Here is a 57671-nt window from a genome sequence, read left to right on the forward strand (position 1 = left end):
ACCTCGTACTGAAGGCCGCCAAGGACACCGGCGCGGGCGCCGTCCACCCGGGCTACGGCTTCCTCTCGGAGGACGCGGCCTTCGCCCGCCGCTGCGCCGACGCCGGGATCGTGTTCGTCGGCCCGACGCCGGAGCAGCTGGAGCTGTTCGGCGCCAAGCACACGGCCCGCGCGGCGGCCGAGGCGGCCGGGGTGCCCCTGGCGCCGGGCACCGGACTCCTGCCGGACCTCGCCGAGGCCCTCGCGCGGGCCGAGGCCGTCGGCTACCCGGTCATGCTCAAGGCCACCGGCGGCGGCGGAGGCATCGGCATGTCCGCCTGCCGCTCCCCCGAGGACCTCACCGACGCCTGGGAACGCGTCCAGCGCGTCGCCGCCGCCTCCTTCTCCTCGGCCGGCGTCTTCCTGGAACGCCTCGTGGAACACGCCCGCCATGTCGAGGTACAGGTCTTCGGCGACGGCGAGGGCCGGGTCGTCACCTTCGGCGACCGCGACTGCTCGCTCCAGCGCCGCAACCAGAAGGTCCTGGAGGAGGCGCCCGCACCCGCGCTCCCCGACCGGGTACGCCGGCACCTGGCGCGGGCCGCGCGCGACCTGTGCGCCTCCGTCGGCTACCGCTCGGCCGGCACCGTCGAGTTCGTGTACGACGCCGCCCGCGAGGAGGCCTCCTTCCTGGAGGTCAACACCCGTCTCCAGGTGGAACATCCGGTCACCGAGGAGATCTACGGCGTCGACCTCGTCGCCTGGATGCTGCGGCTGGCGCGCGGCGAGCGGGACGTCGTCCGCGACCCGGGCCCGCCGCGCGGTCACGCCGTCGAGGCCCGCCTCTACGCCGAGGACCCCAGCCGCGGCCACCGGCCCAGCGCGGGCCTGCTGACCCGGGTCGAGTTCCCGGGCGGGGTGCGCGTCGACGGCTGGGTGGAGACGGGCACCGAGGTGACCACCTCGTACGACCCGATGCTCGCCAAGGTCGTCGCGTACGGCCCGGACCGGGAGCAGGCGCTGCGCCGCCTCGACGAGGCGCTGGCCCGGACCCGGATCGACGGCATCGAGACGAACCTGGGGCTGGTGCGGGCGGCGCTCGCGGACACCCGGTTCGCGGCGGCCTCCCACTCGACGGCGACCCTCGCCGAGGTGCACGACCCGACCCCGCGCATCGAGGTCGTCGCCGGCGGCACCCTGACCACCGTGCAGGACTGGCCCGGCCGCACCGGCCACTGGCAGGTGGGCGTCCCGCCGTCCGGCCCGATGGACGACCGCTCGTTCCGCCTCGGCAACCGGGCGCTGGGCAACCCCGAGGGCACGCCCGGCCTCGAATGCACGCTCCAGGGGCCTTCGCTGCGGTTCACCCATCCCACCACCGTGTGCGTCACCGGCGCCCCGGCCCCGGTCACCGTCGACGGCACGCCGGCCGCCCAGTGGGAGCCGGTGACCGTGCCGGCCGGGGCACTGCTGGAGATCGGCGCACCCGGCGAGCACGGGCTGCGGACGTACGTCCTGTTCGCGGGCGGCCTGGACGTGCCCGCGTTCCTGGGCAGCGCGAGCACCTTCACCCTGGGCCGGTTCGGCGGCCACGGCGGCCGGGCCCTGCGCACCGGGGACGTCCTGCACGGCGGCACGGTCACCGAGGGCGTGCCGGTCACGGACCGCCCGTCGTTCGGTTCCGTATGGCAGCTCGGCGCGGTCGAGGGCCCGCACGCCGCCCCGGAGTTCTTCACCGAGGACGACATCCTCGACTTCTACGCCGCCGACTGGAAGGTCCACTTCAACTCGGCCCGCACCGGGGTGCGGCTGGTCGGGCCCAAACCGCGCTGGGCGCGCACCGACGGCGGCGAGGCCGGCCTGCACCCGTCCAACATCCACGACACCCCCTACTCCGTCGGCGCCGTCGACTACACCGGCGACATGCCGGTCCTGCTCGGCCCCGACGGCCCCTCGCTCGGCGGGTTCGTCTGCCCGGCGACCGTGCTCAGCTCCGAGCGCTGGAAGCTGGGCCAGCTGCGCCCCGGCGACACGGTCCGCTTCCGGCCGGTCGACCCGAGTGGCTCCCCGCGCCCCGAGATCGTCGACGGCGGCGTACTGGCCCGGGACGGCGACGTCACGTTCCGGCGCAGCGGCGACGACAACCTGCTCGTCGAGTTCGGCCCGATGCAGCTGGACCTGGCGCTGCGGATGCGCGTCCACGCGCTGATGGAGACGGTGGACCGGGCCGGCCTGGACGGGGTCACGGACCTCACCCCGGGCATCCGCTCCCTGCAGATCCGGACCGACCCGCACCGCCTGACCCAGGACGCGCTGCTCGCCGCCGTCCGGCAGTGGGTGACGGACCTGCCGCCCACGGACCAGCTGGTGGTCCCCTCGCGCACCGTGCACCTCCCGCTGTCCTGGGACGACCCGGCGACCCGTGAGGCGATCGCCCGCTACATGGCGGGCGTCCGCGACGACGCGCCCTGGTGCCCGTGGAACATCGAGTTCATCCGCCGCGTCAACGGCCTGGACTCGGTGGCGGACGTCTACGACACCGTCTTCGCGGCGGAGTACCTGGTCCTGGGTCTCGGCGACGTCTACCTGGGCGCCCCGGTCGCCACCCCGCTCGACCCCCGCCACCGGCTGGTCACCACGAAGTACAACCCGGCCCGCACCTGGACGGCCGAGAACTCCGTCGGCATCGGCGGCGCCTACCTCTGCGTCTACGGCATGGAGGGCCCCGGCGGCTACCAGTTCGTGGGCCGGACGACCCAGGTGTGGTCGGCCTGGCAGCAGCGCGGCGCGTTCGAGGCGGGCTCGCCCTGGCTGCTGCGCTTCTTCGACCGGATCCGCTGGTACCCGGTCGACCCGGACGAACTCCTCGACCTGCGGGCCGACATCACGTCCGGGCGTTTCGTGCCGCGCATCGAGGAGGGCACCTTCTCGCTCGCCGACCACCAGGCCTTCCTCACCGAACACGCGGAGTCCATCGCGGAGTTCGCGTCCCGGCAGCGGACCGCGTTCGCCGCGGAACGGGACGCGTGGGAGGCGGCCGGCGAGTTCGCGCGCGCGGACGCGGCGACGGCACCGGCCGCCGCCGCGGCCGAGGTGACGGTCCCGGCGGGCGGCCGGCTGGTCGAGGCCGAGTTCGCCGCCTCCGTGTGGCAGCTGAACGTGGCACCGGGCGACGCGGTCACGGCGGGGCAGCCGCTGCTCGCACTGGAGGCGATGAAGATGGAGTCCCGGGTGCACGCGCCCATGAGCGGCGTGGTGACACGGATCCTGGCCAGGCCGGGCGACCAGGTGGAGGCGGGCACGGCACTGGTCGTCCTGGCCCCGGCCGCGAACTGAAAGAGGAACAGGACATGTCCACCACGCTCTCGCGCGTCCGTGCCGCCCACGCCCGCATCGACGCCGTCGACCGCCCGGAGATCTGGATCGACCTGCGTCCGCGGGACGAGGCCGAGGCGGAGGCCCGCACCATCGACGCACGGGTGGCGCGCGGCGAGCACCTGCCGCTCGCCGGCCGGCTGCTGGCCGTCAAGGGCAACATCGACGTGGCCGGCCTGCCCACGACGGCGGGCTGCCCGGCGTACGCCTACCGGCCCGCCGCCGACGCCCCGGTGGTGGCCCGGCTCCGGGCGGCCGGTGCGCTGGTCCTGGGCACGACGAACCTGGACCAGTTCGCGACGGGCCTGGTGGGCACCCGCTCCCCGCACGGCGCGGTCCGGGGCGCCGTGGACCCCACCCGGGTGAGCGGCGGCTCCAGCTCGGGCTCGGCCGTCGCGGTGGCCCTCGGCATCGCGGACCTGGCCCTCGGCACGGACACCGCGGGCTCGGGCCGGGTCCCCGCCGCCTTCAACGGCGTCGTCGGCCTGAAACCCACCCGCGGCCTGGTCCCCACCGACGGCGTGGTCCCGGCCTGCGCCTCCCTGGACTGCGTGACCGTGTTCGCCCGCACCCTCCCGGAGGCCGAGCTGGCCATGGCCCATATGACGACCGGCACCCCGGCAGCCCTCCCCGGCCGCACCCCCGGCCCCTGGCGCGTCGCGGTCCCGCCGCTCGCCCAGCTCGGCGAGCTGGACCCCGGATGGGCCCAGGCGTACGAGGCGGCGGCGGAGCGGCTCGCGGCGGCCGGGGCCGAGCTCCGCCCCCTCGATCTGACCCCGTTCACCGAGGCCGCGGCGATGCTGTACGAGGGCGCGTTCGTGGCCGAGCGCTACACCGCGGTGGGGAGCTTCGTCGACACGTTGCTGGAGAAGGGCGGCGAGGGCCTCGACCCCACGGTGACCGCGATCATCACCCGCGCCCGTGACATCCCGGCCCACCGGCTCTTCGCCGACCAGGAGCGGCTGGCCGCCCTGCGGACCCGGGCCCTGGCGGAACTGTCCGACGCGGACGCCCTGCTGCTGCCCACCACCCCCGGCCATCCCACGCTCGCCGAGGTCGCCGCCGACCCGCTGGGCGCCAACGCCCGGCTGGGCCGCTTCACCAACTCCACCAACCTCTTCGACCTGGCGGCGGTGGCCGCTCCGGCGGGTGCGGTCGACGGCCTCCCGTTCGGCGTGATGCTGATCGGCCCGGCGTTCACGGACGAGCGGCTGGCGAGGATCGCGGCCCTGCTGCAACCGCAGGCGTACCTGGCCGTGGTGGGCGCCCATCTGACGGGGCAGCCGCTGAACCCCCAGCTGCTGTCCCTGGGCGCGGCCTTGGACCGTACGACCACGACGGCCGCGGTCTACCGTCTGCACGCCCTGGACACGACACCGGCCAAACCGGGCCTGGTGCACGTGGGCGAGGGAGGCGCACCGATCGAGGTGGAGGTCTGGCGGCTGCCGACGGCGGGCCTGGGCGGCCTCCTGGCGTCCCTGCCCCGCCCGATGGCCCTGGGCCGGGTGGAACTGGCGGACGGATCCGACGTCCCCGGCTTCCTCTGCGAACCGGGCGCGCTGACGGACGCCGAGGACATCACGCGGCACGGAGGCTGGCGCTCCTACCTGAACGCACGGTGAGCGTCCGGCCGTGCGGGGAGCCGCGCGAACCCTCGCGCACTCCCCGCACGGCCGGACGTCCCGTCACCCCACCGAGGAGTAGGCGACGACCCCCCGCAGCAACTGCTCGACGGCCTTGCGCGCGGCCTTGGCCACACCCGCCCCCTGACCGGAGGCGGGCGCCGCCGCGGAGATCTGCCCGAGCACGTCGATCACCTGCTTGCACCACCGCACGAAGTCCCCCGCCGGCATCTCCGCCTCGCGCAGCACCTCGTCGAGCCCCTTCCCGGAGGCCCACATGTAGGCGGCCCAGGCGAAACCGAGATCGGGCTCGCGCTGGCCGACCCCCTCCGTCTGGTTGATCCGGAAGTCCTCCTCCAGGGCGTCCAGCCGCCCCCAGATCCGGACCATCTCGCCCAGCGCCGCCTTGGCCCTGCCGGACGGCAGCTTCGGCGCCATCGCGTCGTCGCCGACCCGCGCCTCGTACACCAACGCGGAGACGCACGCGGCCAGTTCGGCGGGGTCCAGCCCCTCCCACACCCCGGCGCGCAGACATTCGCTCGCCAGCAGGTCGAGTTCGCCGTAGAGGCGGGCCAGCCGCTTGCCGTGTTCGGTGACGTCGTCGGCGCGCAGATAGTCCAGCTCGGTCAGCAGGGCCACGATCCGGTCGAAGGTGCGGGCGATGGTGTTCGTGCGCCCCTCGATGCGCCGCTCCAGCTGCGAGGTGTCCCGCAGCAGCCGGTGATAGCGCTCGGCCCAGCGGGCGTGGTCCTCCCGCTCGTCGCAGCCGTGGCAGGGGTGGGCGCGCAGGGCCGTCCGCAGCCGCGCGATCTCGCGGTCGTCGGCGGCCTGCGCCCGCTTCTTGCGGGCCCGCTCCGGCGGAATGTGCCCGGCCTTGGTCCGCAGCGCGGACGCGAGGTCGCGGCGGGACTGCGGGGAGCGCGGGTTGAACGACTTCGGGATCCGCATCCGCTCCAGTGCCTCGACCGGCACCGGGAAGTCCATCGACGCCAGCCGCTTGACCTGGCGTTCGGCGGTCAGCACCAGAGGGCGCGGCCCGTCGTGCTGTTCGAAGCCGCGGTGCCCGTTGGCCCGCCCGGCCGGCAGACCGGGATCCAGCACCAGGGCCAGCCCCGCGTACTTCCCGGTCGGCACATGGATGACGTCGCCCGGCTTCAGCTTCTCCAGCGCCACCGCGGCCTCGGCCCGCCGCTGGGAGGCGCCCTGGCGGGCCAGCTCCGTCTCGCGGTCCTTCAGGTCGCGGCGCAGGCGCGCGTACTCGTCGAAGTCGCCGAGATGGCAGGTCATGGAGGCCCGGTAGCCCTCCAGGCCCTCCTCGTTGCGCTGCACCTGCCGGGAGATCCCGACGACCGACCGGTCCGCCTGGAACTGGGCGAACGAGGTCTCCAGCAGTTCGCGCGAGCGGTGCCGCCCGAACTGCTCGACCAGGTTGACCGCCATGTTGTAGGACGGCTTGAAGCTGGAGCGCAGCGGGTACGTGCGGGTGCCCGCGAGTCCGGCGAGGTGGTCGGGGTTCATGGCGCGCTGCCACAGCACGACGGCGTGGCCCTCGACGTCGATGCCGCGCCGGCCCGCACGGCCGGTCAGCTGGGTGTACTCGCCGGGCGTGATGTCGGCGTGCTGTTCGCCGTTCCACTTGACGAGCTTCTCCAGCACCACGGACCGCGCGGGCATGTTGATGCCCAGCGCCAGCGTCTCGGTGGCGAACACGGCCTTCACCAGGCCCCGCACGAACAGCTCCTCGACGACCTCCTTGAAGGTCGGCAGCATGCCCGCGTGGTGGGCGGCGATCCCGCGCTCCAGGCCCTCCAGCCACTCGTAGTAGCCGAGGACGTGCAGGTCCTCGTGGGGGATCGCGGCCGTCCGCTCCTCGACGAGCGCGCGGACCTGCGCCCGCGCCTCCTCGTCGTTGAGCCGCAGCCCGGCGTAGAGGCACTGCTGGACGGCGGCCTCGCAGGCGGCGCGGCTGAAGATGAAGGTGATGGCGGGCAGCAGCCCCTCGGCGTCGAGCCGCTCGATGACCTCCGGCCGCCCCGGCGTCCACACGCGCGAGCGCTGTCTGCGCTCCCGCTCCCGGTCCGCCTCGCGCAGATTGCGGCCGCGTCTGCGGTCCTGGTACGAGGGTCGGCTGGCCTCCATCCTGGCCAGCCGGGCGAGGTCGGGGTTGACGGCCCTGCGGTGGCCCTCGCCCTCCTCGAACAGGTCGTACATCCGGCGGCCGGCGAGCACGTGCTGGAACAGCGGCACGGGCCGGTGCTCGGAGACGATCACCTCGGTGTCACCGCGCACGGTGTCCAGCCAGTCGCCGAACTCCTCGGCGTTGGACACGGTCGCGGAGAGGGAGACCAGGGTGACCGACTCGGGAAGGTGGATGATCACCTCTTCCCACACGGCGCCCCGGAAGCGGTCGGAGAGGTAGTGCACCTCGTCCATCACCACGTATCCGAGGCCGAGGAGGGTCTGCGAGCCGGCGTACAGCATGTTCCGCAGCACCTCGGTGGTCATCACGACCACCGGGGCGTCGGAGTTGACGCTGTTGTCGCCGGTGAGCAGGCCGACCTTCTCGCTGCCGTAGCGGCGGCACAGGTCGGAGTACTTCTGGTTCGACAGCGCCTTGATGGGTGTCGTGTAGAAGCACTTCTTGCCCTGCTCCAGGGCGAGGTGGACGGCGAACTCGCCCACGATCGTCTTGCCCGAGCCGGTGGGGGCGGCCACCAGGACGCCCTTGCCCGCCTCGAGTGCCTGACATGCCTCGATCTGGAAGGGGTCGAGACCGAAGTCGTACATCTCGCGGAAGGACGCGAGCGCGGTGGCCTGCTCGGCGGCACGCCTGCGCGCAGCCGCGTACCGCTCGGCCGGTGAGAGATCCTCTGTCATCGTGCTTTCGAGCGTACCGGGCCCCACTGACAACAGGACGATCATTATCCGGATCGGGGTCCGTGAAACCTCGGTTCACGCAGTTCAGGGGCGCGCGGCGTGCCCGGCGCACACAACGGAAACGGTCGGCCGCTCTGGGTGAGCGTGCCGACCGCGGCCTGGTGGAGAAGGTTCGGTCAGGTCACGTCGTCGTATCCGTTGACCCGGTCCGTGCTCGTCTGCTCGGGCAGCCGGGCGGCGCCGACCGACTCGACCTCGCCGATGTCCTCGGGGGTGAGGTCCAGATCGGAGGCCTCGTCGTCGTCGGGGCCCCGGGCGTCGCGGCTGCGCCGGCGGCGGTCGTTCAGCAGGGAGAACGCGACCGCGCCGAAGTACAGGATCCAGATCGGTCCGGCGAGCGCCAGCATGGAGACGGGGTCCGTGCTGGGGGTGGCGACGGCCGCGAAGACCGTGATGCCGATGATCATGGCGCGCCACCAGCCGAGCATGCGCCTGCCCGTGATCATCCCCGTGAGGTTGAGGAAGACCAGCAGCAGCGGCAGCTCGAAGGAGAGGCCGAAGACGATGACCATGCGCGTGACGAGCTGGAGCAGATCGTCCAGCGGCAGGAGGTTGCTGACCCCGCCCGGCGTGAACTCGATCAGCACCTTCGCGGTGGTCGGCAGCACGACGTAGGCGAAGTAGCCGCCGCCGAGGAAGAGCGGGACACCGGTGCCGACGAACGCGTAGGCGTACTTGCGCTCCTGCTGGTGCAGCCCCGGGGCCACGAAGGCCCACAGCTGGTAGAGCCAGACCGGCGAGGCGAACACGACTCCCGCCATCAGGGAGACCTGGAGAGCGAGCGTGAACGGGGCGAGCAGACCGTTGATCGTGATGCTGGCGCACTTGTTGGTCGCGTCGCCGTTGTTCAGCGTGCTCGCGATCTCCTCGAAGGTCTTCCCGCAACCGACCGAGTCGAGGATCGGCTTGGTGAGGAAGTTGATGATGTCGTTGTAGAAGAAGGCGGCGACGACCGTCACGACGACGATGGCCAGCAGCGCCTTCGCGAGCCGGTTGCGCAACTCACGAAGATGCTCCCCGAGCGGCATCCGCCCCTCGGGGTCTTTCTCCTGTTTGCGGGCAGACTTGAGCAACCCACGTTCCCATCTCGTGCGGCGGGCCGGAGGTCACCGGCCCTGCGTCAGCGCTTGGTCGTGTCCGTCGGCTCGGTGACCGGACGGGAACTGGTCACATCGCCGGGGGCGGCCTGGATGGTGCGCTGCGCGGGGCCCTGCTCACCGGGGTTCGGCGGGCCGGCCGGGGTGGCGGTGCTGCTGCCCTCTTCCTTCATCGCCTTGGCCTCGCTCTTGAGGATGCGCGCGGACTTGCCGAGCGAGCGGGCCATGTCCGGAAGCTTCTTCGCGCCGAACAGCAGGATGATGACGACGAGGATGAGAATGATCTCGGGGGCGCCGAGCCTTCCGAACATAAGTCTTTACCTTCTCACCGAGGCGGCTGGATGGGGGGTGCTGTCCGACCGGTCGGACAATTGTCCGAACGGTCGTGTTGGCAGCGATCGTAACGCTCAGGGGTAAACGAGAGGCAATCCCCGTGCGTACTCCCGGTCCGCGGTCCGCGCCTCGTTCTCCGGGCCGCGATCAGCAGCGTACCCGCCCCCACCGTCGCGGTGGGAGGGCGAAGTGGCGCAAAACGCATTCCCCGCAGGACTCACAGGACCGCCACAGCGGTCCACGAGGCTCGTCACAGCCGTGGTCACAGGCTTCCCACAGTCCCGGTCACCCGTTGCGGGCCGCCGTCACAGGGTGTCCGCGGCCCGGGCCGCGCTCACGGCCGCCCGCTCCAGGTCCTCGGCCGCGCGGTTGATGCGCCGGGCCGAGTCCGCCACCTGCCGCCCCAGGCGCCGCGCCTCCAGGAAGACCCGGACGGCGAACACCGCGAGGACGGCGAGACCCAGAAAACCCACGGCAACCGCGAACATCGGCCAGAACATGAGCCGAGCCTAGACCGTCTCAGGGCGCGTGCAGGCGCAGGGTCCTGACCCCGCCGCCGGTGAGCAGCTCGACGATCCGCTCGCCGGCCGGCTTGCGCACGGCCGCGCCGCAGTCGGGGCAGGTGAAGGAGTAGAAGGTGGTGCGGCTGGTGGCGCCGATGGCCAGGCGCAGGGCGCTCGCGGCCAGCTCGAAGCGGCCCCGGCAGTCGGGACAGCCGGCCCGGAACATCACCGGGCCCACACTGCGCATCCCCGCGAACGCCGAGGCCACCGAGACGGCCCGCGCACCCGACGTCATCGACTCGCTCACAGCCCCTGCTCCCGCCCGTCGATCCGCGTGTCCGGCCGCCCGCCGCCCGAGGCGCCCTGTTCCGCCTCGATCCCGTCGTACGCCGCCAGCGCCTCGCGGGCGGCCCGGCGGGCGCTGTCGGCGAGGTCCGGCGGCGAGACGATCCGGCCGTCGCGGCCGAGCCGCAGGGCCAGGCGCCTGAGCGAGGCCGGTTCGGGCGTACGCAGAGTGATACGCAGCCCGCCGTCCGCCAGTTCATCGGCGCTGTCGTGCGGGTAGTACTCGGCGACCCAGCGGCCGCCCGGGCCGACCTCGATCACGACCTCCGGGTCCTCGGCGGCCGGCTGCACCAGCGCCTCCGACAGGTCGCGCAGCTCGATCTCGGGCGGGGCGGACGGCTCGTCGAGGATCCTGATCTCGGCGACCCGGTCCAGCCGGAAGGTGCGCCGGGCCTCGGAGCGGCGGCACCAGGCCTCCACGTACGTGTGGCCGACGCTGACCAGCCGGATGGGGTCGATCTCGCGCTCGGTGAGCTCGTCGCGAGCGGGCGAGTAGTAGCGGATCCACAGCCGTCGGCGCTCGGAGATCGCCCGGTCGACGTCGGCGAAGACCCCTCCCTCGGACTCGAAGGTCACCGAGAGGCGGGCGCTGGCGCCGGCCGCCTCACCGGCCGCGGTCTCCACCTTGGCGGTGGCGCGCAGGAGCGCCTGGCGGTCACCCTCGCGCAGACCGGGCAGCGTGGCCACGGCCCGCGCCGCCACCAGCAGCGCGGTCGCCTCGTCGGCGGCCAGCCGCAGCGGCTCGGCGGCCTCCGCGCCGAGCGCGGCCGGGTTGTGCCACCAGATGCGCTCGCCGTCGGTGTCGATGTCCAGCAGATCGCCGCCGCGGAAGCTGGTGCCGCACATGGGCAGCACGTCGAGGTCCGAGACCAGTTCGTCCTCGGTGATGCCGAAGGCGCGCGCGACGTCCTCGATCCGCGCGCCGGGGCGCTCCCTGAGATAGGTCACCAGGGAGAGCATCCGCCGGGTCTGGTCGATCGCGTTCGCCGGCCTGACCGGTTTGCCTGCCACTGTGTTGTCCGCTCCCCCTCAGCCCTTGGCCACGGCCCGTAGCCGGTCCATGACGTCCGCCCGCAGCTCGGCGGGCTCCAGGACGACCACGTCCGGTCCGAACTCCACCAGCCAGGCATCCAGCCCGTGTCCGTACGGAATCTCCAACTCGTCCCAGCCGTCGCCGAGTTCCCGCACGGCGGCGGCTTTCGCCCGCAAGGGGTAGCCGGCACCGGCGCGCAGCCGGATCAGCGCGCTGCGGTCGGCGGTCTCCCCCGCCCAGCTGGCGACGGTCTCGCGGACGGTGACGACATCGGGCACCGCCGCGGTGAAGCTCGTACCGCGCGAGCGCACCTTGCCGGTGATCCGCGACAGCCGGAAGACGCGCTCGGCGCCCCGGTCGCGGTCGAAGCCCGCCAGGTACCAGTGGCCGCGCCAGCACTCCAGCGCCCAGGGCTCCACATGCCGGGGCTCGGGGTGGGCGGCGTTGGCCTTGCGGTAGTCGAAGACGACCGGGCGGCGGTCGCGGCAGGCCAGCATCAGCGGCTCGAAGGCCGCCTCGTGCACGGGGATCCGGGGCTCCAGCGCGCCGTGCGCCTCGTACGGGTCGACGTCCTCGGGGAGACCGGCCGCGCGCAGCTTCTGGAGCGCGCCGCTGGCCGCGCCCGCGAGCCGGGCCTGCTGCCACACCTTGGCGGCCAGTCCGAGCGCGGCGGCCTCCTCGGCGTCCAGCGTGATGGGCGGGAGGCTGTTGCTGTCGCGGCGGGCGAGATAGCCGATCTCGCCGTCGAGGCTCTCGACCGTCTCGATGACCAGGCCCAGCTCGCGCAGATCGTCCTTGTCGCGCTCGAACATCCGGTTGAAGGAGTCGTCCGATCCCGCCTCGAGGTAGGCCTCGATGGACTCGCGCAGCTCCCGCTTGCTCAGCGGTCTGCGTGTCCCGAGCAGGCACAGCGCGAGGTTCATCAACCGCTCGGCCTTGGCAATGGCCATCGACGCCCTTCGCCTTCCCTATGGTGCTTACGATCGACGACCGTACCGCTCCGCGGTGCCCGGACAAAAGCCGAGGGCCCATGCCCGGACAGGCATGGGCCCCAAGTGGCCGGGACCGGTCGCACGACGATCATGAGTGATCGGATCGTACGACGATCACCACACCGGTGGTACGACGATCAGACCTTCAGCAGGTCGACGACGAAGATCAGGGTCTCGCCGGGCTTGATCGCGGGGGTCGGGCTCTGGTCGCCGTAGGCCAGGTGGGCCGGGATGGTCAGCTGGCGACGGCCGCCGACCTTCATGCCCTGCACGCCCTGGTCCCAGCCCTTGATGACCCGGCCGCCGCCCAGCGGGAAGGTGAACGGCGTGCCGCGGTTCCAGCTGGCGTCGAACTCCTCGCCCGTGCTGAAGGCGACACCCACGTAGTGGACGCTGACGTTCTGGCCGGCCTGCGCGACCTCGCCGTCGCCCTCCCAGATGTCCTTGATCTCGAGGTCCTTCGGGGGCTCGCCGCCCGGGAAGTCGATCTCGGGCTTTTCGATGCTCACTTCATCACTCCTTGTTGCGTGACGTACACCGGAAACACTCTCACAGACCGGCCCGTCAGACCGTGCCGAGGATGTCCACCACGAAGACCAGCGTGTTCTTCGCCAGCTCGCTGCTCGGGCTCGCGCCGTAGCCGAGCGAGGGCGGGATCACCAGGAGCACCCGGTCGCCCACGTTCTTGCCGACCAGGCCCTTGTCCCAGCCTTCCACCACGGAGCCGGTGCCGATCTGGAAGGCGGTGGCACCGCCGTGGTCCCAGGACGAGTCGAACTTCTTCCCGTCCTCCCACTTGACCCCGGTGTACTGGGCGATGAGCCCCTCGCCGGCCTCGACCTTCTTGCCGGTGCCCTTGACCAGCACCTGCTCCTCGAGTTCCTTGGGGGGCTTGGCGCCCTTGGGGATGGTGATGACCGCCGCCTTCTGCGACGGAACCTCGACCTCGGGCAGACCCGGCTCGGTGGCCGCCTGCTCGCCCTTGACCTCGGCCTTGGCGTCGACGGTGGCGGCACCGACGGGGTCGACGACCCAGATCAGCACGTCCTTCGCGGCGATCCCGGCGGAGGTGTTCAGGTTCTCGCCGATCAGGTCGCCCGCGGTGCCCTGCACCAGGATCCGGCTGCCGGGCTTCTTCCCCTTGACGGCGTCGAGGACCTTCTCGGGCAGCTGCTGGCTCTGCTTGCCGATCTGCTCGACGGACTGGCGCCGGGGCGTCCCGCCGGCGGTCGACGTCTCCGCCCAGGTGCCGCCGAGTTCCTGGTCGCCGCCCCACTTCTCGACGGTCCAGTCGAGCCGGACGAAGTCCGAGGCCTTGATCGGGGTTCCGCTGCCCTCCGAGACCGTCTTGACCACGGTCTTCTCGGACGGCTCGCCGTCCTTGGGCACGGAGATCTCGGGCTTCTCCCCGACCTTCCCCTTGACCTCGGCGACGCCTCCCGCCGCGGTGTCGCCGTTGTTCCCGTCGTCCGATCCGCACGCGGCGGTGAACAACAGGGCGGGAACGGCCAGCAGCGCGGCCACGCGTCGTTTCGTGTTGTAGTTCATCAGTCCAACTGGGATCGGGGGTGGGGGGCAATGGCCGCCACTCTACGACCTACGCGCTCCCCGGACGGATCACCGCACGACACGCCGTGGCCCTGGACCGGGTTTCCGGCCCAGGGCCACGTTCGCCGCGGGTACGGCTCACGGACGGACGGTCAGGAGGCCGTACCGCCGTCCAGCGAGCGGAGCTCGCCGAGGAACTTCTCCCGGTCCATCCGGTCGGCCGGGCCGCCGTCGTGGGCGCCGCCCGCGTACGTGGCGTCGACGACGGTGTCGCCGGCCTCCCGGTAGAGGAAGTTGGGCGTGATGGCCGGGTCGGTCTCCGAGTCGACGGCCTCGTACTCGCTGCCGAAGACGACGAGCGAGGCGCCCTTGTCGAAGGTCTCCTTCGCCGGGGCCTCCTCTATCTCGTACCGGACGCCGTCGGCGGTGCCGCCCATCGATCGCAGGACGACCTCGGCGCCCTTCTTCAGGCCGCCCTTGTGCACCTCGTCGACGCGGACGACGACGGGCGTGTAGACGACCTCGAACGTCGATCCGTCGTCGAGCACGTCCTTGGCGTACACGTCGGGACGGGTGTCCACGACCGTGCCCTCGAAGACGTTGTCGTTCATCGGGAACGCCAGGGCGGCCGCGGGGCTGCTGTCGACCGCGTACGGGTGCCCCGATATGACGCGGACCGCGCTCCTGGTGTCCTTGCCGGCGGCCCGGTCACGCCCGTCGTCGCCGGCACCCGAGCACGCCGAGGCGCCGAGTGCGAGCAGGACGAGAGCGGCCGCCGCGCGCGCCGCAGTGCGTGGTCCCACCATGCGTACTGCGCTCATCTCTTCGTTCCCCCGATTAGTAGAGTGCCTTGATGCCCGCGATGTCGTCGCTGTTCAGCGCGCGCCGCGTGCCCGTGTTGATCGCCGTCATGACGGACTTCTTCTCCGCGTCGGTGTACGCGGAGCCGTCCGAGCAGTGCGGGGCCCAGGGGTGGGCGAGTCCGTTGAAGTGGCCGACCTCGTGCACGACGACCGTCTGCACGTCCGCCTTGCCCTCGCCGATGTTCTGGCTGGCGTTCACCCAGGTGAACCTGTTGGACAGGTACAGCGTTCCGCCGTTGTGGGTGCCGCCGGAGCGCTGGGCCGAGGCGTACCCGGGCGCACTGCCCATGAGGCTGGTGTAGCTGTAGGAGGCGCGGAAGGCGTAGATCTGCCAGCCGCCGGTGTAGACGGGCGAGTTGTAGGTCAGCGCGGAACCGCTGCGGTTCCACTGCTTCAGCCCGCCGTTGAGGCCGTTCCTCATACCGCTGGGGAACGTGGTGTTGGCGCCTATGGTCTTCGCGCCGGTGGCGTTCCACTTCGTCATGCCGGTGCGGCAGTACGCCTGGGCGGGCGAAGCGGTCGCCCCCACCAGCACCGTGGCGATCACGGATCCCGCCGTGGCGAGCACGGCCGCCGTACGAGCCCTTGTCGTGACAGAGCGCAAAATGAGCCCCCGTTGTGTGTGAATGCCTCTGATGTCCCCGGCCGGGGACATCACAGCGATACCGTCGTTATGGCTTGGTCATGGCCATGACGGCTGGCCAGAAGCTAGCACCACGCCACCGGGGAAGGCGCGTGAATTTGCGCGCACGACAGCGGAGCGGGGGCCTCCCCGCCGCCACGGGCTCCGGCGTGTCTTCCGCGGCGGTCCGACCCCGCGTGATAGGGGCCCGTCGACGCACCCGCGGGGTCTCCCGGTGGACGATCGGGGCGAACGGCACCGAAAGCTGCCAGGAATGATCAATTCCGGTCAGGCCGCCCAGCGCGTCGCATCGTGGGATCCCTCACAACAGGCACACAGAAACGCCCGATGCCCGGAGGCACGAACACCTCCGGGCATCGGGATCCCGCACGGGCGTACGCCGGTCCGGCCGGCCTCCCGTCACATCCCTGCGATCAGCTTCTCCACCCGGTCGTCGACCGACCGGAACGGGTCCTTGCACAACACGGTGCGCTGTGCCTGGTCGTTGAGCTTCAGGTGGACCCAGTCCACCGTGAAGTCCCGGCGCTGCTCCTGGGCCCGGCGGATGAAGTCGCCGCGCAGCCGCGCCCGAGTGGTCTGCGGCGGAACCGACTTGCCCTCGAAGATCTTCATGTCGTTGCAGATCCGGGTGGCTTGGCCCTTGCGCTCCAGCAGGTAGTACAGACCACGACGACGGTGGATGTCGTGATAGGCGAGGTCTATCTGCGCCACCCGCGGATGCGACATGGTCATGTTGTGCTTCGCCCGGTACCGCTCGATGAGCTTGTACTTCATCACCCAGTCGATCTCGGTGCCGATCCGGTCGAGGTCCTCGGCCTCGATCGCGTCCAGCGTGCGGCCCCACAGCTCCAGGACCTGCTCGACGGTGCCGGTACGGATGCCCCGGCGCTCGCAGAAGTCCACGGCCTTCTCGTAGTACTCGCGCTGCACCTCCAGGGCGGAGGCCTCGCGGCCGCTGGCTAGGCGCACCTTGCGCCGGCCGGTGATGTCATGACTGACCTCGCGGATCGCCCGGATCGGGTTCTCCAGGGTCAGGTCGCGCATCACGGTGCCCGCCTCGATCATGCGCAGCACCAGATCGGTGGCACCGACCTTGAGCAGCATGGTCGTCTCGGACATGTTCGAGTCGCCCACGATGACATGGAGCCGGCGATAGCGCTCGGCGTCCGCGTGCGGCTCGTCGCGGGTGTTGATGATGGGCCGGGAGCGGGTCGTCGCCGAGGAGACGCCCTCCCAGATGTGCTCCGCCCGCTGACTGACGCAGTAGACGGCCCCGCGGGGCGTCTGGAGCACCTTGCCGGCGCCGCACAGCAGCTGCCGGGTCACCAGGAACGGGATGAGGATGTCCGCGAGCCGGGAGAATTCCCCGTGCCGGGCCACCAGGTAGTTCTCGTGGCAACCGTAGGAGTTGCCCGCCGAGTCGGTGTTGTTCTTGAAGAGGTAGACGTCGCCCGCGATTCCCTCCTCGTGCAGGCGTCGTTCCGCGTCCACCAGGAGTCCTTCGAGAATGCGCTCGCCGGCCTTGTCGTGGGTGACCAGTTCGGTCACGTTGTCACATTCCGGTGTCGCATATTCCGGATGTGATCCCACGTCGAGATAGAGGCGGGCGCCGTTTCGCAGAAAGACATTGCTGCTTCGGCCCCATGACACGACACGGCGGAAGAGGTACCGCGCCACCTCGTCAGGCGACAGGCGGCGCTGTCCCCTGAACGTGCACGTGACGCCGTACTCGTTCTCCAGCCCGAAAATGCGGCGGTCCATGACTGAACATTACGCCCGATCCCCTGAACTGAAACGGGGTTCGGCGGCACGGTTTGGATCATTTTCCGATGAAGCCGCAACGACCGCACTCCCGACGGGAGCCGCCAGTACCCTGCCCGTGACCAGCAAAACCAGCAACGACACGGCACCCGCGGCACCCGGCACCACGAACCCCCACGACGCACCGCCCTCCTCGACGACCGGGCCCGTCAGGCCCGTTCCGAGCGACGCGCCGACGGTGAACATCGTCACGAGCCAGGAGAACGCCTCCGTCACCGTGCCCCGCGGCGCGTGCCGGTCCACGATGACGAACGCGCAGGCCAGCACCGGCGCCAGGAACACCCCCGCGAGCACCGCCAGCGCCACCATCGCCACCGCGCCCGGCATCAGCGCCAGCGGCAGATAACACACCGCCAGAAACGCCACGAGCACCCGCAGTCGCCGCTCCGGCTCACCGGACCACCGCCGCGCCCCGTACCCCACACCGCCGAGCAGCGCGCCCAGGCCCAGCGCCGCCATCAGCCAGCCGTACACCACGTCACCGCCGTGCTCGTCCGCGTACGGCACCGCGGCCACCGTGATGGACCCCATCGCGACACCGACGCACAGCAGGGCGCCCAGCAGCACCAGCAGCCCCGGCGAGCGCAGTGCCCCGAGCCAGTGCGCCTCGCGCGGGGCCGAGCGCCACGCGCGCGAAGGGGGCGACACGACCACCGAGAGCGCCCCCAGCACCCCCACGACGTTCAGCACCACCAGCGCCGCCTGCTCCGACCACAGCGCCACGCACAGCGTCACCAGCAGCGGCCCGACGGTGAACATGATCTCCTGGGCGACGGCGTCCATGGCGTACGCCGTGTGCACCTGGTCCTCCCGGCGCAGCACCGACGGCCACAGTGCCCGCAGACCGCCCTCCAGGGGCGGTGCGAAGAACCCGGCGGCCACCACGGCGGCGTACGCGAGCGGCAGCGGATCGGTGCCGGTGAGGGCGAAGAGCACCATGGCGAGGGCGGAGGCGAGCGCGGCGGGCAACTGGACGCGCGGCTGCCCGTACAGGTCGACCAGCCGGCCCAGCAGCGGCTGGCCGACGGCGTTGGCGACGCCGTACACGGCCACCAGCGCGCCACCGAGGCTGTAGGTGCCGCCCTCGGCCCGCACGAAGAGCATGATCGCGATGGCGGAGGTGGCGTTCGGCAGCCGGCCGACGAGCGTGCCCGACAGCAGCCGGGCCGCGTACCGCGCCCTCAGGATCTCCCCGTACCCAGCGAATCCCCCGGCCACCGGCCCGCCTCCGTCACCTCGCCCGGGGCGGTGAGCCGACCCGGGGTTTTACGTATAACGTCTCTTGTCATACGTACCATGAGCGCTGTTCACCAGTCCAGACGAAGGAGCAGGTCCGCGGTGGCACGAGGCAGCACCCGCCCCACCAGCCGAGACGTCGCCCAGGCCGCGGGAGTCTCACAGGCCGCCGTCTCCCTGGTACTCGGCGACAAATGGCGCGGCCGCGTCTCCGAAACCACCGCGGAGCGCGTACGCCAAGCCGCCCGCGACCTCGGCTACCGGCCCAACCTCGCCGCCCGCAACCTCCGCCTCGGCCACACCCGCACCGTCCTGCTCGTCGTCCCCGCCCTCACGACCGAATTCTTCGCCGGCGTCTACACCGGCGCCGCCCGCGTCGCCGCCGACCACGGCTTCGGCGTGGTCCTGTACCCCTCCCCCGAAGGCGTCGGCCCCGCCCGCGACCCCTTCGCCTCCGCCCAGGCCGCCCTGGACGGCGTCATCGCCTCCTCCATGGCCGCCGACGCACTCACGGCCATCCGCGGCGACCAGCTGCCCCTCGTCATGCTGGACAGCGACCCCTCGGGCAGCCTCGGCGCCGCCACCGTCAACCTCGACATCACCGACGCCGTCCGCCAGGTCACCGACCATCTGCTCGGACTCGGCCACCGCCACTTCCTGCACCTCGCGGCCGACGTACCCTCCTGGACCTTCGAGGTCCGCGCCCGCGAACTCGCCGCCCGGCTCCACGCCGTCCCGGGCACGACCCTGCGCACCGCACCCGCCCCCATCTCGATCGACGGCGCACGACAAGCCGCCGAAGCCGCCCTCGGCGCCCCCGGCCCCCGCCCCACCGCCGTCGTCTGCGACGACGACAAACTGGCGGCAGGCGTCTACAAAGCCCTCCGCCGTCTCGGCCTGCGCGTCCCCGACGACCTCTCCGTCACCGGCCTGGACGACCTCGCCCTCGCCACCGCCCTCGACCCGGAACTCACCACCGTCCGCCTGGACGCCGAACTCTTCGGCGAACGCGGCATGCACGCCCTCCTGGCCGTCCTGGACGACCGCACACCGGACGGCGGGGACATCCCCGTCGAACTGGTCGTCCGCGGCTCCACAGCGCCCCCGGGCGCCCCCTGAGACGCCCTGTGCCCCGACCGGGACCCGGCCGGGGCACAACGGGATGACACGGGACGGGATCACTCCTCCTCGGAGCCGTCCTCCTCCGCGTCCGCGACCTCACCGTCGGCCACCAGCAGCCGGGACAGCTGCGGACCGACGATCCGCCGGAACTTCCGCGACTGCGGACGCGTACGGTCCAGCACCGCCACCTCCAGACGCTCCGCGGGAATCTCCCGCTGCGTACCGTTGGTGTCCCGGGACAACGCCTGCACCGCCAGCTTCAGCGCCTCGGCCAGCGTCATGCCGTCCTGATGACGCTGATCCAGATAACTGCTGATCTGCTCGGCATTACCACCGACCGCGACCGAGCCGTGCTCGTCCACGATCGAACCGTCGTGCGGCAACCGATAGATCTGATCACCGTCCGGCGTGTCCCCCACCTCGGCCACGACCAGCTCCACCTCGTACGGCTTCTCACCGGCCGAGGAGAAGATCGTGCCCAGCGTCTGGGCATACACATTGGCCAGACCACGGGCGGTCACATCGTCACGGTCATAGGTGTAACCCCGCAGATCGGCGTACCGCACACCACCGATCCGCAGATTCTCGTACTCGTTGTACTTACCGGCGGCCGCGAAACCGATCCGGTCATAGATCTCGCTGAACTTGTGCAGCGCACGGGACGGGTTCTCGCCGACGAACACGATGCCGTCGACGTACTGGAGCACGACCAGACTGCGACCACGGGCAATGCCCTTGCGCGCGTACTCCGCACGGTCGGCCATCGCCTGCTGGGGTGAGACATAGAACGGCGTCGACACCGGTTATCCGTCCCTTTCTGTCGAAAACACTGGATCACCTGGGAAGAGCGGAAAACCGCCGACTACAGCAGCGCGGCGCGCGGACCGTCCGGCTGCTCCAGCCGTCGCTCCAGGATCGAGCGGGCGATCTCGGAGGACTCCTCCTCGGTGAGCCTGCGGAAACCGTCCTCGGTGATCACGATGACGATCGGGTAGATCCGGCGGGCGACATCGGGACCACCGGTCGCCGAGTCGTCGTCGGCCGCGTCGTACAGAGCCTGGACCACCAGCGTGGTGGCCTGCTCCTCGCTCAGGTCACCACGGAACAGCTTCTTCATGGCCCCCCGCGCGAAGACCGAGCCCGAACCGGTGGCGGCGTAGCCGTGCTCCTCGGAGCGACCGCCCGTGACGTCGTACGAGAAGATACGGCCCCTGCCGCGGTCCACGTCGAACCCGGCGAACAGCGGCACCACCGCCAGCCCCTGCATGGCCATGCCGAGGTTGGACCGGATCATCGTCGACAACCGGTTCGCCTTGCCCTCCAGCGAGAGCTGCGCCCCCTCGACCTTCTCGAAGTGCTCCAGCTCCAGCTGGAACAGCTTCACCATCTCGACGGCGAGACCGGCGGTACCGGCGATACCGACGGCCGAGTACTCGTCGGCAGGGAACACCTTCTCGATGTCCCGCTGCGCGATGACGTTGCCCATCGTGGCCCGCCGGTCACCGGCGAGCACCACACCACCGGGGAACGTGACGGCCACGATCGTCGTCCCGTGCGGCGCCTCGATCACACCCTGGGTCGGCGGCAACTGCCGCTTGCCCGGCAGCATCTCGGGCTGGTGCTCGGAGAGGAAGTCCATGAAGGACGAGGACCCAGGCGTCAGGAAGGCAGCCGGCAGACGCCCGGTGCCACGAGTGTTGGCTTCCATGGAGTTCCTTCCAAGTAAGCGGCAGCCCGACGAACAGCGTCGGGATCGTCTCCCAACTTGCCGATGGCCGAATTGCAGTTGAAGCACAGTACGCCACGGACCCTACCCGTCTCGTGGCAATGATCCACATGTACGGCCGGAGCTTTCAGGCAGATCACGCAGAGCCCTCGTTGCGCGGCCACCATCGCGTCTCGCTCGGCTTCGGTGAGGCCGTACCTACGCTTCAGGTAGCTGGCCCTGTTCCGGGCGGCACGACACTCACGGCAGTAACTCGCCCAGCCGTCCGACGAGGTCTTGTTCCGCTCCCATTCGGAGTGAGGCCTCACCTCACTGCACTGCGGGCACCTCTTATGGCCGGGCGGAACCGAGACCCTTTCTCGGACCTTCTTCCCCTTAGCCTCCTGGCGCTGCCGGTAGTACTCGGCTGAGCACTCCCGGCAGTACGCCTGGAGACCGTCGGGCATGGACTTGTTGCTCGCGAAGGCAGTCCGCGGTAGGTGCCGCTCACACCGAGAACAGCGCCTCGACTCCGAAGGCTCGATCATCAAGCAATCCCCCGCCTCACCTTCAGATCGAAGGTGAAATCACTCCCCACCCTTCTGAACGAAGGACCTCACGAAGTCCTCGGCGTTCTCCTCGAGTACATCGTCGATCTCGTCAAGAACCGAGTCCACGTCATCGCTCAGCTTCTCGTGCCGCTCCTTGAGGTCCTCGGAGCCCTGCGCCTCCGCCGTCTGCTCCTCGACCTCCTCGGTGGAGCGCGTCGCCTTCTGCTGGCCGCCGCCGGTGTCCTTGGTCGCCATAACCTTCACCCCGCTCAGTTCGCCCGACATGGTCGACAGGTCGGCATTCCTGCCGATCGGTGGTGATCAGACCCTACAAGGCGGGTCCGACATCGGCCCCGTAGTTGTTCCAACCTACGAGAGCCATCTCGATGATTCCCTCGCGGCGGGGTTCCCACCCGTCCGCGAGGTCGTGTCCACAGGGCCGCTCAGCCGCCCGACAGGACCCTGACCAGGTCTTCTGCGGTCCGACAGCGGTCCAGCAGCGCCTTGACGTGATTTCGCGTTCCGCGTAGCGGTTCCAGGGTTGGAACGCGCTGGAGACTGTCGCGGCCGGGGAGGTCGAAGATGACCGAGTCCCAGGAGGCGGCGGCGACGTCGTCGGCGTACTGCTCCAGGCAGCGGCCGCGGAAGTAGGCGCGGGTGTCCTCCGGGGGCTTCGACTTCGCCCGTTCGACCTCCGCCTCGTCCAGGAGGCGTTTCATCTTCCCGCGGGCCGCGAGGCGGTTGTAGAGGCCCTTCTCGGCCCGTACGTCGGCGTACTGGAGGTCGACGAGGTGCAGGCGCGCGGCGTCCCAGTCGAGGCCGTCCCGGCGCCGGTAGCCCTCCATGAGCTCGCGCTTGGCGACCCAGTCCAGTTCGCCGGCCAGGCTCATGGGGTCGTTCTCGAGGCGGGTGAGGGTGTCCTCCCAGCGGGCGAGGACGTCCTTGGTCTGGTCGTCGGCGTCGGCGCCGAAGCGCTCCTCCACGTATTTGCGCGACAGCTCGTAGTACTCCATCTGGAGCTGGACCGCGGTCAGTGTCCGGCCGCTGCGGAGGGTGACCAGCCGTTTGAGGGTCGGGTCGTGGGAGACCTGGTGGAGGGTGCGTACGGGCTGGTCGACGGCGAGGTCCACGGCGATGAAGCCGTCCTCGATCATGGAGAGGACCAGGGCGGTCGTGCCCAGTTTGAGGTAGGTGGAGATCTCGGAGAGGTTGGCGTCGCCGATGATCACATGGAGGCGGCGGTACTTCTCGGCGTCGGCGTGCGGTTCGTCGCGGGTGTTGATGATCGGGCGCTTCAGTGTCGTCTCCAGCCCGACCTCGACCTCGAAGTAGTCGGCGCGCTGGCTGAGCTGGAAGCCGTGTTCGTGGCCGTCCTGGCCGATGCCGACGCGGCCGGCGCCGGCGAAGACCTGGCGGGAGACGAAGAAGGGGGTGAGGTGGCGCACGATGTCCGAGAAGGCGGTCTCCCGCTTCATCAGGTAGTTCTCGTGCGTGCCGTAGGAGGCGCCCTTGTTGTCGGTGTTGTTCTTGTAGAGGTGGATGGGCTGGGCGCCGGGGAGCTGTGCGGCGCGTTCGGCCGCCTCGGCCATGATCCGCTCGCCGGCCTTGTCCCAGAGGACGGCGTCGCGGGGGTTGGTGACCTCGGGGGCGCTGTATTCGGGGTGCGCGTGGTCGACGTAGAGGCGGGCACCGTTGGTGAGGATGACGTTGGCGAGGCCGATGTCCTCGTCGGTGAGCTGGCTGGAGTCGGCGGCCTCGCGGGCGAGGTCGAAGCCTCGCGCGTCCCGCAGCGGGTTCTCCTCCTCGAAGTCCCAGCGGGCCCGGCGGGCCCGGTGCATCGCCGCCGCGTAGGCGTTGACGATCTGGGACGAGGTGAGCATGGCATTGGCATTGGGGTGGCCGGGGACGGAGATCCCGTACTCCGTCTCGATGCCCATTACTCGCCGTACGGTCATGCGGCCCTCCTTGCCCGGCGGCACCCTCGGTCGTGGGCGCCGCTCAGATACCGGTGGTGCTCCGGTGCGTGTGCGGTGCCCGTCCCCGCAACTAGCGACCCGGCGGTACGGAAGAGCCTAGAACGCCTCTGCGCTGGTGGGGAGATCATTTGCGTCATTGCCTTGCTCCGGCCGTGGCCTGAAAAACAGACGGCTGCGGGTACCCGGAAAGGGCACCCGCAGCCGCCCATGCTTTTACAGGTACTGTCCGGTGTTGGCCACCGTGTCGATGGAGCGTCCGGTGTCCGCGCCCTGCTTTCCGGTGATCAGGGTACGGATGTACACGATCCGTTCGCCCTTCTTTCCGGAGATGCGGGCCCAGTCGTCGGGGTTGGTGGTGTTGGGCAGGTCCTCGTTCTCCTTGAACTCGTCCACGCATGCCTGGAGGAGGTGGGAGACGCGCAGGCCCTTCTGGCTCTTCTCGAGGAAGTCCTTGATCGCCATTTTCTTGGCGCGGCCGACGATGTTCTCGATCATGGCGCCGGAGTTGAAGTCCTTGAAGTAGAGGACTTCCTTGTCGCCGTTGGCGTAGGTGACTTCCAGGAAGCGGTTTTCCTCGGATTCGGTGTACATGTGTTCCACGGCCGTCTGGATCATGCTCTGGACGGTGGTGGTCCGGTCGTCGCCGTGCTCTCCGAGGTCGTCGGAGTGCAGGGGGAGACGTTCGGTGAGGTACTTGCCGAAGATGTCCTTGGCGGCCTCGGCGTCCGGGCGCTCGATCTTGATCTTCACATCGAGGCGGCCGGGGCGGAGGATGGCCGGGTCGATCATGTCCTCGCGGTTGGAGGCACCGATGACGACCACGTTCTGGAGGCCTTCCACGCCGTCGATCTCGGCGAGCAGCTGCGGGACGATGGTGTTCTCCACGTCCGAGCTGACGCCGGAGCCTCGGGTACGGAAGAGCGACTCCATCTCGTCGAAGAAGACGATGACGGGGGTGCCCTCGCTGGCCTTCTCGCGGGCTCGCTGGAAGACGAGGCGGATCTGCCGCTCGGTCTCGCCGACGTACTTGTTGAGGAGCTCGGGGCCCTTGATGTTGAGGAAGAAGCTCTTGCCGGCGGCCACTCCGGTCACTTCGGCGACCTTTTTGGCCAGCGAGTTGGCGACGGCCTTGGCGATGAGCGTCTTTCCGCATCCGGGGGGCCCGTAGAGCAGGACGCCCTTGGGCGGCCGCAGTTCGTGCTCCTTGAACAGGTCGGGGTAGAGGTAGGGGAGCTCGACCGCGTCGCGGATGGCCTCGATCTGGCCGCCGAGGCCGCCGATCTGCTCGTAGCCGATGTCCGGGACCTCTTCGAGGACGAGTTCCTCGACCTCGCTCTTGGGCACGATCTCGTAGACGTAGCCGGAGCGGGGTTCGAGCAGGAGGGCGTCGCCGGGGCGGATGGTGATGTCCAGCAGCGGCTCGGCGAGCCTGACCACCCGTTCCTCGTCGGTGTGCCCGATGACCAGGGCGCGCTCGCCGTCCTCGAGGATCTCCTTGAGGGTGACGATGTCCCCGACCCGCTCGTACTCCATGGCCTCGACCACGTTGAGCGCTTCGTTGAGCATCACTTCCTGGCCGCGCCGGAGCTCGTCGAGCTCGACGCTGGGGCTGACGTTCACCCGGAGCTTGCGGCCCCCGGTGAAGATGTCGGCCGTTCCGTCCTCGTTCGCCACGAGGAACACTCCGAAGCCGGCCGGCGGCTGCGCGAGCCGGTCGACTTCTTCCTTGAGGGCCACGATCTGGTCGCGGGCCTCACGGAGCGTGTTCGCGAGTCGCTCGTTCTGGGCGGACACGCCGGCCAGGTTGGTCTGCAGCTCGACGATCCGCTCTTCGAGAATCCTCGTGTGCCGCGGAGAGTCGGCGAGCTTGCGTCGCAGGACGGCGATCTCCTGCTCAAGGTAAGCGATCTGCCCGGCCGGGTCGTCGGACCCTCGTCCCGGGCGGATGCCGCGGTTCATGTCGTCGTCGTGGGCTGCCACGGTCCTCACCTCCTCCAAGGGGAGCTGGACGCTTCCAGACCCTACCTGGGTGGGTGTCGATTGAAACCCCTAGATCACAAAGACTGTCGAGGTGTGTCCGATCTTCACCCTTGCGCTCTCCCTCACGCCAGGGGAATACCCACCGAACATGATTGGAAAGCGGCCGAGGGTAGGGTCGAAGTGTTCAACACCCGTCAGAGCCTGCATCGTTCCCGTGCGGCTCGGCACTAAACGGCAGGAGACATGAGCGTGCAGCAGGAGGCCGAAGTCGGCGGCGAGGCGCTGGAGGTCTGGATCGACCAGGATCTCTGTACCGGCGACGGCATCTGTGCCCAGTACGCGCCGGAGGTGTTCGAGCTGGACATCGACGGGCTGGCGTACGTGAAGAGCCCCGAGGACGAGCTGCTTCAGGACAAGGGGGCAACGGTGCCGGTGCCGTTGCCGCTGTTGATGGATGTGGTGGACTCGGCCCGGGAGTGTCCGGGCGACTGCATCCATGTACGTCGCGTTTCGGACAGGGTCGAGGTGTACGGCCCGGACGCGGAGTGAGCGGACCGGTACGCCCTGTCATGGTTGTCTGATTTCTCACAACCGACCATGGCCTGATTCAGACGCTGTGGGCACCGGCGGGTGTCGAGCGGACGAACATGTTGTCCTTCCACTGCCACTTGGCGCTGTCCTTGACGTCGGGGCAGCAACTGGGCACGTCCGACGACGAGTAGCCGAGGTAGGTCGCGAGCACGGCTCCGTCGGTGACGGAGAGACTCGTGACCGTGGTGCGGTCCTTCGGGTCCAGGAGGGTGGCGACCACGCGCGCGTGGCTGCTGTCGGCACTCTGTGTGAGCACGTACACACCGTCGGGCGGGGTGCCCATGGGGGCGTCGCAGTGGACCACGGCGACCGTCTCGGGCCTGCCGTCGCCGTCCAGGTCGCCGCTCGCGCGGCGCATCACGAGCTCGTCGACCGGTCCGCATTCGAGGGGGAAGTCGACGCCGGTGGTGGCGGGGGCGGTGGTGGTCGCCGGCGGGGCCCCCGGGGTGGCGGGCTGGGCGGCGGTGGCCGGTCGGGGCTGGAGGAGCGAGGAGAGGACCACGACACCCGCCACGGCGGTGGCGGTGGCGACCCAGTGGATCGGCCGGGTGTGGGTGTGGGCCAGTTCCGGTACGGCGGATTGCTGCACTAGGAGCGTCTCCCGGGGTGGCTGTGCCGGTGGGGGCGGGGGGTGGCCAGCATCGTGCCATACGTCACAGGGGGACGGAACGGCGGGGTACGGGATATCGGACGCCGCACGGCCCGGACGTGCAACGACAGGGCGCCGTGGCCGAGTTCCGGAGATGATCACGGGAACTCGGGCACGGCGCCCTGTCGTTGGAGTGGGGACGGGCCGCGGTCAGCGGCCGCTGCCGCCGTCGGCGTTGGGGCCGGTGTAGTCCTCGCCGTAGGCGCCCTTGGCGGGGCGGCGGCGGCGCATGGGCGGCTCGACGCCGTCGGCGAGGCGACGGGCGGTGAGCAGGAAGCCGGTGTGGCCGATCATCCGGTGGTCCGGGCGGACGGCCAGGCCCTCCACGTGCCAGTTGCGGATCATCGATTCCCAGGAGGTCGGCTCGTTGAAGGAGCCGATCTCGCGGATGGACTCGACGGTGCGGGCGAGCTGGGTGGTGGTGGCCACGTAGCAGCACAGGATGCCGCCGGGCACGAGCGCCTTGGAGACGGCCTCCAGGCATTCCCAGGGGGCGAGCATGTCGAGGATGACGCGGTCGACGTCGGTGTCGCTCAGGTTGTCCTGGAGGTCGCCGACGGTGAGCTGCCAGGCGGGGTGCGGGCCGCCGAAGTAGCGCTCCACGTTCTGCTGGGCGATCTCGGCGAAGTCCTCGCGGCGCTCGTAGGAGTGCAGCATGCCCTGGTCGCCGATGGCGCGCAGCAGGAAGCTGCTGAGGGAGCCGGAGCCGACGCCGGCTTCGACGACGCGTGCGCCGGGGAAGATGTCGGCGAAGGCGAGGATCTGCCCCGCGTCCTTCGGGTAGACGACGGCTGCCCCGCGGGGCATGGAAAGGACGTAGTCGGGGAGCAGGGGGCGCAGCGCGAGGTAGGCGACGTTCCCGGTGGTGCGGACAACGCTGCCCTCGGGAGCGCCGATCAGCTCGTCGTGGGGGAAGGAACCCTTGTGGGTGTGGAAGTTCTTCCCGGCCTCGAGCGTGAACGTGTAGTGGCGGCCCTTGGGGTCGGTCAGCTGAACCTGGTCCCCGACCTTGAAGGGCCCGCGCCTGCGGGCGGCACCGGTCGGTTCGGACATGTGAACAGCCTACCGGCGTTTGGCGGGGCCGCCGACCACCGCTGTCAGTTGGGGCGGGCCATGGCCTTGACGAAGGCGCGTTCGACGTCGGCCGCGGAGAGGACGCCGTAGATCTCGCCGGTCTCCTCGACCACCAGGTACTCGGTGGCGGGGGTGGCGCGCAGGACGTCGAGGAGGTCCTCGCCGGCGAGTTCGGCGGAGACGCGCATGCCGTCGGTGAGGTCCTGGGCCAGGCCGCTGACGGCGACCCAGGGGCGGCGGTGCTCGGGTACGCCGACGATGGCGGCCTCGCGGACCAGGGAGAGGGGCTCGCCGTGGGCGTCGACGACGACGAGGGCGCGGGCTCCGGCGTCGTTGGCGCGGCGCAGGGCCTCGGAGAGGGGGGTGTCTGTCTCGACGGGCACGGCGCGGCGGGTCAGGGTGCGGGCGCGCAGGTCGGGGAGGTGTTCGCGCAGGCGGGCCATGCGCAGGCTGTTGCCGGCGCCGGTCCAGATGATCGCGGCGAGGATGGCGGCGAGCAGGGCGTCGGTGACGGTGTCCATGCCGACGCTGTCCTCGGCGCTGGAGCCGAGCGCGCCGGACTGGGTGAGGAGGGGCAGGCCGATGAGGACGGAGACGGCGAGGGCGCGGCCGACCCAGGCGGCGGCGATGGTGCCGCTCATGGGCCTGCCGGTGATCTTCCAGACGACGGCGCGGAGCATGCGGCCGCCGTCGAGGGGGAGGCCGGGCAGGAGGTTGAAGACGGCCACGATGAGGTTGGAGATCATCAGGCCGGCCAGCAGGACGCCGGGGACGGTGCCGGGCTCCACGGGCTGCATCGCGACGTAGAAGACGCCGGCGAGGACGAGGGAGAGCAGCGGGCCGACGAAGGCCAGCCAGAACTCGCGGCCCGGGGTCTCGGCCTCCTTCTCGATCTCGGAGACGCCGCCGAAGAACTGGAGCTGGATGCGGCGGACCGGGAGTTTGAAGCGGAGGGCCGCGATGGTGTGGGCCAGTTCGTGGATGAGGACGGAGGCGTAGAAGGCGACCGCGAAGAACAGGGCGACGAGATAGCGGGCGAATCCCAGGTCGGGCAGTACCCGGTCCAGCTGTCCGCCGAAGACCCAGGTGATGAGCGCGGCGACGAGGAACCAGCTGGGCGCCACGTAGACAGGCACTCCGAAGGGGCGTCCCATGAGCAGACCGCCGCGCGGCGACTCCGGGGGGCGGCGGGGCGGACGGCCCTTGGCGAGGGAGGGGGCGTTCTCGTCGAAGCCGGTGCCGGTGCCGGGGCCTGAGCCGGGGCCGCGGTCGCCGTGGGTGTCGGCGTGGGCTCGGGTGTGGTCGCCGCCGGCGGGGGTGGTGGGGTGCGGGGGCGTGGACGGTGTCCCGGCCGAGGGGGTGGGGGCGTGCGGGGCCGGGGCCTGCGCCGGGGGCGTGGGCTCGTCGAGGTCGGGGTGCCGGTCCGGGGATGCCCCGGCGTCGTCCGGCGCCCCGGCCGGGGCGTGCTCGTCGGCGGGCTGGGGGTCGGGGGTGGCCCGGGGTGCCGGTGTCGCGGGGTGCTCGGCCGACTCTTCGCTGTCGGGCCGCGGCCGCCCGCTCCCGCCGCTTTCCACCACGATGTCCCCTCGTTCGAAGCGTCTCCCGCTCCTGCCGGGCGGAAGGGTCTGTGACCGATGGTATGCGTCCGTCGAGGCACGTTCCGCCCCGGCACCCCCTGTGTTTCCCCGGCCGTCGTGCCCACTCCCGGCCGGAGGTGGGTCACTGTCAGTGGCGGGCCGTATGGTCGGGGGCATGGAGAGCAGCAGCGAGGGCGTCGCCCGGCCGGGCGACGAGGGTGGTGTCGTGGCGGAAGAGGTACCGGGGCAGGTGCCCGGGCAGGCCGACGCGCCCGCGGTCGCGCGGGAGGCCGTCGCGCGGGAGGCCGTCACAGAGGGGGTCGCCGCGCAGGAGGCCGTCACGCAGGAGGCGGCCGTGCCGGGGGCGGCGAAGCCCGTCGTCGCCATAGCGCCCACGTCCCTCTCGCCCTCGCGGGCCGGTGACTTCATGCAGTGCCCGCTGCTGTACCGGTTCCGGGTCATCGACCGGCTGCCGGAGAAGCCGAGCCCCGCGGCGACCAAGGGCACGCTCGTGCACGCGGTCCTGGAGCGCCTCTTCGACGCCCCGGCCGCCGAGCGCACCGCGCCCCGGGCCAAGTCGCTGATCCCCGGCCAGTGGGACCGGCTGCGGGAGTCGCGGCCGGAGGTGCTGGAGCTGTTCGCCGACGACCCGGAGGGCGAGCGGCTGGCGGGCTGGCTGTCGGAGGCGGAGCAGCTGGTCGAGCGCTGGTTCACGCTGGAGGACCCGACGCGGCTGGAGCCCGCCGAGCGGGAGCTGTTCGTGGAGACCGAGCTGGAGTCGGGGCTGCGGCTGCGCGGGATCATCGACCGGGTCGACGTGGCGCCCACCGGTGAGGTGCGGATCGTCGACTACAAGACGGGCAAGGCCCCCAGGGCGGAGTACGCCGACGGCGCGCTGTTCCAGATGAAGTTCTACGCCCTGGTGGTGTGGCGGCTGAAGCAGGTGATCCCGCGCCGCCTCCAGCTCGTCTACCTCGGCAGCGGTGACGTCCTGACGTACGACCCCGTCCCGGCCGATCTCGAGCGGGTCGAGCGCAAGCTGCTCGCGCTGTGGGACGCGATCCGGACGGCGACGGAGACCGGTGAGTGGCGGCCGCGGCCCACCAAGCTGTGCGGCTGGTGTGATCATCAGGCGCACTGTCCGGAGTTCGGCGGTACTCCCCCGCCGTATCCGCTGACGGTGAGGGCGGCCGAGTCGGAAGCCGGTGCGCAGGGCAGAATGGGGCCGGACTAGCGAAGGAGACTTACGTGGCCATCCGCGTCCTACTCGTCGACGACCAGCCGCTGTTGCGCACAGGCTTCCGCATGATCCTGGAGGCCGAGCAGGACATCGCGGTCGTCGGCGAGGCCGGAGACGGCCTTCAGGCCCTCGACCAGGTGCGGGCGCTACAGCCCGATGTCGTGCTCATGGACATCCGGATGCCCCGGATGGACGGGGTCGAGGCGACCCGGCAGATCTCCGGACCGGGTCGGGACGGGCCGGCGAAGGTGCTGGTGCTGACCACCTTCGATCTCGACGAGTACGTGGTGGAGGCGCTGCGGGCCGGGGCGAGCGGTTTCCTGCTGAAGGACGCGCCGGCGAACGAACTGGTGCAGGCGATCCGGGTGGTGGCGTCCGGCGAGGCCATGCTGGCGCCGAGCATCACGCGCCGGCTGCTGGACAAGTACGCCACGCATCTGCCGTCGGGCGACGAGCCGGTGCCGGACACCCTGCACACGCTCACCGACCGTGAGGTGGAGGTGCTGAAGCTGGTGGCGCGCGGGTTGTCGAACGCCGAGATCGCCGCCGATCTGTTCGTCAGCGAGACCACCGTCAAGACGCACGTCGGGCATGTGCTGAACAAGCTGGGGCTGCGCGACCGGGTGCAGGCCGCGGTGTACGCGTACGAGAGCGGTCTGGTGCGCCCCGGCGCGCAGTGACGCGAGCCGCTCCGGCGCGTGGTGGCCGGCCATGACGAAAGGGCGCCCCCTTCTCGGGAAGGGGGCGCCCTTCGGCGTCCGGGGCCCGGCCTCACCGGGAGGCCGGGCGGCGGTGTCAGCCCTTGCTGAGTTCCCAGAAGCGGAACACCGTCGACGCGTCCAGGCAGTTCTCCAGGCCGTAGACGTTCTCGCCGACGACCGCGTACTGCTTGGCCTGCCAGATGGGCAGCAGGGGCAGGTCCCGGGCGACGACGTCCTGGAGCGCGGCGTAGTCCGCGTCGGTGGCGGAGCGGTCGCTGCGGGCCGCGGTGCGCGGGATGAGCGTGCCGGTGATCTTGCTGTTGGCGTAGTTGTTGTCCAGTACGTTGCCCTTGCCGAAGAAGGGCGCGGTGAAGTTGTCGGCGTCGGGGAAGTCCGGCACCCAGCCCTTCACGTACACGCCGTACTTGCCGTCGGCGATGTCCTTCTCGTACTGGCCGAAGGCGACGGACTCGACCTTGGCGTCGAACAGGCCGCTGTCGTTGAGCTGCTCCGCGATGGCCTTCAGCTCCTGGTCGGTGGCGGGGCCGTAGCGGGACGGGGTGGACCAGAGGGTGAGGTCGACCTTGCCGGTGATGCCCTCGTCCTCGAGCGCGGCGGCGGCCTTGGCCTGGGAGGGACGGGCGCCGTAGCGGTCGAAGTAGGCGGTGTTGTGGCCCGCGACGCCGGCCGGGATGATCGAGTAGAGCGGGTCGGCGGTGCCCTGGTAGACGTCCTTGATGAGGGCCTCGCGGTCGATCAGGTAGGCGATGGCCTGGCGGACGCCGAGCTTTCCGGCGACGGGGTCGTCCATGTTGAAGACCAGGTGCTGGACCTCGGCGCTGCTGCCCTCGACGACCTCGACGCCCGAGTCGTCGGTGCTCGTCCCGATGTCGGAGATGTCGGCGGCGGTGAGGCCGCGGTAGGCGATGTCGACCTCGTTGTCGAGGAGGGCCTGCTTGAGGGCCTTCTGGTCGCCGCCGAAGAACTTCAGCGTGACGCCCTTGTTCTGGACCTCGCCGGCGGAGCCCTTGTAGTGCTCGTTGGGGGTGAACACGGCCTCGTCGTCGCCGAAGGACTCCAGCTCGTAGGGGCCGGAGCCGACGGCGCCGCCGTCCTCGCGCAGGCCGTCGGCGTCGTACTCGTCGTGGTCGACGATGGATCCGGCGCCGGAGGCTATCTTGCTGGGGAAGGTGGCGTCCGGGACCTTGAGCCGGAAGACGACGGTGCTGTCGTCCGGCGTCTCGACCTTGTCCAGCATGGGGAACATGATCGCGGGGCCGGAGTCGTCGTCGATCTTCAGCATGCGGTCGAAGGAGAACTTGACGTCCTTCGAGGTGAGCGGGTCACCGTTGCTGAACTTCAGTCCGTCCTTGAGCGTGCACCGGTAGACCTTGGTCTCGGTGTCCGTGAAGGCGCACTTCTCGGCCGCGTCGGGCTCGGGTTCGGTGCCGCCCTTGGGGAAGCTCAGCAGCGACTGGAAGACGTTGTTGAACAACATCCAGGATCCGGGGTCGTAGCCGGAGGCCGGGTCCGTGGCGAGGACGTCGTCCGACATCCCCAGCACCACGGCGGATCCGTCGCCGCCCGAGCCCCCGGTCTGGGTGCCGCAGCCGGTCAACAGACCGGAGGCCAGTCCCGCCATGATGGGCAGGACTGGCCACTGGTTACGCATGTTCACGAAATACCTTGTCGTCGGGTCCCGTCACACCGGGGCCGCCGTCCCGGGCCCCGGCCGTGAAAAACGTATCACCCGACGACAGAGCCGAATCAGTTGCTCACACCTCGGCCGAGCTCCCACAGCTGGAGGGTCGCGGAGGAGTTCAGCACGTACGCCGTACCCGTGATGTCGGTGTTGGCGGCGACGTACTGCTTGCCCTGCCACAGCGGCAGCAGCGGCACGTCCTCGGCGACGATGTCCTGGATCTCCGTCAGGCTCTTGCCGGCGCTGAGGCGGTCGGCCTCACGACGGGACTGCGGGATCAGGTCGTTGATGATGTCGCTGTTGGTGTACGGGGACTTGAGGAAGTTGTCCTTGTCGAGGAACGGCGCCACGTAGTTGTCGGCGTCCGGGAAGTCGGGGAACCAGCCCATGCCCCAGACCTCGTACTCGCCCTTGCGCTCGGCCGGGACGAAGGTGTCCCACGCGGCGCCCTTGACGGTGACGTCGAACAGGCCGCTGTCGTTCAGCTGCTCCTTCAGCAGCTCGAACTCCTGCTTGGTGGCCGGACCGTAGTGGTCGGTCGTGTAGTTCAGCGTCAGCTTGACCGGGGTGCTGATGTTCGCCTTGGCCAGCAGGTCCTTGGCCTTGGTGACGCTCGGCTCGCCGTACTTGTTGAAGAACGAGTTGGAGTGGCCCGTGATGGAGGCGGGGACCAGCGAGTACAGCGACTCGGCCTGGGAGCCGTAGACCTCGGAGACCAGGTGGTCGCGGTCGACGACCTGGGCCATCGCCTGGCGCACGGCCTTCGTCTTGACCTCGGGGGCGTCGGTGTTGAAGGCGAGGTAGCGGATCTCGAGGCCGCCGATCTCCACCAGGTCGATGTCGCTGTCGGCGGCGGACTCGGAGAGCTTCTGGATCTGCTCCGGCGACATGGAACGGGTCATCAGGTCGATGTCGCCCTTGTCGAGGGCGGTGCCCATGTCGTCGGCGTCCTCGTAGGACACCATGTCGACCTTGTCGTTGTTCACCGTGAGCGTCCCCTTGTAGTGGGGGTTCTTGGTGAACACGGCCTTGGTCATCTCGTCGCCGTCGGTCTCGGCCTTGAGCGTGTAGGGGCCCGAGCCGTCGACCGAGAAGCCCTCGCGCAGCTTGCCCTTCTCGTAGTCGTCGGGGTTGACGATGCCGGCGACCGGGGTCGACAGCTTGAAGGGGAAGGTGGCGTCGGCGGTCTTCAGATGGAAGATGACTTCGTTGTCACCCTTCGTCTCGACGGTGTCGACCGTGGAGAGAAGGGCGAAGACGCCGGAGTCGGCCTTGATGGCGCGGGCGCGGTCGATGGAGAACTTGACGTCCTCGGCGGTGATCGCGTCGCCGTTGGAGAACTTCAGGTCGCTGCGGAGCTTGCAGGCGTAGCGCTCGCTGCCGCTGTCCGTGAAGCCGCAGGACTCGGCCGCCTCGGGGACGGGCTCGCCCTCGCCCTTGGGCTGGATCATCAGGGTCTGCACGGTCTGGCGCAGGATGTTCCAGGTGCCGACGTCGTAGGCGTAGGCGGGGTCGAGCGGGGCCGGGGCGTCCTTGGTGGCGGTGAACCGGTCGGTGGTGCCCACGACGATGGCGTCGCCGCCGCCGCTCCCGCTGTCGGCCCCGCCGCAGGCGGCGAGTACGGGCGCGAGCAGACCCACCACGGCCGGCAGCACCAAAGTCTTGCGGTTCATGCTCGAGTTTCTCCAGAGCTGTCGAGTCCGTGTAGCCGCCAAGCAGGGGTGTCGCGACGGATCACGGGGTAAGGGGCGATGTTCTCGCGACGAGATTAGTCCGGACCGGCACAGGGGCTCGCAGCCACCGGAGTTGAATGCCCATCACGCAGCGGAACCGGGCGCGAACGCACGGAAAAAACGTCCGCGGAAGGATTCGTGCAGCTGTCCATCAATCGGGACACAAAGGCACGACGGCACACCCGGAATGCAGGGGTCCTGCACATCGGGAGCCGCCTGTCGACCCCCTTCGACGTGGGGAACGTCACACATGCAAGAGGGACGGTCGGTACGGAATTCGACTCCCCGCGAAGATCGGAATTCCCCCGCGCGTACACCCGCCGAATTCCCTTGCTATCGGTGGTGCACGCTGGGTGAACGCCCTATCTCTTTTCCGTCATCGTCCCGCTCACCGACGATCGCGGGCGCTCTCATCAGAGCGGCATGAGGCCGCGCAGAAAAGCCAGGTCGACCGCTTCGAGCGAGGGCACCACCGTGCGCCGGACGCCCGGCGGGATCGGGGCGACGGACGGCACGGCGACGACCCGGCAGCCCGCTGCCTCCGCGGCGGCGACGCCGGTTGCCGTGTCCTCGACGACGGCGCAGCGGGTCGGGTCCACGCCCAGTCCGGCGGCCGCGAACAGGTACGGGTCGGGGAACGGCTTGGTGCGCAGGACCTCGTCCCCGGCCACGGTCAGGGCGAAGTGCTGGGGGCCGAGCGAGGCGAGGACGCGGTCGATGATGCGCCGGTGCGAGGCGGAGACGAGGGCCGTGGGCACCTCGTACTCGGCCAGTTCGGCGAGCAGCCGGGCGGCTCCCGGCATCAGGGGGAGGGCGCGGGTGATGCGGTCCTCGAAGCCCTCGTTGAGCAGGACGGACAGTTCGGCGAGGGTGATGTCGGCCCCGGTGGCCTCGATCAGGAACCCGGCGCTGCGGGTCATCGGGCCGCCGACCACGACATGGCGCCAGGAGTCGTCGAGGGTGTGGCCGAGACCGGCGAAGATCTCCACCTCGACGTCCCACCAGAAGCCCTCGGTGTCGACGAGGGTGCCGTCCATGTCGAGGAGCACGGCCTGGAGGGCCGAGCCCTCGGCCGTGCGGGTTGCTGACGCGGGAACCGTACTGGTCATCCACGTACCTCCTGTGAGGGACGAGCAGGCCGGTTCCCGCTGGGGAACCGGCCTGCAGTGGACCGACCAGTGTACGACTTATCCGATCAGTGTGCGGGGCGGGACGCGCCGCACCTCGCGGTCACCGTGCGTTGAAGTACTTCGCCTCGGGGTGATGGATGACGATCGCGTCCGTGGACTGCTCGGGGTGCAGCTGGAACTCCTCGGACAGGTGGACGCCGATCCGCTCGGGCCGGAGCAGCTCGGCGATCTTGGCGCGGTCCTCCAGGTCGGGGCAGGCGCCGTAGCCGAGGGAGAAGCGGGCGCCGCGGTACTTCAGGGCGAACATGTCCTCGATCCCGGCGGGGTCCTCGCCGGCGAAGCCGAGTTCCGAGCGCACGCGCGCGTGCCAGTACTCGGCGAGCGCCTCGGCCAGCTGTACGGACAGCCCGTGCAGTTCGAGGTAGTCGCGGTAGGAGTCGGAGGCGAAGAGCTTCGCGGTCTCCTCGCCGATGCGGGAGCCGACGGTGACGACCTGGAGGCCGACGACGTCGGTCTCCCCCGACTCCTGCGGGCGGAAGAAGTCCGCGAGGCAGAGCCGGCGGCCGCGGCGCTGGCGCGGGAAGGTGAAGCGGGTGCGTTCGTTGCCGTGCTCGTCCAGGAGGATCAGGTCGTCGTCCTTGGACACGCAGGGGAAGTAGCCGTAGACCACGGCGGCTTCCAGGAGGTTCTCGGTCTGGAGCTTGTCCAGCAGCCCGCGCAGCCGCGGCCGGCCCTCGGTCTCGGCGAGTTCCTCGTACGTCGGTCCGTCGCCGGTGCGGGCCTGCTTCAGGCCCCACTGGCCCTTGAACAGGGCGCCCTCGTCCAGCCAGGTGGCGTACTCCTTGAGCTGGATGCCCTTGATGACGCGGGTGCCCCAGAACGGGGGCTCGGGGACGGGGTTGTCGACGGCGACGTCGGAGCGGACGTGGCCCTCCTCCGGGTGCTCCTCGACCGGCGCGGCGGCGGTGTTCGGCCGGACCCGGCGCTGCTTCAGCTCGGGCAGGCTGACACCGGGCACGCCCCGCTTGACACCGATGAGGGCGTCCATGAGGCGCAGGCCCTCGAAGGCGTCACGGGCGTAGCGGACCTCGCCCTCGTAGATCTCGTACAGGTCCTGCTCGACGTACGCCCTGGTCAGGGCGGCGCCGCCGAGGATGACCGGGAAGTCGGCGGCCAGGCCGCGCTGATTGAGCTCCTCCAGGTTCTCCTTCATGATCACCGTGGACTTCACCAGGAGCCCGGACATGCCGATGACGTCGGCGCGGTGCTCCTCGGCGGCTTCGAGGATCGCGGAGACCGGCTGCTTGATGCCGAGGTTGACGACGTTGTAGCCGTTGTTGGACAGGATGATGTCCACAAGGTTCTTGCCGATGTCGTGGACGTCGCCGCGCACGGTGGCCAAGACGATGGTGCCCTTGCCCTCGGCGTCGGACTTCTCCATGTGCGGTTCGAGGTGGGCGACGGCCGTCTTCATGACCTCGGCGGACTGGAGGACGAACGGCAGCTGCATCTGGCCGGAGCCGAACAGTTCGCCGACGACCTTCATGCCGTCCAGGAGGGTCTCGTTGACGATGTCCAGGGCCGGGCGGGTCTTCAGGGCCTCGTCGAGGTCGGCCTCCAGGCCGTTGCGCTCGCCGTCGATGATGCGGCGCTTGAGGCGCTCCTCCAGGGGCAGGGCGGCCAGTTCCTCGGCCTTGCCGGCCTTGAGGGACTTGGCGGTGGCGCCCTCGAAGAGCTGCATGAGCTTCTGGAGGGGGTCGTAGGCCGGTTTGTCCCCCTGCTGGGCGGAGCGCCGGTCGTGGATGAGGTCGAGGGCGGTCCGGACCTCCTCCTCGCTGAAGCGGGCGATCGGAAGGATCTTCGACGCGTGGACGATCGCGGAGTCCAGGCCGGCCTTGACGCACTCGTCGAGGAAGACGGAGTTCAGCAGGATGCGGGCGGCCGGGTTGAGGCCGAAGGAGATGTTGGACAGGCCCAGGGTGGTCTGGACGTCGGGGTGGCGGCGCTTGAGCTCGCGGATCGCCTCGATGGTGGCGACGCCGTCGCCCCGGGACTCCTCCTGACCGGTGCAGATGGTGAAGGTCAGGGTGTCGATGAGGATGTCCTCCTCGCGGATGCCCCAGTTCCCGGTGAGGTCGTCGATCAGCCGTTCGGCGATCTCGACCTTCTTCTCGGGGGTGCGGGCCTGGCCCTCCTCGTCGATGGTGAGGGCGATCAGGGCGGCGCCGTGCTCCTGGGCCAGCCGGGTGACCTGGGCGAAGCGGGACTCGGGGCCGTCGCCGTCCTCGTAGTTCACGGAGTTGATCACCGCGCGGCCGCCGAGCTTCTCCAGGCCCGCCCGGATGACGTTCACCTCGGTGGAGTCGAGGACGATCGGCAGGGTGGAGGCGGTGGCGAAGCGGCCGGCGAGTTCCTCCATGTCGGCGACGCCGTCGCGGCCCACGTAGTCCACGCAGAGGTCGAGCAGGTGCGCGCCCTCGCGGATCTGGTCGCGGGCCATCTCCACGCAGTCGTCCCAGCGGCCGGCCAGCATGGCCTCGCGGAACTTCTTGGAGCCGTTGGCGTTGGTGCGCTCGCCGATCGCGAGGTACGAGGTGTCCTGGCGGAAGGGGACCGTCTGGTAGAGGGAGGCGGCGCCCGCTTCGGGGCGCGGGCTGCGCTCGCCCGGGGTGAGGTCGCGGACCCGCTCGACGACCTGGCGCAGGTGCTCGGGCGTGGTGCCGCAGCAGCCGCCGATCAGGGAGAGGCCGTAGTCGCGGACGAAGTGCTCCTGGGCGTCGGCCAGCTCCGGCGCGGTCAGCGGGTAGGAGGCGCCGTCCTTGCCGAGCACCGGCAGGCCCGCGTTCGGCATACAGGCCAGCGGGATGCGGGCGTTGCGGGCCAGGTAGCGCAGGTGCTCGCTCATCTCGGCCGGGCCGGTGGCGCAGTTCATGCCGATCATGTCGATGCCGAGCGGCTCCAGGGCCGTCAGGGCGGCGCCGATCTCGGAGCCGAGCAGCATGGTGCCGGTGGTCTCGACGGTCACGGAGACGATCAGCGGGAGGTCCAGACCGGCGGCTCGGCGGGCGCGGTGGGCGCCGATCACGGCGGACTTGGTCTGGAGCAGGTCCTGGGTGGTCTCGACGATCAGCGCGTCGGCGCCGCCGGCGATGAGGCCCTCGGCGTTCTGCTGGTAGGCGTCGCGCAGGGTGCCGTAGGCCACATGGCCCAGGGTGGGCAGCTTGGTGCCGGGGCCGATGGAGCCCAGGACCCAGCGGGCGCGCCCGTCGCGGGCGGTGAAGGCGTCGGCGGTCTCACGGGCGATCCGGGCTCCGGCCTCGGACAGTTCGTGGACCCGCTCGGGGATGTCGTACTCGGCCATCGCGGCGAAGTTGGCGCCGAAGGTGTTGGTCTCGACGCAGTCCACGCCCGCGGCGAAGTACTCCTCGTGCACGGAGCGGACGATGTCGGGCCGGGTGACGTTCAGAATCTCGTTGCAGCCCTCGAGGTTCTCGAAGTCCTCAAGGGTGGGGTCCTGGGCCTGGAGCATGGTGCCCATGGCTCCGTCGGCCACCACCACTCGGGTGGCCAGGGCCTCTCGGAGCGCGGACACACGGGTCCGGCTGTCGGCGGAAGGGGTCGGCGGCACAGAGGCCATGGAAGGGCTCCCTCGGATGCGACGGCTGTCGGCTTTGCGTCGCCTCGGGAACACGGGTGGAACAGCTTCCCGAGGAGTGCGCACGCCGTCAGGGTAGCGGGGTCGAGGGCCGTATGGTCAGGGCGTCCACGGGACGGACGAGCATGTCGCCCGATCACCGGTGGGTCACCAGCGGATCACTCCCGGATTCCTCCCGGGGGACGAGAGACGTAATCGGTGTCGGCCGACCATTGGCGAGAGGTTGGCATGGACCGGTAGTGTTCGACATTGCCGAACGACGGTGGACAGCCTGTCGGTGACGGCCGAAGGGGACGGAGGCAGGACGGCGATGGCACGGAACATCCAGTCGGTCGAACGGGCGGCCGCGATGCTGCGGCTGCTCGCGGGCGGCGAGCGGCGGCTGGGCCTGTCGGACATCGCGTCCTCGCTGGGCCTGGCCAAGGGCACCGCCCACGGCATTCTGCGCACCCTCCAGCTGGAGGGGTTCGTCGAGCAGGACGAGCCGTCCGGGCGCTACCAGCTGGGCGCGGAGCTGCTGCGCCTGGGCACCACCTATCTCGACGTGCACGAGCTACGCGCGCGTGCGCTCGTCTGGACGGACGACCTGGCCCGCTCCAGCGGGGAGAGCGTCCATCTGGGGGTGCTGCACCAGCAGGGCGTCCTGATCGTGCACCACGTCTTCCGGCCCGACGACAGCCGGCAGGTCCTGGAGATCGGGGCCATGCAGCCGCTGCACTCCACGGCCCTGGGCAAGGTCCTGTCCGCCTACGACCCGGTCGCGCACAGCGAGGTCACGGAGGCCGACCGCAAGGCCTTCACGGACCGTACGGTGTGCGAGCTGGAGGACTTCGAGCACCTCCTCGACGTGACCCGCGCGCGCGGATACGCGGCGGACGTGGAGGAGACCTGGGAGGGCGTCGCGTCCATCGCCGCGCCCATCCACGACCGGCGGCGGATGCCGGTCGGCGCGGTCGGCGTCACGGGCGCCGTGGAGCGGCTGGCCAGGGACGGGGAGCTGCGCCCCGAGCTGATCGCGGCGGTGCGCGACTGCGCCCGCGCGGTGTCGCGGGACCTGGGCGCCGGGCGGTTCTGAGGGCCCCCGGGCCCCCGTGAGCGCGGGCCCCCGGGCCCCGTGAGCGCGACAAGCACGTGAGCACGGGCGCCTGAGAAACACGCAAGAGCACGCCGGAACGTCGTACGACGTTCCGGCTTTCGCCATACCCTGAAATAGGCCTCAAATGGGGCATTCAGGATGAGAGTGACGTCAGGCGTCAGAAGATCGATAACTTCCCGCGATCAATAACGATCGCGTTTTCGATAACCGAACCCTTGACGCACCCGTGAGGCCAGAGCAAAACTCTCGTCCATCGGTCGGCATTGTCGAACACCTACCGGCAATACGCGCTAGAGTGTGGCAACGCCAAGGGCCGGCAAATCGCTCTCACCCCCGAGGGCAGCTCGAACCTCCGGAGGGACCCGGGGTTCGGTCCCCTGGACGAAGGACAAAGGAGTCGCGGGTGTCCAGCTCCGACATCTTCATCGGCGAGACCATCGGTACCGCCATACTCATCCTGCTCGGCGGTGGCGTCTGCGCCGCCGTCACGCTGAAGGCCTCCAAGGCCCGCAACGCCGGCTGGCTGGCCATCACCTTCGGGTGGGGTTTCGCCGTACTGACGGCCGTCTACACCTCGGCCCCGCTCTCGGGTGCCCACCTCAACCCGGCCGTGACCGTCGCACTCGCGATCAAGGACAGTGACTGGAGCAACGTTCCGGTCTACTTCGCGGGCCAGTTCCTCGGTGCCGCGATCGGAGCCGCGCTGGTCTGGGTCGCCTACTACGGCCAGTTCCAGGCGCACCTCACCGACAAGGAGATCGTCGGCGGCCCCGGTGCGCAGGCCACCACGGCCAAGGCCGTCGAGGCCCAGGAACAGGGCGCCGGCCCGGTGCTGGGCGTCTTCTCCACCGGCCCGGAGATCCGGGTCGTCTGGCAGAACCTCGCCACCGAGATCATCGGCACCGTCGTGCTGGTGCTCGCGGTCCTCACCCAGGGCCTGAACGACAAGGGCAACGGCCTCGGCAACCTGGGCGCCCTGATCACCGCGCTCGTCGTCGTCTCGATCGGTCTGTCCCTCGGCGGCCCGACCGGCTACGCGATCAACCCGGCCCGTGACCTCGGTCCGCGCATCGTGCACGCGCTCCTGCCCCTGCCCAACAAGGGCGGCTCCGACTGGGGCTACGCCTGGATCCCCGTGGTCGGCCCGCTGATCGGCGGCGCCATCGCGGCAGGCATCTACAACGTCGCCTTCGCTTAAGAGCACGAAGAGCATGCTGAGCGACAACGCACTCGGCCTTCACCGCACTCACTAAGCACCGCGCCGTACAGACAGCCCACTCCACGGAACCTCAGGAGCACACCGTGACCGACGCCCACACCGCCGGCCCCTTCATCGCCGCGATCGACCAGGGCACCACCTCCTCCCGCTGCATCGTCTTCGACAAGGACGGCCGGATCGTCTCGGTCGACCAGAAGGAGCACGAGCAGATCTTCCCGAAGCCGGGCTGGGTCGAGCACAACGCCAACGAGATCTGGACCAACGTCCAGGAGGTCGTCGCCGGAGCCGTCGCCAAGGCCGGCATCACCCGCGACGACATCAAGGCCATCGGCATCACCAACCAGCGCGAGACCACTCTCCTCTGGGACAAGAACACCGGTGAGCCCGTCCACAACGCCATCGTCTGGCAGGACACCCGCACCGACGCCCTGTGCCGCGAACTCGGCCGCAACGTCGGCCAGGACCGCTTCCGCCGCGAGACCGGCCTGCCGCTGGCCTCCTACTTCGCCGGCCCCAAGGCCCGCTGGCTGCTCGACAACGTCGAGGGCCTGCGCGAGCGCGCCGAGGCGGGCGACATCCTCTTCGGCACCATGGACACCTGGGTCATCTGGAACCTGACGGGCGGTGTCAACGGCGGCAAGCACTACACCGACGTCACCAACGCCTCCCGCACCATGCTGATGAACCTGCACACGCTGGAGTGGGACGACAAGATCGCCGAGTCCATCGGCGTCCCGCTGTCGATGCTCCCGGAGATCCGCTCCTCCGCCGAGGTCTACGGCGAGGTCAGCGGCGGCAAGCTCGGCGACCTGCTCGGCGGCATCCCGGTCGCCTCCGCGCTCGGCGACCAGCAGGCGGCGCTGTTCGGCCAGACCTGTTTCGCCGAGGGCGAGGCCAAGTCGACGTACGGCACCGGCACCTTCCTGCTGATGAACACCGGCGACAAGCCGGTCAACTCGTACAACGGCCTGCTGACCACGGTCGGCTACCGCATCGGCGACCAGAAGGCGGTCTACGCCCTCGAGGGCTCGATCGCCGTCACCGGTTCGCTGGTGCAGTGGATGCGCGACCAGATGGGTCTCGTCTCCACCGCCGCCGAGATCGAGACGCTCGCGCTCACGGTCGAGGACAACGGCGGCGCGTACTTCGTGCCGGCCTTCTCCGGTCTGTTCGCCCCGTACTGGCGCTCCGACGCCCGCGGTGTGATCGCCGGCCTCACCCGGTACGTCACCAAGGCGCACCTCGCGCGCGCCGTCCTGGAGGCCACGGCCTGGCAGACCCGTGAGATCACCGACGCCATGACGAAGGACTCCGGCGTCGAGCTCGCGGCGATCAAGGTCGACGGCGGCATGACCTCCAACAACCTGCTGATGCAGACCCTCTCGGACTTCGTGGACGCCCCCGTGGTGCGCCCGATGGTCGCCGAGACGACCTGCCTCGGCGCCGCCTACGCCGCCGGTCTCGCCGTCGGCTTCTGGACCAGCACCGACGACCTGCGCGCCAACTGGCGGCGGGCCGCCGAGTGGACCCCCAACATGGCCGCGGAGAAGCGCGACCGTGAGTACAAGAGCTGGCTCAAGGCCGTCGAGCGGACCATGGGCTGGCTCGACGAGGACGAGAGCTGACAAGAGCCGGCTCCCCGTATCGAAGCCGGCTCCCACGAGAGCTCTGATGAGGAGTAAGAACCCGACATGACCAGTCAGTCCACCCTGCAGTCCGTGCCTGCCCTCGGTACGCGCCCGGCCTCCGGTTCCAACCCGAGCCGCGCCGAGACCCGGGAGCAGCTCTCCAAGGCGTCGTACGACCTTCTCGTGATCGGCGGCGGCATCCTGGGCATCTCCACCGCCTGGCACGCCGCGCAGTCCGGCCTCAGGGTGGCCCTGGTCGACGCCGGCGACTTCGCCGGCGCCACCTCCTCCGCCTCCTCCAAGCTTCTCCACGGCGGTCTGCGCTACCTGCAGACCGGCGCGGTGAAGCTGGTGGCGGAGAACCACTTCGAGCGCCGTGCGGTCTCCCGCCAGGTGGCCCCCCACCTGGCGAACCCGCTCACGTTCTACCTCCCCGTGTACAAGGGCGGGCCGCACGGCGCGGCGAAGCTCGGGGCGGGCGTCTTCGCCTACTCCGCCCTGTCGGCCTTCGGTGACGGCGTGGGGCATCTGCTCTCGCCGGCCAAGGCCGCCCAGGACGTGCCCGAGCTGCGCACCGACAACCTCAAGGCCGTGGCCGTGTACGGCGACGACCAGATGAACGACGCCCGCATGGCGCTGATGACGGTCCGCGCGGCCGTCGAGGCGGGCGCGGTGGTCCTCAACCACGCCGAGGTCACCGGGCTGCGCTTCACCCGGAACCGGGTGACGGGCGCCGACCTGCGCGACCGCGTCTCCGGCGACGAGTTCGGCGTGAACGCCCGGCTCGTGCTGAACGCGACCGGCCCCTGGGTCGACCACCTGCGCAAGATGGAGGACCCCAATGCCGCCCCGTCGATCCGGCTGTCGAAGGGCGCGCATCTGGTCCTGAAGCGGACGGCGCCGTGGAAGGCCGCGCTCGCGACCCCCATCGACAAGTACCGCATCACCTTCGCCCTCCCGTGGGAGGACATGCTGCTGCTGGGCACCACCGACGAGGAGTTCGAGGGCGACCCCGCGGACGTCAGGGTCACCGAGAAGGACACCGCCCAGATACTCGACGAGGCCGCGTTCTCCATCCGCGACCAGCAGCTCGACCGCGACCTCATCACCTACGCCTTCGCCGGTCTGCGGGTGCTGCCGGGCGGCCCCGGCGACACCGCCAAGGCCAAGCGCGAGACGGTGGTGACCGAGGGCAGGGGCGGCATGCTGTCCGTCGCGGGCGGCAAGTGGACCACCTTCCGCCACATCGGCCGTACGGTGATGCAGAAGCTGGAGGCGCTGCCGGGCCACCCGCTCGGCGACGACTTCGAGCCGATCGCCTCGCTGCCGAAGAAGCTTCCGCTGCCCGGCGTCGCCAACCCGCGCGCGGTCGCCCACCGGTTGCTGGTGGACCACCCGGCGCCCGGTCCGCGCATGGCGGCGGACACCGCCAAGCACCTGGCCACCCACTACGGCTCGCTGGCCTTCGACATCGCCCGTCTGGCCAACGACAACCCCGAACTGCGCGAGCGCGTCCACCCCGATGCCCCGGAGATCTGGGCGCAGGTCGTCTACGCCCGCGACAACGAGTGGGCCGAGACGGCGGACGACGTGCTGCGCCGCCGTACGACGCTGACGATCCGCGGTCTGGCCACGGACGACGTCCGCGCCAAGGTCCAGGACCTGCTCGACAAGAAGTGACCCGCCCGGTCACCGACGGACCCTGCGCCGGCCCACTCCCCTGACCGGGGCCGGCACCGGGGGACGGCCCCGCCGTACCGGGGCCGGAACCACGAGAGGGGCGGCTCCTCGCCGATGGAGCCGCCCCTCTCGCATGCCCGTATGTGCCCCGCACGCTTGCCGGTGTCCCATGCGCGGAACGGGCGTACTCGCTTCCGCACGCCCCTCGAAGGCCTCCGCACGCTCCCTCACACGTATGTCGAACAGCGCGTTCGTTGCCGCGCCGGGCCGCTACAACGGTCATTCGGGCACGGCGACACGGCGGCTGGACGGCTGCCACCGGGGGCGGTCATATGCACGGCGGACGGCACAGCGCGCGGGCGCGGCGGCGCGTGGGGTTCGCCGTCTGCGCGACCGCGCTCCTGGCACTGGCGGGTGTCCTGCGGTGGTGGTGGGAGAACGCCGCCACCGCGGGGGTGCTGATCTCGGCGATCGGCGCGTTCGTGTCGGTGGTCGCGCTCGTGGCCGACATCCTGCGCGGCGACGCCGACCCGCCCGCGCACTCGGCCGACCGGACCCGCCGGCGCGCCGCCGACGCCCTCGCCGAGGCGGTCCGTGAGCAGTGGGCGGCCGAGGCCCGGTTACGGCGGCTGCGGGACCCGGTGCCGCTCGATGTGCGCTGGGCGCCCGCGGACCGGCGGCTCGCCGATCACCCGGAGAACGTGCGGCGGCCCCGGCTGCCCGCGCCGCGCGAGTACCGGATCGAGGACATCGCCGGATCGTTCGCCGCGCTGTCCGGCCGCCGCCTGGTGGTGCTCGGCGGCCCGGGGTCCGGCAAGAGCGTGCTGGCGGTGCGGTTCGTCCTCGACCGGCTGGCCGCGCGCCGGCCGGGCGGCCCGGTGCCGGTGATCTTCCCGCTGGCGGGCTGGGACCCGCACGCCGACGCACTGCGCGACTGGCTGGCGCACCGGCTCGCCGCCGAGTACCGGCCGCTGGCCGGGCCGGCCGACGACCGGCGCACCCTGGCCCGGGCCCTGCTCGACGCGGGACTCGTCCAGCCGGTGCTCGACGGCTTCGACGAACTGTCCCGGCAGGCCTACGGGCAGGCCGTACGGCGGATCAACGCCGAACTGGACGACGATCTGCCGCTGTTCCTCACCAGCCGCAGCGACGCCTGGACGACCGCCGTGGCCGAGGGCGACGTGCTCACCGCCGCCGAGGTGGTCCAGCTCCTCCCCCTCGACCTCGGGCAGGCGGCCGGCCATCTGGAGCGGACGGCGCGGCCGCTGCACCCGGCGGAGGACGAACCCGGCACGGTCTGGACACCGGTGCTGCGGGAACTCGCGCACCGCCCCGGGCACCCGCTGGCCCGGGCGCTCGCCACCCCGCTGACGGTGGCGCTGGCCCGCGCGGTCTACGGCGACACCTCCCGGGACCCGTCGGAGCTGCTCGACCCGGAACGGTTCCCGACGGCCGAGGCGGTCGAGGAACATCTGCTCGGCGCGTTCGTGCCGGCCGCGTTCGCGGACGCGGGGCCCCGGGCCACCTCGGACGCGGTGCGCCGGCTCACCCTGCTCGCCGCCGAGCTGCACCGGCGCGGCACGACCCGGCTGGCCTGGTGGGAACTGGAGTCGCTGCTGCCGCGCGCGCTGCGGGTGTACGCGCCGGGGCTGCTGTCGCTGGCCCTGCTGTCCGCGCTGACGCTGCCCGTCGCCCTGGCCCGGGCCACCCGTGATCTGGCGGGTGCCGAGGACACCGGGTCGCTGGTCGCCACGCTGGTGGGGCAGACGCTGGGGTTCGCGTTCGGGGTGATGTACCTGCTGCCCTCCGGCGAGGGCCGGCGCGGCCGGCGGTTCCTGGCCCGCCAGACCCTGGTGACGGCGTCGGCGAGCGCCCTGCTCTGGGCGGGCTTCGCCGCGGCGGACGATCTGCGCTTCGGGTTCCGGTTCGGCACCGTGACCGACGGTTGGCTGCCCGATCTGCTCGGCGGCTGTCTGTTCTCCCTCCTCTTCACCCTGTTCTTCGGCATCGCGGGACTGCCGCGGCGGCCGCTGCCGCTCGGGCTGCCCTGGAGCGGTGCCGCGGGGCGCGCGACGGCCCGGTTCTGCGGGGCGGTCCTGCTGCTGGGCGGGACCGTGACGGCGGGCGCCGTGCCGCTGGGCTGGTCGGGCAACCCCTGGACCCTGCTGGTCGGCATCACCTGCGCGGGAGCGGGCGTGGCGCTGCGGGTGAGCGGTGGCCGTGGGGCCGGGCAGGACGACAGGCGGCCGCCCCGGGCGGGGCGGGTCGCCGGGCGCTTCGCGGCGGGCGCGCTGCGGGGCACCGCCGCCGCCCTGCTGATCGGGGTCACCACCTGTACGGCCTCGGGACTCGCCGCGGCCGGCACGACCCTGCTCACCTCGGACCACGTGCCGGCGGTCCCGGGCGCCGGCCCGCAGGGCTGGAGCTTCGCGGAGCGGCACGGCGTCAGATCGGCGGCCGGCGGCCGGCCGGTGCGGGGCATGCTGCTGTACCCGGGCGGCGGGGCGCGGCCGGTGGCCTATCCCGAGGGCGCGCAGCCGCCGGACTGCGACGTGCCCCTGTTGCGGGACCGCCGGTGCGTGCGGTTCGTGTCCCGGTACACGGTGTTCGAGTCCCGGGACGGCGCGGTCGTGGTGCGCCTGACCACGGGCGGTGCGGCTCCGACGACGGGTCACACGGCGACGGGCGGTACGGCGACCGCCGGTTCGACGACCAGCGGTACGGCGACCGGCAGTACGGCGACCGGCGGCACGACGACGGTTGCCCACGCGGCGAACCTGCGGTCCGTGCTGCCGGAACGGGCCCGTGCCTGGCTCACCGAGGGGACGGCCTCGGGGTTCCTCGCGCGGTTCCTGCCGCCGTTCGTGGGGGCCGGGGTGCTGATCGGTGTGGTCGGCGGATGCGTGTGCGGGGTGTACCGCGCCCTGAGCGTGCCCTCGGACGTCATACGGGCCACGAGTCCCGGCACCTCGCTGCGCACCGACCGGACGGCGGCCGTCACCCGCGGCGCCATGGTCGCGCTGCTGGTGGCGTTCGTGTGCGTGCCGGTGTTGGCGCTGCCGGGCGACCGGGGCGGGCTCGCGCACATCGGCACCCAGCTGTGGCTGCCGCTGGGCACGGCGGCGCTCGCGCTGAGCGCCTGGGGGCGCTTCACGGTCGCCCGGTTCTGGCTCGCGGCGACCGGCCGGATGCCGTGGCGGCTGATGTCGTTCCTGGCGGACGCCCACCGCCGGGGTGTGCTGCGGCAGACCGGGGCCTCGTTCGAGTTCCGGCACGTACGCCTCCAGGCGCACCTCGCGGGCGAGGCGAGCGGTGATCCGGCGGATGCCGCGTTGTCGCTGCCGGACGCCTCCCTGGACGTGTGAGCGCCGACCGGGCGGATCCCGGCGAGCGGCGTGGCGGGACGCGTTCGCGGCCCGGCGGCGGGGCCCTGAAAGGCAATGGACATCACATCTCGCCATGTGGGACAACACTCTTCCCGAAGTCGGTGTACACCACATCCGGAGTTACCATCACGGAACCGGCACCCGCCCCCGGCGCCGCGCGGCCGAGTGACGTCCATCCACCGGCGACGCGCATCCACCGCCGGCCCCACCTCACCTCTCCTTCCAGACTGCTGGAGTTGTTTCCATGACGCTGCTGACGACCTGGTCCGAGTCCGGCCCGGAGACCCTGGTCCGCCGCACCTGTGACCCCGCCGAGATCGCCGAGGCCCTGAAGCCGCTGGGCGTGCGCTTCGAGCAGTGGCCGGTCCGTGAGGACGTCCCCTTCGACGCCGACAGCGCGACCGTGTTCGCCGCGTACGGCCCGGAGATCGACAAGCTGAACGCCGAGGAGGGCTTCAGCACCGTCGACGTCCTCGGTCTGCACCCCAGCGACGACCCGGAGTTCCCCGCGAAGGCGAAGGCGGCCCGCGAGAAGTTCCTCCAGGAGCACACCCACGACGATGACGACGAGGTCCGCTTCTTCGTCTCCGGCTCCGGCATCTTCTATCTGCACGTGAACGGCGAGGTGCACGCGGTCCTCTGCGAGAAGGGCGACCTGCTGGGCGTCCCGCGCGGCACCACCCACTGGTTCGACATGGGCACGAAGCCCTCCTTCACCGCGATCCGCTTCTTCCACGAGGAGGACGGCTGGATCGGCACCTTCACCGGCTCCCCCATCGCCTCGCGCTTCCCGGACTACGACACGATCGCGGCCGGCTTCGAGGCCGACAGGACCGCCGCGTGAGCCAGCGCACCCTGACGTTCGCCGTGGACGCCGTGGTGCTCGACATCGAGGGCACCACGAGCGCCACGGGCTTCGTCGTGGACGTGCTGTACCCGTACTCGCGCGCCCGTTTCGCCGAACTGCTCACCGAGCGCGCCGCCGAACCCGCGGTGTCGCGCGCGATCGCCCAGGTGCGGGAGCTGTCCGGGGAGCCGGACGCCGACGCGGCCGCGGTCGAGAAGACGCTGAACGCCTGGCTGGACGACGACCGCAAGGCGACGCCGCTGAAGACCCTTCAGGGCATCGTCTGGGCGGAGGGCTTCGCGCGCGGCGACCTCGTCTCGCACTTCTACGACGACGTCGTACCGGCCCTGCGCGCCTGGCACGCGGCCGGCGTACGGCTGTACGTCTATTCGTCCGGATCGGTGGCGGCGCAGCGGGCCTGGTTCACCAGCAGCCCGCAGGGCGACCTCACCCCGCTCGTGTCGGGTCTGTACGACACCGAGAACGCGGGTCCCAAGCAGGAGCCGGCGTCGTACCGCCGGATCGCGGAGTCGACCGGCGTCGAGGGTGGGCGCCTGCTCTTCCTCTCCGACCGGCCGGGCGAACTCGACGCGGCCCGCGAGGCCGGCTGGCACGCCGTGGGGATCCGGCGGCCCGGGGAGCCGTACTCCGCGCAGGCCGTCGAGGGTCACCCGCAGGCGGCGACGTTCGACGAGATCACCCTCAGCACCACCGGCACTACCAGTACCACCGGGAGCACCGCATGACCGCCGAGATCAACGCACTCGACCTGGAGGAGGCGGGCGCGGTCCTGGCCGCCGAGTCCGCCCGCTTCGCCTCCTTCGGCTGGATGCGCGGCACGTCCGGCAATCTGTCGGTCGTCCTGTCCCGCGAGCCGCTGCGCCTCGCGGTCACCGCGAGCGGCCACGACAAGGGCGAACTGACGCCCGCGGACGTGGTACTGGTGGACGGTCAGGGCGCGGCGCTGCGCGGCGGGAAGCCGTCCGCCGAGGCCGAACTGCACGCGCGCGTGGCCGCGTTGACCGGTGCGGGCGCGGTGGTGCACGTCCACACGGTGGCGTCCGTGGCCCTGGGCCACCGCCACCCGGGCGGGATCGTCTTCCGGGATCTGGAGATGCTCAAGGGCGTCGGCCAGCCCGCGCACGACGTCGAGGTGACCCTGCCGGTCATCGCCAACAGCCAGGACATGAAGGTGCTCGGCGATCGCCTGGAGGCGGCCCGCGAGCCCCGGATGCCGGCGGTGGTCGTGGCGGGCCACGGGCTGTACGTCTGGGGCGACAGCCCGCGCCGGGCCCGCCATCACACCGAGGTGGTCGAGTGGCTGCTGGAGCTGGAACTGACCCGGCGCTGAGCCGGGCGGGTACGAGGAGGGGGCGCCGGTCGCGGACCGGCGCCCCCTCCTCGTGCGCTCCGCGCGAGAGGCCCTACTTCAGGCGCTCCCCGGGGAGTTCGCCCGCGGAGACCTCCAGCACTCCGCGCTCGGTGACCAGCCCGGTCACCAGGCGCCCCGGCGTGACGTCGAACGCCGGGTTGTGGCCGCGCGAGGCGGCGGGCGCCGTGCGGACGCCGGCCCACTCCAGCACCTCGTCCTCGCCGCGGAGTTCGATGTGGATGGCGTCCCCGTCGGGCGTGGCCAGGTCGACCGTGGTGGTCGGCGCGGCGACCAGGAACGGGATGCCCGCGTCGGCGCAGGCGAGGGCGACGCCCACGGTGCCGACCTTGTTGGCGGTGTCGCCGTTGGCCGCTATCCGGTCGGCGCCGACGACCGCCGCGTCGACCTGGCCGCGCAGGATGGTGCCGGCGGCGGCCCCGTCGACCTGGACGTAGTGCGGGATGCCCTCCTGGACCAGCTCCCAGGCGGTCAGCCGCGAGCCCTGGAGCAGCGGGCGGGTCTCGTCGGCGTAGACGACCTCCACCCGTCCGCGCGCGTGGAGTTCGCGGACGACGCCGAGGGCGGTGCCCCAGCCCGCGGTCGCGAGGGCGCCGGTGTTGCAGTGGGTGAGGATCCGCAGCGGCCGGTCCTCGCCGACCCTCTTGAGCAGCCAGTCCGCGCCGAACGCGGCCATCGCCCGGTTGGCCTCGACGTCCTCGCGCTGGACGGCGGCCGCCTCCTCCAGCACCGCGTCCAGCCCCTTGCCGAAGCGGGTCATGACCCGGTCCACGCAGACCATGAGGTTGACGGCGGTGGGCCGTGCCTCGCGGATCCGGGCGACGGCGGCGCGCACCTCGGCCTCGGTCCAGCCCTCCCGTTCGCCCTGGAGCAGCGCGATCGCCACGCCGTAGGCGCCGGCCGCGCCGATCGCGGGGGCGCCGCGCACCACGAGCCGCCGGATCGCGTCCACCAAGCCATCCACATCGTGGACATCGACGGTCTCGGTGCGGTGCGGGAGGGCGGTCTGGTCGATCAGCGCGAGGCCGGTTCCGGTCCACTCGACGGCGCGCAGTTCCTGGGACATAACGGGACACTCCTGATGTTCCGATGGTGTCCGACACCGTACATGACCTCGAAGAACCCTGAGCGAACCATAGTTCGAGACGGGCGGGCGGCTGTCCGGAAATGAGTGTTACAGTCACGCACCTGCATCCCGCAGGGCGAAACCTGTATCCCGCAGGGCGAGACGAAGGGGGAGATCATGCCGCTGCTCACCATGCGCCGCTTCCTCGACTTCGGCCGATGCGCCGCCGACGGCTGTCGTAGCTGAGCCCGTCCCCCTCGGCCCGGCCGACGGCCGTCCCGCACCGCCCTCCCGCACGCAGTCCACCCCACCCTCTCCTCGTGCTCACCGTCGAGCGCGCCCCCCGGCATACCCGGAAGGTCCCCGATGCACCGCAGAAACCGCCGCTCCCTCCAGGTCGCCGCCCTCGCGGCCGGCACCGCGCTCCTCGCCACCGCCTGCAACGCCGCCGCGAAGCAGGACGACACCACGGCGGCCACCGGCGGCAGCGGGAAGTCCTTCACCCTCGTCACCCCGGACGCCGTCGGGCAGAACGAGTTCCTGAAGCTCGCCGTCAGCGGCATCGAGAGCGCGGCGAAGCGGCACGACGGGACGCGGAAGGTCTACGAGTCCACGGACACCGCCTCCCAGCAGCAGAACGTGCAGGCCGCGGTGGACGCGGCGCCGGACGTGATCGTGCTGGTCGGCTTCGAGTTCGCCGACATCGTCGCCCAGCAGGCGCAGAAGCACCCGAAGCAGCAGTTCCTGATCGTCGACGCCTGCACCACGAAGACGTACGACAACGTCAGTTGCGCGGTCTTCCGCGAGCACGAGGGCGTCTACCTCGCGGGTGCCGAGGCGGGCCTGCTGAGCAAGTCCGGCAAGGTCGGCGCGGTGGACGTGCTCGACACGCCCCAGTTCCGCCGCTACAGCGACCCGTTCGCGGCCGGCGCCCGGAAGGTCGCCGCCAAGACGGAGACGTCGACCCGCTTCGTCGGCGGCCAGTCCCCGTTCGACGACTCGGCCCGCGCCAAGGAGCAGGCGAACACCCTGCTCTCCAAGGGCTACGACCAGATCATGGCGGCCGCCGCGGCCGGCAACTACGGCGTCTTCGAGGCCGCCGAGGCCAAGGGCGCGTACGCGTACGGCGTGGACGTCAACCAGTGCACCTCGGCGCCCGGCACGGTCGTCGACAACGTGGTCAAGCGCACGGACGTCGCCGTCGAGAAGGGCATCGAGTCGGTCCTCGCCGGCACGACGGGCACCACCGTCTCGTACGGCCTGAAGGAGGGCGGCATCAGCCTGACCGGTCTGGAGGACGGCGTCGACTCGTCGAAGTGCGTGATCGCCGACCACAAGGACGTCCTGGCGAAGGTCGAGGCGCTGCGCGACCAGATCGTGTCCGGAGAGCTGACGGTCGATGACCCCGCCGCGAGCTGAACCGGAACTCGCCGTCGAGCTGCGGGGAATCACCAAGCGGTTCCCCGGCACGCTCGCCAACGACGCCGTCGACCTGACCGTCCGCCGGGGCGAGATCCACGCCCTGATGGGCGAGAACGGCGCGGGCAAGTCCACGCTGATGTCGGTCCTGTACGGCATGGAACGGCCCGACGCCGGAACGGTCCGGATCGACGGCCGCGAGACGCGCTTCACCAGCCCGGGCGACGCCATGGCGGCCGGGCTCGGCATGGTCCACCAGAGCTTCAAGCTGTTCGACTCGCTGACGGTCGCCGAGAACGTCGTCTACGCCGCCGAGCCGCGCCGCTTCGGTCTGGTGGACCGGGCCGCCGCCCGCGACCGGGTGCGCGCGCTCGCCGAGGAGCACGGCCTCGCCGTCGACCCGGACGCCCGGGTCGGCGACCTGCCGGTCGGGCTGCGCCAGCGCGTGGAGATCCTCAAACTGCTGCACCGGGGCGCCCGCACGCTCGTCCTCGACGAGCCGACGGCCGTGCTCACCCCGGCCGAGGCGGACGCCCTGTTCAGCGTCCTCAAGTCGCTGACCGCGCAGGGCCGTACGGTGATCCTGGTCACCCACAAGCTGCGCGAGGTGCTGGAGGGCTCCGACCGTGTGACCGTCCTGCGGGACGGCCGGGTGGTCGCCCGGCTGGTCACGGCCGACACCACGGCCGACGAGATCGCCGCCGCGATGACCGGCCGCGCGGTGCGGCTGGACCGGATCCACGCACCGGGCACGCCCGGTGACGCGGTGCTGGACGTCACCGGATTCGGCACGGACTCCGTCCACGACGTGGACCTCACCGTCCACGCGGGCGAGATCGTCGGCATCGCGGGCGTCGCGGGCAACGGGCAGAGCGAACTGATCGAGGCGCTGGCCGGGCTGAGGCCGGTCACCGCGGGGCGGGTCACGCTGGCCGGCGACGACATCACCCACGCCTCGGCCACCGAACGCCGCGCCAGGGGCCTGGCGTACGTCCCCGAGGACCGCCACGCGGTCGGCACGGCACCCGCCGCGACGGTCGCGGACAACCTGGCGATGGGCCACCACCGCACCTCCCTCTCCTCCCGCGGTCTGCTGCCGCCGGCCGCCGTGCGCGCCCATGCCCGGCGGCTCGTCGAACGGTTCGGGATCAAGGCGGCGACGACCGAGGTGCCCGCCTCCGCGCTCTCCGGCGGCAACCTCCAGAAGCTGCTGATCGGCCGCGAACTCGCCCATGACGCCCCGCTGCTGCTCGTCGAGCAGCCCACGCGCGGGGTCGACATCGGCGCTATCCAGAACATCCACGACCAGCTGATCGCCTACCGCGACGCCGGTCACGCCGTCCTGCTCGTCTCGGCCGAACTGAGCGAGATCCGGGGGCTCGCGGACCGGGTCCTGGTGATGTACGAGGGCCGGATCGCGGCCTCGTACCCCAAGGGAGAGGCGGACGAGCGGACCCTCGGCCTGGCGATGGCGGGCGCCCCCGTCCCGGCGGCGAAGGCGACGGAGGCCGTCGACTGACATGACACGCACACGCATAGCGGGAGCCCTGCGCTCCCCCCTCACCTTCTCCGTGCTGGCGGGCCTGCTCATCGGCGCCCTGTTCCTGCTCGGCACCGGCGCGGACCCGCTCACGGCCTATCAGGCCGTGCTGACCGGCGCGCTCGGCGGCGACGGCATCGGCCCGACGCTGACCACCGGCACCAGCGTGCTCGGCCTGGCGCTCGCGCTGGCCGTCCCGCTGCGCGCCGGACTGATCAACCTCGGCGGCGACGGCCAGATGGTCCTCGGCGGGATCACGGCCGCGGTCACCGGTCTCGCCTCGCCGCTGCCCGCGCCCCTCACCGTCGTGCTGGCCCTGCTGGCCGGGACCGCGGCGGGCGCCGGATACGCCGTCCTGGCCGCCCTGTGCGAGAACCGCCTCGGTGTCCCGCTCCTGGTCAGCAGCCTGCTGCTGAGCTACCCGGCGGTGTCGCTGGCCTCCTACCTGGCCCGCTACCCGCTCAAGGAGCCGGGCTCCAGCCTGCCGCAGACCCGCGCGCTGCCGGACGGGGTGGCCCTGCCCGCGTTCGGCGACTCGACGGTCACCCTGGGGCTGGTGCTGGTCGCGCTCGCGGCGGCCGCGTACTGGTTCACCGACCGGCGCACGGCCGTCGGCTACGAGATCCGGATGACCGGCCTCAACTCCCGTTTCTCCGCCTACGCGGGTGTCGAACGCCGGGGCCTGACCCTGCGGTTGATGTCGGTGTCGGGCGGGCTCGCCGGACTCGTGGGCGCCATCGGGGTACTGAGCTTCCCGTACCGCTTCGTGGACGGCTCGCTCACCGCGCCCGGCTACACCTGGACCGGACTGACGGCGGCCCTGCTGGCCGGCGCGGCCCCGCTCGGCACGGTCGTCGCCGCCTTCTTCTTCGCCGTCCTCCAGGTCGGCGGCCTGGCGATGGAGCGCACGACCGAGGTGCCGCGCGAGCTGACCCAGGTGCTCCAGGCCATCGTCATCGTGTTCCTGGCGGCCCGGCTGCGCTTCCCGAGCCGCTGGTTCGGCCGCCGTTCCCGGGAAAGGGAGGCGGTCTGATGTTCCTCGACCCCGATCTCCTCATGTCGGCGCTGCGCGCCCTCACCCCCATCCTGCTGGCGGCCCTCGGCGGAGCCCTGTGCGAACGGGCCGGCGTGTTCAACATCGGCCTCGAAGGCATGATGCTGATGGGCTGCTTCACCTCGGTGGCGACGAGCTGGTTCACCGGCAGCCCCTGGCTGGGGGTCCTCGCGGCCGCCCTCGCGGCGGCGGCCTACTCGCTGATCCTGGCGGTCGGCGCGGTGACCCTGCGCGGGGACGCGGTCGTCCTCGGCATCGCGATGAACCTCCTGGCCGTCGGCCTGACCAGCTTCCTGCTGCGCACGGTCTTCGGCGTGCAGGGCACCTTCGACGATCCGTCCCTGGCCGGGCTGCCGCTGATCGGCGGCTTCACCCCGCTCGCGTACCTCTCGTGGGCCGCGGTGGCCGTCGCCGCCCTGCTGCTGTCCCGGCATGTGTGGGGCCTCAGGCTGCGCGGGGTCGGCGAGGCTCCGGACGCGGCGGCCACGCTCGGGGTGCGCCCGGCGTCGTACCAGTACGGCGTGATCCTGCTCTCCGGGGTGCTGTGCGGCCTCGCCGGTGCCCAACTCGCGCTCGGAAACGTCACGTTGTTCACTGAGAACATGACCGCCGGGCGTGGTTGGATCGCCGTGGTGGCCGTCATGCTGGGCCGGGCGGCGCCGCTCGGCGTCCTGCTCGCCGCGCTGCTCTTCGGGCTCGCGGAGGCGGCCGGGTTCCGTCTCCAGGGCCTCGGTCTGCCGCAGCAGGCGACCGACGCCGCGCCGTACGTCGTCACGCTCGGCGCGCTCTTCCTCACGACGGCCCGCCGCCGTCGCCGTCCCCGTACCCGTTCCTCTGGAGCCCGCTCATGACGCAGGACCTCCTGCCCGTCACCCGCATCCCCCGCACCGGCCTGCCCGCGCACGCCGTCGTGGTCGGCGACCCGGCCCGGGCCGCCGCCGTCGCCGCCCTCCTCGACGGCACCGAGGAGGTGTCGTACCACCGCGAGTACCGGGTGTTCAGCGGCAGCTGGAAGGGACTGCCGGTGGTCGTCGCCTCGCACGGGGTGGGCGCGCCGGGCGCGATCCTGCTGTTCCAGGAGCTGGCGGAGGCCGGCGTGCGCGTCTTCCTGCGGTTCGGCACCGCGGGCGCGATGAAGCCGGGCATCGCCGACGGCGACCTCGTCGTCGCGGAGGCCGCCGTCCGCGACGACGGTGTCACCCACCAGCTGCTGCCCCCGGAGTACCCCGCGGTCGCCGCCCCCGAGGCGGTCCTCGCCCTCCAGCGGGCGGCCCGCGAGCAGGGCGCCCCGCACCACCGGGGCGTCGTCTGGACCCGGGCGGCCTTCCAGCCGGGGCTCCTCCCCCTCTTCTCCTACGACGGCGCCGGACTCGCGGCGATCGAGATGGAGCTGTCCGCGCTGCTGGTCACGGCCTCGCTGCGCGGGCTCGTCGCGGGCGGAGTGCTGGTGATCGACGGCGCGAACGCCGACGAGCTGGTCGACGAGGAGTCCCCCTTCTCGACCGGTGCCTACGACCCGCACCGCGAGGTAGTGGCGGCCGGCGTCGAACGCGGCGCGGTCGTGTCGCTGGAGGCGCTGCGGCTGCTGGCCGAGGAGGAGCGGGCGTGAGCGTCGACCTGCTGGTGCACGGCGG

General features: G+C 71.2%; 47 protein-coding genes (2 of these 47 only partly in view). 20 read left to right on the forward strand and 27 right to left on the reverse strand.

Annotated elements, in window-relative coordinates:
• Positions 1 to 3314: the 3' portion of a 5-oxoprolinase/urea amidolyase family protein gene (locus tag IE275_RS12805; RefSeq protein WP_189710997.1), read on the forward strand. 193 nt of this gene lie to the left of the window's left edge; only the last 3314 of its 3507 coding nucleotides appear in the window; its start codon lies beyond the left edge, outside the window; the stop codon is at positions 3312 to 3314.
• 14 nt (positions 3315 to 3328) lie between these two features.
• Positions 3329 to 4975, forward strand: coding sequence for an allophanate hydrolase (gene atzF, locus IE275_RS12810; RefSeq protein WP_189710999.1), 1647 nt, complete (start codon positions 3329 to 3331; stop codon positions 4973 to 4975).
• Positions 4976 to 5038: 63 nt separating this feature from the next.
• On the opposite strand, the gene IE275_RS12815 is transcribed toward atzF, so the two are convergent.
• The 13 genes from IE275_RS12815 to IE275_RS12875 all read right to left on the reverse strand — a co-directional run bounded on the left by IE275_RS12815 (position 5039) and on the right by IE275_RS12875 (position 18308).
• On the reverse strand, positions 5039 to 7897 hold the full coding sequence (locus IE275_RS12815) for a DEAD/DEAH box helicase (protein WP_189711001.1): 2859 nt from the start codon (positions 7895 to 7897) through the stop codon (positions 5039 to 5041).
• 131 nt (positions 7898 to 8028) lie between these two features.
• Complete coding sequence (gene tatC, locus IE275_RS12820) at positions 8029 to 8985, reverse strand: twin-arginine translocase subunit TatC (protein ID WP_189711003.1); 957 nt, start codon at positions 8983 to 8985, stop codon at positions 8029 to 8031.
• A gap of 47 nt (positions 8986 to 9032) precedes the next feature.
• A complete protein-coding gene (gene tatA, locus IE275_RS12825) occupies positions 9033 to 9320 on the reverse strand; it encodes a Sec-independent protein translocase subunit TatA (protein WP_189711005.1) in 288 nt (95 codons plus the stop codon).
• A 327-nt stretch (positions 9321 to 9647) separates the two neighbouring features.
• Entirely contained in the window at positions 9648 to 9842 is a 195-nt protein-coding gene (locus tag IE275_RS12830) for a hypothetical protein (RefSeq protein WP_189711007.1), read from the reverse strand.
• A gap of 19 nt (positions 9843 to 9861) precedes the next feature.
• Complete coding sequence (locus tag IE275_RS12835) at positions 9862 to 10152, reverse strand: hypothetical protein (RefSeq protein WP_189711009.1); 291 nt, start codon at positions 10150 to 10152, stop codon at positions 9862 to 9864.
• The gene (locus tag IE275_RS12840) at positions 10149 to 11201 is read right to left on the reverse strand and encodes a helix-turn-helix transcriptional regulator (protein ID WP_189711011.1); all 1053 of its coding nucleotides are present in this window, start codon (positions 11199 to 11201) and stop codon (positions 10149 to 10151) included. The genes IE275_RS12835 and IE275_RS12840 overlap by 4 nt, the downstream gene beginning before the upstream one ends.
• A gap of 18 nt (positions 11202 to 11219) precedes the next feature.
• Positions 11220 to 12173: a helix-turn-helix transcriptional regulator gene (locus IE275_RS12845; protein ID WP_189711013.1), complete on the reverse strand. Its 954-nt coding sequence runs from the start codon at positions 12171 to 12173 to the stop codon at positions 11220 to 11222.
• Between the two features lie 179 nt (positions 12174 to 12352).
• Positions 12353 to 12724: an FKBP-type peptidyl-prolyl cis-trans isomerase gene (locus IE275_RS12850; protein WP_189711015.1), complete on the reverse strand. Its 372-nt coding sequence runs from the start codon at positions 12722 to 12724 to the stop codon at positions 12353 to 12355.
• Positions 12725 to 12779: 55 nt separating this feature from the next.
• Positions 12780 to 13763 (reverse strand): FKBP-type peptidyl-prolyl cis-trans isomerase, encoded by a 984-nt coding sequence (locus IE275_RS12855; RefSeq protein WP_189711016.1) that lies wholly within the window; start codon positions 13761 to 13763, stop codon positions 12780 to 12782.
• Positions 13764 to 13915: 152 nt separating this feature from the next.
• Positions 13916 to 14584, reverse strand: a complete 669-nt coding sequence (locus IE275_RS12860; RefSeq protein ID WP_189711018.1) for a hypothetical protein — start codon at positions 14582 to 14584, stop codon at positions 13916 to 13918.
• 16 nt (positions 14585 to 14600) lie between these two features.
• A complete protein-coding gene (locus IE275_RS12865) occupies positions 14601 to 15173 on the reverse strand; it encodes a matrixin family metalloprotease (RefSeq protein WP_189711020.1) in 573 nt (190 codons plus the stop codon).
• A 495-nt stretch (positions 15174 to 15668) separates the two neighbouring features.
• Entirely contained in the window at positions 15669 to 17030 is a 1362-nt protein-coding gene (gene pafA, locus IE275_RS12870; RefSeq protein WP_189711022.1) for a Pup--protein ligase, read from the reverse strand.
• Positions 17031 to 17039: 9 nt separating this feature from the next.
• Positions 17040 to 18308: an MFS transporter gene (locus tag IE275_RS12875; RefSeq protein WP_189711024.1), complete on the reverse strand. Its 1269-nt coding sequence runs from the start codon at positions 18306 to 18308 to the stop codon at positions 17040 to 17042.
• 120 nt (positions 18309 to 18428) lie between these two features.
• On the opposite strand from IE275_RS12875, the gene IE275_RS12880 reads away from it, so the two are divergent.
• A complete protein-coding gene (locus tag IE275_RS12880; RefSeq protein ID WP_189711026.1) occupies positions 18429 to 19445 on the forward strand; it encodes a LacI family DNA-binding transcriptional regulator in 1017 nt (338 codons plus the stop codon).
• Positions 19446 to 19504: 59 nt separating this feature from the next.
• Here the strand turns inward: IE275_RS12880 and prcA are convergent, their stop codons facing one another.
• From prcA to arc, 6 genes are all read right to left on the reverse strand, one after another.
• Positions 19505 to 20248 (reverse strand): proteasome subunit alpha, encoded by a 744-nt coding sequence (gene prcA, locus IE275_RS12885; protein WP_189711028.1) that lies wholly within the window; start codon positions 20246 to 20248, stop codon positions 19505 to 19507.
• 62 nt (positions 20249 to 20310) lie between these two features.
• Positions 20311 to 21156: a proteasome subunit beta gene (gene prcB, locus IE275_RS12890; protein ID WP_189711030.1), complete on the reverse strand. Its 846-nt coding sequence runs from the start codon at positions 21154 to 21156 to the stop codon at positions 20311 to 20313.
• On the reverse strand, positions 21108 to 21701 hold the full coding sequence (locus tag IE275_RS12895) for an endonuclease VII domain-containing protein (protein WP_189711032.1): 594 nt from the start codon (positions 21699 to 21701) through the stop codon (positions 21108 to 21110). The genes prcB and IE275_RS12895 overlap by 49 nt, the downstream gene beginning before the upstream one ends.
• A gap of 39 nt (positions 21702 to 21740) precedes the next feature.
• Positions 21741 to 21959 carry a ubiquitin-like protein Pup gene (locus tag IE275_RS12900; RefSeq protein ID WP_189711133.1) on the reverse strand — a complete coding sequence of 73 codons (219 nt, stop codon included), beginning with the start codon at positions 21957 to 21959 and terminating at the stop codon, positions 21741 to 21743.
• Between the two features lie 188 nt (positions 21960 to 22147).
• On the reverse strand, positions 22148 to 23659 hold the full coding sequence (dop, locus tag IE275_RS12905; RefSeq protein WP_373299204.1) for a depupylase/deamidase Dop: 1512 nt from the start codon (positions 23657 to 23659) through the stop codon (positions 22148 to 22150).
• 234 nt (positions 23660 to 23893) lie between these two features.
• Positions 23894 to 25660 (reverse strand): proteasome ATPase, encoded by a 1767-nt coding sequence (arc, locus tag IE275_RS12910; RefSeq protein WP_189711034.1) that lies wholly within the window; start codon positions 25658 to 25660, stop codon positions 23894 to 23896.
• A gap of 243 nt (positions 25661 to 25903) precedes the next feature.
• On the opposite strand from arc, the gene IE275_RS12915 reads away from it, so the two are divergent.
• Positions 25904 to 26209 (forward strand): ferredoxin, encoded by a 306-nt coding sequence (locus IE275_RS12915; protein ID WP_189711036.1) that lies wholly within the window; start codon positions 25904 to 25906, stop codon positions 26207 to 26209.
• Positions 26210 to 26267: 58 nt separating this feature from the next.
• On the opposite strand, the gene IE275_RS12920 is transcribed toward IE275_RS12915, so the two are convergent.
• The 3 genes from IE275_RS12920 to IE275_RS12930 all read right to left on the reverse strand — a co-directional run bounded on the left by IE275_RS12920 (position 26268) and on the right by IE275_RS12930 (position 29551).
• On the reverse strand, positions 26268 to 26840 hold the full coding sequence (locus IE275_RS12920) for a hypothetical protein (protein ID WP_189711038.1): 573 nt from the start codon (positions 26838 to 26840) through the stop codon (positions 26268 to 26270).
• A gap of 210 nt (positions 26841 to 27050) precedes the next feature.
• The gene (locus IE275_RS12925) at positions 27051 to 27953 is read right to left on the reverse strand and encodes a tRNA (adenine-N1)-methyltransferase (RefSeq protein ID WP_046261810.1); all 903 of its coding nucleotides are present in this window, start codon (positions 27951 to 27953) and stop codon (positions 27051 to 27053) included.
• Positions 27954 to 27997: 44 nt separating this feature from the next.
• Positions 27998 to 29551 carry a site-2 protease family protein gene (locus IE275_RS12930; RefSeq protein ID WP_189711040.1) on the reverse strand — a complete coding sequence of 518 codons (1554 nt, stop codon included), beginning with the start codon at positions 29549 to 29551 and terminating at the stop codon, positions 27998 to 28000.
• 175 nt (positions 29552 to 29726) lie between these two features.
• Between IE275_RS12930 and IE275_RS12935 the strand changes: the two genes are divergently transcribed.
• Entirely contained in the window at positions 29727 to 30785 is a 1059-nt protein-coding gene (locus IE275_RS12935) for a RecB family exonuclease (protein ID WP_229870214.1), read from the forward strand.
• 14 nt (positions 30786 to 30799) lie between these two features.
• The gene (locus IE275_RS12940; RefSeq protein ID WP_189711042.1) at positions 30800 to 31471 is read left to right on the forward strand and encodes a response regulator; all 672 of its coding nucleotides are present in this window, start codon (positions 30800 to 30802) and stop codon (positions 31469 to 31471) included.
• A gap of 115 nt (positions 31472 to 31586) precedes the next feature.
• Here IE275_RS12940 and IE275_RS12945 read toward each other — a convergent pair whose 3' ends face one another.
• The 4 genes from IE275_RS12945 to metH form a co-directional block, all read right to left on the reverse strand.
• Positions 31587 to 33170: an ABC transporter substrate-binding protein gene (locus tag IE275_RS12945; protein ID WP_189711044.1), complete on the reverse strand. Its 1584-nt coding sequence runs from the start codon at positions 33168 to 33170 to the stop codon at positions 31587 to 31589.
• A gap of 89 nt (positions 33171 to 33259) precedes the next feature.
• Positions 33260 to 34867: an ABC transporter substrate-binding protein gene (locus IE275_RS12950; RefSeq protein WP_189711046.1), complete on the reverse strand. Its 1608-nt coding sequence runs from the start codon at positions 34865 to 34867 to the stop codon at positions 33260 to 33262.
• Between the two features lie 473 nt (positions 34868 to 35340).
• Positions 35341 to 36036 carry an HAD family hydrolase gene (locus IE275_RS12955; RefSeq protein WP_189711048.1) on the reverse strand — a complete coding sequence of 232 codons (696 nt, stop codon included), beginning with the start codon at positions 36034 to 36036 and terminating at the stop codon, positions 35341 to 35343.
• Between the two features lie 121 nt (positions 36037 to 36157).
• Positions 36158 to 39694: a methionine synthase gene (metH, locus tag IE275_RS12960; RefSeq protein WP_189711050.1), complete on the reverse strand. Its 3537-nt coding sequence runs from the start codon at positions 39692 to 39694 to the stop codon at positions 36158 to 36160.
• Between the two features lie 328 nt (positions 39695 to 40022).
• Between metH and IE275_RS12965 the strand changes: the two genes are divergently transcribed.
• The 8 genes from IE275_RS12965 to mtnB all read left to right on the forward strand — a co-directional run bounded on the left by IE275_RS12965 (position 40023) and on the right by mtnB (position 50919).
• Positions 40023 to 40787 carry an IclR family transcriptional regulator gene (locus IE275_RS12965; RefSeq protein WP_189711052.1) on the forward strand — a complete coding sequence of 255 codons (765 nt, stop codon included), beginning with the start codon at positions 40023 to 40025 and terminating at the stop codon, positions 40785 to 40787.
• Between the two features lie 424 nt (positions 40788 to 41211).
• Complete coding sequence (locus IE275_RS12970; RefSeq protein ID WP_189711054.1) at positions 41212 to 42006, forward strand: MIP/aquaporin family protein; 795 nt, start codon at positions 41212 to 41214, stop codon at positions 42004 to 42006.
• 104 nt (positions 42007 to 42110) lie between these two features.
• Positions 42111 to 43652: a glycerol kinase GlpK gene (glpK, locus tag IE275_RS12975; RefSeq protein ID WP_189711056.1), complete on the forward strand. Its 1542-nt coding sequence runs from the start codon at positions 42111 to 42113 to the stop codon at positions 43650 to 43652.
• A 66-nt stretch (positions 43653 to 43718) separates the two neighbouring features.
• Complete coding sequence (locus IE275_RS12980; RefSeq protein WP_189711058.1) at positions 43719 to 45335, forward strand: glycerol-3-phosphate dehydrogenase/oxidase; 1617 nt, start codon at positions 43719 to 43721, stop codon at positions 45333 to 45335.
• A 332-nt stretch (positions 45336 to 45667) separates the two neighbouring features.
• A complete protein-coding gene (locus tag IE275_RS12985; protein WP_189711060.1) occupies positions 45668 to 48700 on the forward strand; it encodes an NACHT domain-containing protein in 3033 nt (1010 codons plus the stop codon).
• 265 nt (positions 48701 to 48965) lie between these two features.
• Positions 48966 to 49565, forward strand: coding sequence for a 1,2-dihydroxy-3-keto-5-methylthiopentene dioxygenase (locus tag IE275_RS12990; RefSeq protein ID WP_189711062.1), 600 nt, complete (start codon positions 48966 to 48968; stop codon positions 49563 to 49565).
• Positions 49562 to 50314 (forward strand): acireductone synthase, encoded by a 753-nt coding sequence (gene mtnC / locus IE275_RS12995; protein ID WP_189711064.1) that lies wholly within the window; start codon positions 49562 to 49564, stop codon positions 50312 to 50314. The genes IE275_RS12990 and mtnC overlap by 4 nt, the downstream gene beginning before the upstream one ends.
• Positions 50311 to 50919 (forward strand): methylthioribulose 1-phosphate dehydratase, encoded by a 609-nt coding sequence (gene mtnB / locus IE275_RS13000; RefSeq protein ID WP_189711066.1) that lies wholly within the window; start codon positions 50311 to 50313, stop codon positions 50917 to 50919. Before mtnC ends, mtnB begins: the two co-directional genes overlap by 4 nt.
• Before the next feature lie 73 nt (positions 50920 to 50992).
• Here mtnB and mtnA read toward each other — a convergent pair whose 3' ends face one another.
• The gene (gene mtnA / locus IE275_RS13005) at positions 50993 to 52024 is read right to left on the reverse strand and encodes an S-methyl-5-thioribose-1-phosphate isomerase (RefSeq protein ID WP_189711068.1); all 1032 of its coding nucleotides are present in this window, start codon (positions 52022 to 52024) and stop codon (positions 50993 to 50995) included.
• Positions 52025 to 52390: 366 nt separating this feature from the next.
• On the opposite strand from mtnA, the gene IE275_RS13010 reads away from it, so the two are divergent.
• The 6 genes in view from IE275_RS13010 to IE275_RS13035 are tightly spaced (at most 1 nt apart) and all read left to right on the forward strand, a layout consistent with a single transcriptional unit that may run on beyond the window.
• Positions 52391 to 53443 (forward strand): BMP family ABC transporter substrate-binding protein, encoded by a 1053-nt coding sequence (locus IE275_RS13010; RefSeq protein ID WP_189711070.1) that lies wholly within the window; start codon positions 52391 to 52393, stop codon positions 53441 to 53443.
• The gene (locus tag IE275_RS13015; RefSeq protein WP_189711072.1) at positions 53424 to 54962 is read left to right on the forward strand and encodes an ABC transporter ATP-binding protein; all 1539 of its coding nucleotides are present in this window, start codon (positions 53424 to 53426) and stop codon (positions 54960 to 54962) included. Before IE275_RS13010 ends, IE275_RS13015 begins: the two co-directional genes overlap by 20 nt.
• Position 54963: 1 nt before the next feature.
• On the forward strand, positions 54964 to 56016 hold the full coding sequence (locus tag IE275_RS13020) for an ABC transporter permease (RefSeq protein ID WP_189711074.1): 1053 nt from the start codon (positions 54964 to 54966) through the stop codon (positions 56014 to 56016).
• On the forward strand, positions 56016 to 56888 hold the full coding sequence (locus IE275_RS13025; protein WP_189711076.1) for an ABC transporter permease: 873 nt from the start codon (positions 56016 to 56018) through the stop codon (positions 56886 to 56888). Before IE275_RS13020 ends, IE275_RS13025 begins: the two co-directional genes overlap by 1 nt.
• Positions 56885 to 57646 (forward strand): nucleoside phosphorylase, encoded by a 762-nt coding sequence (locus IE275_RS13030; protein ID WP_189711078.1) that lies wholly within the window; start codon positions 56885 to 56887, stop codon positions 57644 to 57646. The genes IE275_RS13025 and IE275_RS13030 overlap by 4 nt, the downstream gene beginning before the upstream one ends.
• Positions 57643 to 57671, forward strand: partial view of an amidohydrolase gene (locus IE275_RS13035; RefSeq protein WP_189711080.1) — the start only. The gene runs 1267 nt beyond the window's last position; 29 of the gene's 1296 nt are visible here — the first part of the coding sequence; its start codon is at positions 57643 to 57645; its stop codon lies beyond the right edge, outside the window. The genes IE275_RS13030 and IE275_RS13035 overlap by 4 nt, the downstream gene beginning before the upstream one ends.

The sequence above is a fragment of the Streptomyces phaeofaciens genome (assembly GCF_014648915.1).
GTDB lineage: Bacteria > Actinomycetota > Actinomycetes > Streptomycetales > Streptomycetaceae > Streptomyces > Streptomyces phaeofaciens.

Coding starts and splice junctions, on each gene's coding strand:
- atzF (WP_189710999.1), top strand. CDS start 3,329: ATGTCCACCACGCTCTCGCGCGTCCGTGCCGCCCACGCCCGCATCGAC.
- IE275_RS12815 (WP_189711001.1), bottom strand. CDS start 7,897: ATGATCGTCCTGTTGTCAGTGGGGCCCGGTACGCTCGAAAGCACGATG.
- tatA (WP_189711005.1), bottom strand. CDS start 9,320: ATGTTCGGAAGGCTCGGCGCCCCCGAGATCATTCTCATCCTCGTCGTC.
- IE275_RS12830 (WP_189711007.1), bottom strand. CDS start 9,842: ATGTTCTGGCCGATGTTCGCGGTTGCCGTGGGTTTTCTGGGTCTCGCC.
- IE275_RS12845 (WP_189711013.1), bottom strand. CDS start 12,173: ATGGCCATTGCCAAGGCCGAGCGGTTGATGAACCTCGCGCTGTGCCTG.
- IE275_RS12855 (WP_189711016.1), bottom strand. CDS start 13,763: ATGAACTACAACACGAAACGACGCGTGGCCGCGCTGCTGGCCGTTCCC.
- IE275_RS12860 (WP_189711018.1), bottom strand. CDS start 14,584: ATGAGCGCAGTACGCATGGTGGGACCACGCACTGCGGCGCGCGCGGCG.
- pafA (WP_189711022.1), bottom strand. CDS start 17,030: ATGGACCGCCGCATTTTCGGGCTGGAGAACGAGTACGGCGTCACGTGC.
- prcB (WP_189711030.1), bottom strand. CDS start 21,156: ATGGAAGCCAACACTCGTGGCACCGGGCGTCTGCCGGCTGCCTTCCTG.
- IE275_RS12895 (WP_189711032.1), bottom strand. CDS start 21,701: ATGATCGAGCCTTCGGAGTCGAGGCGCTGTTCTCGGTGTGAGCGGCAC.
- IE275_RS12900 (WP_189711133.1), bottom strand. CDS start 21,959: ATGGCGACCAAGGACACCGGCGGCGGCCAGCAGAAGGCGACGCGCTCC.
- dop (WP_373299204.1), bottom strand. CDS start 23,659: ATGACCGTACGGCGAGTAATGGGCATCGAGACGGAGTACGGGATCTCC.
- IE275_RS12915 (WP_189711036.1), top strand. CDS start 25,904: ATGAGCGTGCAGCAGGAGGCCGAAGTCGGCGGCGAGGCGCTGGAGGTC.
- IE275_RS12925 (WP_046261810.1), bottom strand. CDS start 27,953: ATGTCCGAACCGACCGGTGCCGCCCGCAGGCGCGGGCCCTTCAAGGTC.
- IE275_RS12935 (WP_229870214.1), top strand. CDS start 29,727: ATGGAGAGCAGCAGCGAGGGCGTCGCCCGGCCGGGCGACGAGGGTGGT.
- IE275_RS12950 (WP_189711046.1), bottom strand. CDS start 34,867: ATGAACCGCAAGACTTTGGTGCTGCCGGCCGTGGTGGGTCTGCTCGCG.
- IE275_RS12955 (WP_189711048.1), bottom strand. CDS start 36,036: ATGACCAGTACGGTTCCCGCGTCAGCAACCCGCACGGCCGAGGGCTCG.
- metH (WP_189711050.1), bottom strand. CDS start 39,694: ATGGCCTCTGTGCCGCCGACCCCTTCCGCCGACAGCCGGACCCGTGTG.
- IE275_RS12965 (WP_189711052.1), top strand. CDS start 40,023: ATGGCACGGAACATCCAGTCGGTCGAACGGGCGGCCGCGATGCTGCGG.
- IE275_RS12980 (WP_189711058.1), top strand. CDS start 43,719: ATGACCAGTCAGTCCACCCTGCAGTCCGTGCCTGCCCTCGGTACGCGC.
- IE275_RS12985 (WP_189711060.1), top strand. CDS start 45,668: ATGCACGGCGGACGGCACAGCGCGCGGGCGCGGCGGCGCGTGGGGTTC.
- IE275_RS12990 (WP_189711062.1), top strand. CDS start 48,966: ATGACGCTGCTGACGACCTGGTCCGAGTCCGGCCCGGAGACCCTGGTC.
- mtnB (WP_189711066.1), top strand. CDS start 50,311: ATGACCGCCGAGATCAACGCACTCGACCTGGAGGAGGCGGGCGCGGTC.
- mtnA (WP_189711068.1), bottom strand. CDS start 52,024: ATGTCCCAGGAACTGCGCGCCGTCGAGTGGACCGGAACCGGCCTCGCG.
- IE275_RS13010 (WP_189711070.1), top strand. CDS start 52,391: ATGCACCGCAGAAACCGCCGCTCCCTCCAGGTCGCCGCCCTCGCGGCC.
- IE275_RS13015 (WP_189711072.1), top strand. CDS start 53,424: ATGACCCCGCCGCGAGCTGAACCGGAACTCGCCGTCGAGCTGCGGGGA.
- IE275_RS13020 (WP_189711074.1), top strand. CDS start 54,964: ATGACACGCACACGCATAGCGGGAGCCCTGCGCTCCCCCCTCACCTTC.
- IE275_RS13025 (WP_189711076.1), top strand. CDS start 56,016: ATGTTCCTCGACCCCGATCTCCTCATGTCGGCGCTGCGCGCCCTCACC.
- IE275_RS13030 (WP_189711078.1), top strand. CDS start 56,885: ATGACGCAGGACCTCCTGCCCGTCACCCGCATCCCCCGCACCGGCCTG.